Below are 48,462 nucleotides of genomic sequence, written 5' to 3'. Positions count from 1 at the left end.
GGAAGCCGAGCGTCAAGCGGCGGCCGAGGCCAAGCGCCAAGCAGCGGCGGAAGCCAAGCGGCAGGCCGAAGAAGCGCGCAAGGCGGCGGCGGAAGAAGCGAGAAGAAAAGCGGAAGAGGACGCCAGACGCAAAGCGGAGGAAGCGCGCAAACTGGCCCTGGAGTTAGCGGCCAGGGAAGCCGCTGGCAACTTTGCCAGGTCGGTTATCCAGCCTTATGTAAAACGACAATGGAATCCTCCTCCGAATAGTTACAGTGGTTTGAGTTGCGAATTGCTGGTGACCGTCGCCAGTTCGGGAGTGGTCACCCAGGTCAGGGTGATCAGGAGCAGTGGCGACTCGTTATTCGATAACTCCGCGATGGCGGCGGTTCGTAGAGCCTCGCCGTTGCCGATGCCTGGCAAGGCGGAGCAAGCGTCTATCCTCGCCAGGGAATCGCTGAAGATAAAATTCAGTCCCATGGACTCCAATTGAGTCCGATATCGATAAAATTTGTTGGTTTGCCAATTCCAAGGGGAGATTGATCCTTGAAATTCTTTTTGAAAATCCTTGTGTTGACCGTGTGGTGGCTGAGCCTTGGCGCTGCCCACGCCCAAATAACCCTGGACATTACCAAGGGGGTCGAAGGCAGCGGCATTCCCATCGCCATCGCGCCTTTCGGAGGTAGTGCGCCTGAAAACATCGCTGGTATCGTCGCCGCCGACTTGAAACAAACTGGCAAGTTCGCGCCACAACCTCCCCAGGTTCGCGCCGATTACGCCGTCGTCGGGCAGGCCGCGCCGGGCGGTTCGCGGGGTTACATCGTACAGTTTCAACTGACCGGCGCACAGGGCGGTCAGTTGTTGAATCTGTCTTTCGACGTGCCGGCGAATCAATTGAGGGCGGTGGCTCACCGCATCAGCGATCTCATTTACGAGAAACTGACCAACGAAAAGGGCTTGGCCGGGACTCGCATCGCCTATGTGGCTCTTGGCCGTGGGGTCTATTATCTGGTGGTCTCCGACGCCGACGGGCATAACCCGCAAGTCATTCTGCGTTCCAGTCAGCCCATTATGTCACCGGCCTGGTCGCCAGACGGCTCCAAGCTGGCTTATGTATCGTTCGAAGGACGACGGGCGCAGATTATCGTCCAGGATGTCTATACCGGAGCACGCCGCTCGGTGTCCGCCGCTCCCGGCATCAACGGTGCGCCCTCCTGGTCGCCGGATGGCCGACGGCTGGTATTCACGCTGTCTCAGGACGGTAACCCGGAAATTTATGCCCTCGACCTGGCCAGCCAGTACCCGACCCGTCTTACCAATAGCAGTTCCATCGATACCGAGGCGGTTTGGCTGCCCGACGGCAGCATCGTTTTTACCTCGGACCGGGGTGGTTCGCCACAGCTTTACCGGATCGGTCCCGGCGGTGGCTCGCCACAGCGGCTAACCTTTCAGGGCAATTACAACGCGCGGCCGACGGTTTCGCCCGACGGCCGCTATATTGCCATGGTGCACCAGCGCGGCAGTCGTTTTTACATTGCCGTGCTGGATCTACAGACGCGTCAATTCCGGGTCCTGACCTCCGGCGGTTTGGACGAGTCGCCCAGCTTTGCACCGGACGGCAAGACCATTATTTACTCCAACGGTCGTGGAGTGGCGACGGTTTCGGTGGATGGTGGCGCTTCGCGGGAGATCGCCTTGCGAGGCAACGCGCGCGATGCCGCTTGGGCGCCTTATGGCCGATAATTTTGCTGTTTGTTGACCAAAGTTGAGGGAGGAATCCACGATGCAAAATTTAGTTCGTATGTTGATTGCCGCCACCGCGCTCGCGCTGTTGGCCAGTTGCGCCGCGACGGGTGAAAATACCGGTCAGGACCAAACGGCGACCGGCGTCCCGGATGCGACCGCCCAACCGGGCGTTACGGCCCAACCGGAACAGGAGGTTTACAGCTATCCTTATGGTCAGGCGCCCAGTCTCGATACTTATGACACTTTCGATACCAGTGGCGGTAGCGCCACCGCCCATGCCGGCGGGCAGTCCGGTCAGGCGGTCACCGGCCCGAGCGGTGGCATGGCCACGGCCGATCGCATCGTCTATTTCAGCTACGACAGCACGAATATTGTCCCGGAAAGTCGGACGATCATCGAAAACAACGCGCGTTCCCTGGCCAAGAACCCACAGATGATCACTCAGTTGGAAGGGCATACCGACGAACGCGGCAGTCGCGAATACAATATCGCCCTGGGCGAGCGCCGCGCCAATGCGGTGCGCCAGACCATGATCGCCATGGGGGTTTCGCCTCAGCAGATCCGGGTCGTCAGCTTTGGCGAGGAGCGGCCGGCCGCCGCCGGACATGACGAGCGCAGCTATGCCTTGAATCGCCGTGTGGAAATCATCTACTGAAAGGCACACGCTCATGCCCAGACTCCGTTTCCCGTGGCTGACGTTGTTGGTGTTGAGCGGCTTGGCGCTACCCGGTGCCGGCCACGCCCAGAATGCGCCGGATAGCACACTGACCCTGGAGTTGCTGCAACGGATCGAGCAGTTGGAGGCGGAAGTTCGACAAATCCGTGGGGAGTTGGAGATCTACCGTCATCGCTTCGATCAACTCCAGCAGGAAAGCGCGCGAGCTTATGCTCCGCCCACCGCTCCGGCCGGGGCGGCGATCCCGCCGCCGCAAGCGGAGCCATCGCCCGCCGGTTCTCCGCCCGCCGACACGACTGCGCCACCGGTCACTCGAACGATGCCTTCGGCGGCGGGAACCGCGCAAGCCGATTTCGAGACGGCGCTGAGGGAATTGCGTGAGGGACACCATGCGCGGGCCATCGCCGAGTTGCAGCGCTTCCTGAACGCGTATCCAGATAGCAGCCAAGCGGGCGACGCGCAGTATTGGCTGGGCGAAGCGCACTATCTCAGCCGGGATTACGCCGCAGCCAAGGAGGCGTTTATCAACCTGGGGGGTGCGTTATCCGGAAAGCGCGCGGCTACCGGATGCGCTACTCAAGCTGGGCTACATCTACGGCGAGGCAGGCGAGATCGATCGAGCGCGAGAGGTGCTGCAAAAGCTGGTGCAGGCATATCCCAACACCCAGGCGGCCAATCTTGCCGAACGACGTCTGCAAGCCTTGCGCTAGCGCACTGGGCTTGGATACACCGACCGGCCCCGTGCCTGTGGGATGCGCAGACACAGGGCTTGGTTGGCCATTGAATGCATTTCGGTTCGGTTTATCGGGCAATCGAGACTTGCGAATTCGGTGGAATTTTGTAACATTGTCAGCCCCTTTCAGGGCCGTTAGCTCAGTCGGTAGAGCAGCAGACTTTTAATCTGTTGGTCGTCCGTTCGAACCGGACACGGCCCACCAGTAAAAACAAAGGCTTGTACGGAGAACCGTATGAGCCTTTGTTATGTCCCGCCATGCCGCGCCGCTCGTCGCCGACCGTGCGATATCCCATGATCAAACCGGTCTGGCACGGGTATCGGCCTCGCTGGAGGAAGCTTCAGCCAAAGTGCTCATAACCCCGCTGTTCCAAGTCAAAGGCGGAACCATTGGCACGGGCCAATTGCAAGCCTGGTTTCGCCGTGATGACGCCGATGCGGGTGTGGCGGCAGCTCCACTTCGCCACGCTGCCTTCCAGTTGCGAAATTCGTTCCGGCGGCACGGCGAAGCACAGTTCGTAATCGTCGCCACCGGTCAGGGCGGTCACGACGGCGGCTTCCCGGTCCAGGCTGGCCGCCAGCGCCGGCGACAACGGCAGCCGCTCCACCTCCAGCCGCGCCCCGACCCGGCTGCGCTCCAGGATATGGCCCAGATCCTGAGCCAGCCCGTCGGAGACATCGATGGCGGCGCTGGCGACTCCACGCAGCGCCAAGCCTTCGGCGATTCGCGGCTCCGGCCGTTCCAGCCGTGCCCGGATATAGTTCTCGTGACTGGCGGCGACGGTGGCTTTGCCGAACGCCGCCGCCAGCGCCAAGCCGGCGTCACCCGGCGTGCCGGTGACATAGAGGCCATCGCCTGGTTTCGCGCCGTCGCGGCGCAGCGCCCAACCCGGTGGCACGAAACCGTGCGCTTGAAGGGTGATGACCGTTATCGGCCCATGGGTGGTATCGCCGCCGATCAGTTGCACGCCGTGCCGGTCGGCCAGCGCAAACATCCCTCGGCAAAACGCCGCGAGCCATTGCTCGTTAGCCTGGGGCAGAGTCAGCGCCAGCGTGGCCCAAGCCGGGGTCGCGCCCATCGCCGCCAGATCGCTGAGATTGACCGCTAGCGCCTTGTGGCCGACGCCCTCCGGATCGGCGTCGGCGAAGAAATGCACCCCGGATACCAAGGTGTCCACGGTGGTCGCCAACTGCTGGCCGGTCGGGGGCAGCAGCAGCGCGCAGTCGTCGCCGATGCCCAGCGCCACGTCGGACCGCTGGAAGCGGTGCGCGGCGAAGTAACGCTCGATCAGGGAAAATTCGGAGACGGACATGAGGGAAACGGACTCCGGCGGATTCGACCGGAGTCGAACAGGGCATCAGGACGGACGCTGGATATCCCGCCGGGCAGTCGAGATCGTCACGGTAAAGCCGGCGATCACGTCGCTCAGGGTCATCAGCACGATCAGAAAGAAGGTCATGTTGGCCATGCGCGGCATCACGAGCAGATCGATCAGTGCGACGATGAACACCACCAGCGATAGTACATGGTTGAGAATGGCGGCGGTCGAACTGCTGGTGGCGCGATAAACCTCGACGCACAGCAGCAATAGGCCGATCACCAGCAACAGGTCACCGCCCTGAAACGGCAGCGTTGACCCGGATAGCAAAGGCAGCACGAACACCACGCCGTTCAGCCAGCCCGGCGCGACCAGCGCCAAGGCGGTGTAGGCGGCCACGACAATCGCAAGCAACGGAAAACTGGCCATCACGTTTTCTCCCGAAAGCGACAAGGCCGCCCCACGGGTGGCCTTTTTCCCGACGATCTGCGGGCGGCTTAAGCCTCGAACCGCCGCAATACCAGCGTGGCGTTGGTGCCACCGAAGCCGAAACTGTTGGACATCACCACCTTGAGATCGGCGTTGTCCACCCGCTCGCGGACGATCGGCATGCCTTCCGCCGCCGGGTCGAGGGTTTCGATGTTGGCCGAGGCGGCGATAAAGCGATTATCCATCATCAGCAGCGAGTAAATCGCTTCGTGCACGCCCGCCGCGCCCAGGGCGTGACCGGTCAGCGATTTGGTGGCGCTGATCGGCGGAATGCGCTCGCCGAACGCCTCGCGGATCGCTTCCAGTTCGCGGATGTCGCCGGCTGGCGTACTGGTGCCGTGGGTGTTGATGTAATCCACCGGCTCGTTCACCCCTTCCAGCGCCAACCGCATGCAGCGCAGTGCGCCCTCGCCGGATGGTTGCACCATGTCGTGACCGTCGGAGGTCGCCCCGTAGCCAATCAGCTCGGCATAGATCCGCGCGCCGCGCCGCTGGGCATGCTCCAGCTCTTCCAGCACCACGATGCCACCGCCGCCGGAAATCACGAAGCCGTCGCGGCTGACGTCGTAGGGCCGCGAGGCGGTTTGCGGCGTGGCGTTGTACTTGGTGGACAACGCGCCCATGGCATCGAACAAATGGGTCAGGCTCCAGTGCAGTTCCTCGCCACCACCGGCGAACACCACATCCTGTTTACCCCACTGGATCAGTTCGCCGCCGTGGCCAATGCAGTGCGAGCTGGTGGCGCAGGCGGAACCGAGACTGTAGTTCACGCCCTTGATCTTGAACGGCGTCGCCAGGCAGGCGGTGGTGGTGCTGCTCATGGTGCGTGGCACCATGTAGGGTCCGACTCGCTTCAGGCCCTTGTTGCGTAGCAGATCGGCGGCTTCGACGATGTTCTGCGGGCTGCCGCCGCCGCTGCCGGTGATCAGGCCGGTGCGCGGGTTCGAGACCATCTCATCGCTTAATTTGGCGTCGGCGATGGCCTCGCGTAAAGCCAAATAATTGAAGGCGGCGGCATCGCCCATGAACCGCAGCACCTTGCGATCGATCTGAGCCGCCAGATCGACTCGCAGCGGCCCGCGCACATGTGAGCGCAGGCCCATCTCCTGGTAATCCGGTGCGTACTCCAGACCACTGCGGCCCTGCCGCAACGATTCCAGCACTTCCCAGCGATCGTTGCCGATGCTGGACACGATACCGATACCCGTGACAACCACTCGTCTCATGGTCCTCATCCTCAAAAGCCGTCGGTCGAGGTGAAAAGTCCGACCCGCAGGTCTTTACCGAAGTAAATGGTCCGGCCGTCGACGTCCAGGGTCGCGTCGGCGATGCCCATCACCAGTTTACGCAGGATGACCCGCCGCATGTGAATGTGATACGTCAATTTCCTGGCTTCGGGACGCACTTGGCCGGTGAATTTGACTTCACCGCAACCGAGCGCCCGCCCGCGCCCCTGACCACCCATCCAGCCCAGGAAAAATCCCACCAGTTGCCACATGGCGTCCAGTCCCAGGCAACCCGGCATCACCGGATCGCCGATAAAATGGCAACCGAAAAACCATAAATCAGGGTGGATATCCAATTCCGCGACGATTTCGCCTTTGCCGTACTGACCGCCTTCGGCGCCGATGTGGACGATGCGGTCGACCATCAGCATGTTCGGTAGCGGCAGTTGGGCGTTGCCGGGGCCGAATAGTTCGCCGCGGGCGCAGGCGAGCAATTCCTCGCGAGTGTAGCTGGATTTTTTTGTTCACAACCGTGGGTACTCAGAGTGGCGCAACTGGGAAAAACCGAAAATTGAGCGAAATTGGAAACATGAAATTTTATAGGATTTTTACCGGCGATGGAAAAATGAGTTGTCGGCGCGACGACGAACTGGTTGCCACCGCCCGGTTGGGTTACGGCCGGTCGGTGCCGATCTTGTCCTCGGTGCCGGCCAGCAGGTGGCGAATGTTGGAACGGTGCCGCCAGACCAGCAGCGCCACCATGACCAGCAAGACCGCGAGCGAAATACCGGACACTCCGAATCCCCAGGCGAACAACGGGGTCAACGCCGCCGCAGTCAAGGCCGACAGCGAAGAAATGCGGACCACGAAGGCCATGAATAGCCAGGTGGCGAATGCCGCCAGCGCCACCAGAGACGAGAGGCCGAGTATCGCCCCGAACGCGGTCGCCACACCCTTGCCGCCCTCGAAGCCGAAGAACACCGGATATAGATGCCCCAAAAACGCCGCCAGCGCGGTCAGGGCCAAACCGGTATCCTCCACACCTGCCAACCGCGCCAGCAGCACCGGCAGCAATCCTTTGGCAAAATCTCCGGCCAGGGTAATGGCGGCGGCCTTTTTGCCACCGAAGCGCAGCACATTGGTGGCGCCGGGGTTGCGCGAACCTTCGCTGCGCGGGTCCGGCAGTCCCATCGCCCGACAGACCAGGATGGCGGTGGAAATCGAACCGGCCAGATAGCCGAGAACGACAAACAACAGGTTTGTGAGCATAGAATACCGTCGTCAAGCACTTCGGAAAGCCGGCACGGTAGCCAGCGGGAACTGGGACGGAGCCGGAGCGGCGGTTGACGCCGACTCAAGGCGAGCGGGTTGAAGACTGCCGCCCGATCGGATCGACCCTTGGCTTATAAAGATAATTCATCGCTGGGAGCCCCGTCATGGACATTATTTTTATCCGCGAATTGCGCATAGAAACGCTTATCGGCGTTCATCCCTGGGAACGCCAGACCCGCCGGGACCTGCTGCTGGATCTGGAGCTGGGAACCGATATCCGCCGAGCGGCGGCAAGCGACCGGCTCGCCGATACGCTCAATTACCAGGCCGTGGCGCAAAGGATTGCCGCGCTTGCCGCCGCCAGCGACTTTCAGTTGGTGGAGACTTTGGCCGAACGCATTGCGGAGTCGCTGCTGCGGGAATTCGCCGCGCCCTGGCTGCGGTTGACCCTACGCAAGCCCGGCGTGCCGTCCGACGCCCGCGAGGCTGGGGTTGTCATCGAACGCGGCGGTCGGGGCTGAGGCACGATGGTCCAGGTTTACGTCGGTGTCGGCAGCAACGTCGAACCGGAACGACACATCCGCTCCGGTCTGGCCGCACTGCGCCGGCGCTTCGGCCCGTTGACCCTGTCCACCATCTATGCCAGCGCGGCGGTCGGTTTCGCCGGCGACGATTTTCTCAATCTGGTGGCGGGTTTCGAAACCGAATGGACGGTACAGGCGGTGCTTGCCGGTCTGCGGGAGATCGAGGCTGCCCATCAGCAGCACGGTGGCGGTCCAAAACTCGCGCCGCGGGCGCTGGATCTGGATTTGCTGCTTTACGGCGATCTGGTGTGGCGCGGGGCGGAAACCCGCATCCCTCGCGACGAGATCGTGCGCCATGCCTTCGTGCTACGGCCGTTGGCCGAGGTGGCCGGCGACCGTCGCCATCCACTGTTGGGGTCGACCTTCGCCGAACTATGGGCCGCTCATGATCAGTCGCGAGAAACGCTCACACCGGTGACGTTGACGCTGGAGCGCTAAACCCTGTTCCAGAATGCGGCGTTCCGCTCGACCCGGAATGGATCGGTCCTGCTCCTTGCACCGTTCTTCCTTGGCCCTATTTCTCACAACCGGCTCCACTGTTCGCGCCGCTGCTCCCGGATGCGCGGCATCATCACGGCCAGTAACAAGCAGGCGCCCAGCAACACGGCGCCCATCAAAAACCGCAGGTTGTCGTTGTCGTCGCGCAGCGCCCGATTTTCCTGCTGGACTAGTTGCAGTTCCCGTTCCAGCACCACGGCCTGTTCCTGCAGCGTCTTGTTGCGCTCGTCGATCGCCACCGTGTCGGCCGACACCTTGCGGTATTGCGCCAATTGCTGGCGCAGTCGCAGCGCCTCTTCGTACAACTGCGGATAGCTGAGGTTCTCTTCTCCCGGTTTGCCGACCATCTCGTCCAGATGTTGCTTGAGATCCGCGTGCCGACTCCGCAACTGCTCCAGATCCTGGCGGACGCCGGCCAGTTGTTCCCGGCTGCTTGGCGTGTCGGTGACCTGGGCGCTAGGCAGCCAGCCCTTGCTTCCGGTGGGCGTGCGAATCTGGGTATAGCCCTTGACCGTATCCATCCTTAGCACTTCGACGGCGGTACCGCTGCGCACCGCGCCGATGATCTTGTAGCGGTTGGAAGCGCCCGCGCGTAGCGGAACGTCCAGCAAGTCGCTGATGTAGGCGGCGGAGGATCGCGCCTGATCCGCCGTTTGCGCCTGAGCCAGCGCCGGTACGGCAACAACGGTCAGAACCGCGGTCAACAGCAACGGAATCGTTGGAATTTTCATCGGGAGTGGTTGCGGGTCGGGAAATTTGTCGGAGGGCTAGCATAATTTTCGAGCAATTGTAGCTTGTTTGCAGCGCTGATTTGTATCCAGGAAAACACCATGGTGCCCAGAGTAATCCAGCGGCGGATCTGCGCCCGAACCAGCGCCTGTGGTAAAAACATCCCGATACGCTCTCCGAACCCATCCATCCATTCCGTCGGCAACGCTCATGATTCTATCCTCCAGTCCGCACGACCGCCTGCCCGCTCCAGATCCCGCCGCCGCCGCGCACAGCGCCCGCTTGCTGGAGCAAATCCGCGCCGAAATCACCGCGGCCGGCGGCGCCATCTCCTTTGCCCGGTTCATGGATCTGGCGCTGTACGCCCCCGGTCTGGGCTATTACCGGGCCGGTGCCCGCAAGTTCGGCCCGGACGGCGATTTCGTCACCGCCCCAGAACTGTCGCCGCTGTTCTCGCGTTGTCTGGCCCGTCAATGCCGGCCGATCCTGGAAGCGCTGGGGGGCGGTATGCTGCTCGAACTCGGCGCCGGTACCGGCGTCATGGCCGCCGACCTGCTGCGGGAGCTGCGTGCGCTGGATGCCCTACCGGAGCGTTACGCCATCCTGGAACTGAGCGGCGAGTTGCGTCAGCGCCAACACCAGACTCTGGCGGAACGGACGCCCGAACTGCTCGATCGCGTGGTCTGGCTGGACGCGTTGCCGGATCCGGGCCTGCGCGGCGTGGTGCTCGGCAACGAAGTGCTGGACGCCCTGCCGGTCGAACGCTTCCGCGTCACTGAGGCGGGGCCACGCCGGCTGGCGGTGGGCTGGAACGAAACGGGGCTGGACTGGGTGGAGGGCGACGAAGATCCCGAAGTCACCGCCGCTGTCGCCGGTATCGAACAGGCATTGGGCTGGCCTCTGCCGTTAGGCTACGTTTCCGAATACGTTCCTCATCTGGATGCTTGGCTGCGCGCCATCGCCGGAACGTTGGCGGCGGGCGCGTTGCTGTTCGTCGATTACGGGTATCCGCGTCGGGACTACTATCATCCCGAGCGCGCGGCGGGCACCTTGCTCTGTCATTATCGCCACCGCGTTCACGACGATCCGCTGATCCTGCCGGGCTTGCAGGACATCACCGCCAGCGTGGACTTCACCGCCGTGGCCGATGCCGCGCTCGCCGTTGGCTTGGAAGTAGCCGGCTACACCGCTCAGAATTACTTCCTGTTCGGCTGCGGCCTCATGGAACTGCTGGCCGAAGCGGACCCCGCCGCCACGCTCCGCTATCTGGAGCAGACCCGTCAGGTCAAACTGTTGACTCTACCCGGCGAAATGGGCGAACGCTTCCAGGCCATTGCTCTGACGCGTGATCTTGACTTGCCGCTGCGCGGTTTCACCATGCGAGACGAACGCGGGCGACTATAGTTTGCTTACCTAGGCACACGTTGAGGGCAGCACGCATGGGTCAGGAGATCTCCCAATCCGAATTTACCCACCGGGATTTCGAGCGGTTTGGGGAACGGCTGCGTCGGGAAACGGCCATCCTGCGCGACTGGTTGCGAGAACGGCGTTTTACCCCGGTCAGCGGCATTGCCGGATTCGAGGTCGAGGCGTGGCTGGTGGATCGGACTGGCCAGCCGGTGCCGCTCAACCAGGCGTTTCTGGAGCGGATGGCCGATCCGCTGGTGGTGCCGGAACTGAGTGTCTTCAACATCGAACTCAACACCCCACCGTTGGCGCTGGGCGGCGGCGCGCTGCGACGGATGCACGACAACCTCGAAAGTCTGTGGCGGCGCTGCCAGCGGGTCGCGGCCGAACTGGACGCCACCGTGGCGCTGATCGGTATTCTGCCGACTTTACGCGACACCGATCTGACCGTGGAACACATGTCGGACCGGGAGCGTTACCGAGCCATCAACGATCAGATCCTGCGGCGGCGGCACGGCCAGCCGATGCAATTGGCCATCCACGGCGCGGAAACCCTGTGCCTTTCCCATCCCGACGTGATGCTGGAAGCCGCCACCACTTCGTTTCAGGCGCACTTGCAAGTCGCGCCCGACCAGGCCGCCGTCTTCTTCAACGCCGCGCTGGCGCTGTCGGCGCCACTGGTGGCCGCCACCGCCAACTCGCCGCTGCTGTTCGGCAAGGTGCTTTGGGAAGAAACCCGCATCCGGCTGTTCGAACAGGGTGTGGATCTGCCCGGTGGCGCCAGTTCCAATAATCCGGCCTATCGCCGAGTGACCTTCGGCAACGACTATGTCAAGGCTTCGCTGCTGGAATTGTTCACGGAAAACCTGGCGCACTACCCGCCGCTGTTGCCGGTCGACCTGAGCGCGGAACCGGCCGAGCGACTGCCGCATCTGCGCCTGCACAACGGCACGATCTGGCGCTGGAACCGGCCACTGCTGGGTTTCGAGGCCGATGGCACGCCACATCTGCGCATCGAACACCGGGCGATGCCAGCCGGTCCCAGCATTCCCGATTTGATCGCCAACGCGGCGCTGTACCATGGGTTGGTTCATGCGCTGGCACGAGCGACGCCGTCGGTACCGGTCGCGTTGCCTTTCGCCATGAGCCGGGCGAATTTCTATGCGGCGGCGCAAGATGGGTTGCGGGCCGAGATTGTGTGGTTGAACGGTCGGCGCGCATCACTGCAACAATTGCTGCTGGAAGAGTTGTTGCCGCTGGCTCGGCGGGGACTCCGGGCGTTGGAGATCGACGCGGCGGATGCGGACGAGTATCTGGGTATCGTCGCGGCGCGGGTGGACAGCGGCCGTACCGGCTCGGATTGGCAGCGGCGTTTCCTTGCTCGCCACGGGCCGAACCTGAACGAACTGACTTTGGCGTATCTGGAGCGGCAGCGGAGCGGCAAACCGGTGCATGAGTGGGCGGATTAGGCCCTGCGATTGCCGCACGCGCCGCAACTCGGGCCATCGTTCCTGTCCGGTTGGTGGAAGCCGCCGCGACCTCAGTCTGGCGCCGCGCGGGATCGACGCGACACTGATCCGCCACTGACGCTGGTTTGCCAGTTGGCGGTGAGTTCGACGATCTCCTCGTTTTCGAGGCCGCCCTGAAACACATCGTTCCAGGCCACGTATAGCAGCGCTCCCAGATAGACCGGTAGCGGCAGCGCCAGCACTTGGGCGGGGATGGAAAAAAAACCGAAAAACGGCAGCACCACCAGCACCAGCCCAGCTAGGCCCAGCACCGGAAACAGCCACGGATTGAGCTGCATGGCCAGTGCACTATGCCGCCAGCAGGCCGACAACGGCAGTTCGCGGAACAATTTCAGTGGGATGGCAAACCAGGTGAGCAGTACCTGCAAAACCAGCAGGACGCCACCCAGCACGCTGAGCTGCGTCCCCAACACGGTGCTGGCCACGCCGAAGGTCGTTGGAGGCATTCCGGGCGCTCCGTCGGCCAGGGTGGCGAAGTCCGCTGGCAACAGTTGATCCTGTACCCAGTAGACCACCAGATAGCCCTGCAACAGCAGCATGAACAGAAACAGGCTGGTCTTACCCAGCGCCTTGAGGGCGGTCCAGTTGAACAGTTGCCGAGGCGCCGGCGGTTGCTTGCGGTTGGCGGCGCGGGCCAGGGCGCAGGCCAGAGTCACCGTCAGGCTCGACGGCAGGCCGTAACAGAATACGGTGGCGATCAGCGTGACCCAGGCGCCCAGCGGGGGTAGCCACCAGTGCCAGATCGGCAGCGCCAGCAACAAGGCGCTGCCGGCCGGCGCGAACAGGGCCACGACCACGAACAGCCACGGTCGCCGCCGCATCAACCGCCAGGCCTGCGTCAGCCAGTCCCAACCATCGCGCGGCGCCAGCGCCCGCGGCCCGAAACCTCGCATGTCCACCATCCCGTTGGAAAGTCAGCACGGCTAGTTTAACGTGGACGGCCACGGCACACAGCATTCATGATGCTCGAACTCTCCGGCGCGCGGGCTTTGATCCAGGCCGGATTCATGACATCATCCCTAAACACACTAGCAAGCGGCGGTTCGCTCCGCTTGCGCGCCTGAAGCCGGCTCCGAACGATGCGCCAATTTTCACGGTCCAAAGTCAGTGAGTTTGAAATGAACGCCGGAACCCTGTACATCGTCGCCGCCCCCTCCGGAGCGGGCAAAACCAGCTTGGTCAAAAGCCTGGTGGAAACCACGCCGGATGTCGTCGTCTCGGTCTCCCACACCACTCGACCGCATCGTCCCGGCGAGCGCGATGGCGTCCACTACCACTTCGTGTCCCCCGACGCCTTTGCCAGGATGATCGCCGAGGACGCGTTCCTGGAACAGGCTCAGGTATTCGGCCACCGCTACGGTACCAGTCGCGCCGCAGTCATGTCCCAGTTGCAAGCCGGGCGGGATGTGGTCCTGGAAATTGACTGGCAGGGTGCTCGCCAAGTGCGGGCACTGTGGCCGGACAGCACGACGATTTTCATTCTGCCGCCATCCCGGAAAGCCCTGCGTGAGCGTCTTGCGGGGCGCGGCCAGGATGGCCCCGAGATCATCGAACAGCGCATGGCGGCGGCGCTGGACGAACTGTCGCACTACGCCGAGTTCGATTATCTGGTGGTTAACGATCAATTCGCGGTGGCGCTGGACGCACTGCGCGCCATCGTGATCGCCCAACGCCAGCGTCGGGTGGCGCAACTGGAGCGGCAGCGGGATCTGCTTCGGTCGCTGTTGTCTTAATTATTTGTTTTAACTAATATACTCGGTTCCCACTTCCGATATTGAACCCGGAGCAATTGCTGACATGGCTCGAATCACCGTTGAAGACTGTTTGGATCGGGTGGATAACCGCTTCGAACTGGTGCTGATCGCCGCGCGCCGCGCCCGCGATCTGGCGCTAGGGCGGGAAGCGCTGGTCCCCTGGGAAAACGACAAACCCACCGTCGTTGCGTTGCGGGAGCTGGCCGAAGGCAAGATCGATCATCTGATCCAGGAAAAATACCGCCAGATGCACGCCGCTCCCAAGGCCGAGTCGCCGCCTGCCGTCCACAACGAGCCTCCGCCCGAGCCGGGTTGACAGTACCGGTTTCCAACCTTATCAGGAGAACCCGATCTTGCTGAGCGCGACGTTGTGGGAAGTCCGGGACGGCAGCCAGCAGCCGTTGCGAAAACTGGCTGTCGACGACGAATGGCTGGACGATTTGCGTCTTCGCATCGACGACCTCTGCGCCATCGCCGGCGGATACCTCGAACCGGACCAGGTCGAGCGCTTGCGCGACGCCTGCGGCTTCGCCGCCGAGGCGCATTCCGGCATCTACCGCAAGAGCGGCGAACCTTACATCTTTCACCCGTTGGCGGTGGCCCGCATTCTCGCCAACGTCCGCTTCGATTACATCACGCTGCAGGCGGCCTTGCTGCACGATGTCATTGAAGATACCCATTACAGCAAGGAGCAGCTCAGCGCCCGCTTCGGACCGGAGGTCGCCGATCTGGTGGACGGTGTCAGCAAGCTGACCCAGATTCAGTTCAACTCCAAACTGGAGGCGCAGGCCGAAAACTTCCGCAAGATGTTCCTGGCCATGGCCAAGGATCTGCGGGTGATCATGATCAAGCTGGCCGACCGCCTGCACAACATGCGCACTCTCGGCGCCATGCGCCCGGAGTCGCGCCGCCGCATCGCTCGCGAAACGCTGGAAATCTACGCGCCCATCGCCGGCCGGTTGGGCATGAACCACCTGCGTCAGGAGTTGGAAAACCTCGGCTTCAGCCACCTGCACCCGCTGCGCTTCCGGGTATTGCAGGAAGCGGTGCGCAGGCTGAGCGGCAACCGCCGCGAGATCGTCGGTCAGCTCGAAAGCCGCATTCAGACCCGCCTCGAAGAGGAAAAGATTCAGGCTCGGGTCATGGGTCGCGGCAAGCACCTGTGGGGCATATACAGGAAAATGCGCGACAAGCGCCTGCCCTTCAAGGATGTGTACGACGTCTATGCGGTGCGGATCGTGGTCGATATCGTGGACACCTGCTATCGGGTGCTGGGGGTGATGCATAACCTGTACAAGCCCTACATGAACCGGTTCAAGGACTACATCGCCATCCCCAAGGCCAACGGCTATCAATCGCTGCACACGGTGCTGTTCGGCCCCAACAGCGTCCCGATCGAAGTGCAGATCCGCACCGAGGAAATGCATGTCATGGCCGAGGTCGGCGTCGCCGCGCACTGGCGCTACAAATCCGGCGACGGCCAGGGTAGCCACACCCAGCAGCGCGCCCGCGAATGGCTGCAAAAGCTGCTGGACATGCAGCGCCGCGCCGGCAATCCGGTGGAATTCCTGGAAAGCGTCAAGGTGGATCTGTTCCCCGACGAGGTCTACGTGTTCACCCCGCGCGGCGAGATCATCGATCTGCCGCGCGGCGCCACCGCGGTGGACTTCGCCTACGCCATCCACTCCGATGTCGGCAATACCTGCGTGGGTGCCAAGGTGGACCGGCGACTGGTGCCGCTGCGTACCCCGTTGACCACCGGCCAGACCGTCGAAGTGATCATTACGCCCACCGCCCGCCCCAATCCCGCCTGGCTCAACTTCGTGGTCACCGCCAAGGCCCGCTCCAGCATTCGCCATTACCTCAAACACTTGCGGCGCGAGGAAGCGGTCCTGCTCGGCAAGCGGTTGCTGGAAAAAGCATTGGTCGGACGCATCGGCGGGTTGGGCGAACTGCCGGCGGAAAGAGTCCAAACGCTGCTGCGAGAGTTCAACCTGAGCGATTTCAACGGTCTGCTGGCCGATATCGGCCTGGGCAACCGATTTGCGGCGCTGATCGCCAAGCGGCTGCTGCCGGAAGATGGCGAGGACGAAGTCCGTCCGCCGGAGGACATCGATGCCCAGCCCTTGCTGATCAAGGGTACCGAGGGTACGGTGGTCGGTTTCGGCAAGTGCTGTCGGCCGTTGCCGGGCGATCCCATCATCGGTTATCTCAACGCCGGGCGTGGCATCGTCATCCACCGGGATAATTGCAAAAACGTCGCCAGCTACAAGAAAAATCCCGAGAAATGGATCGAGGTGGAATGGGAAGAACAATCCGGCGCCGACTTCAGCGCCGAACTGCGGCTCGAAGTGGCTAACAAACGCGGGGTGCTGGCCACCATCGCCGCCGCCATTTCCGCCACCGACACCAATATCGAGACCATCAACACCACGGAACGAGACGGCACCACCACCACCGTTCACCTGCTGCTCAATGTCCGTGATCGGGCGCAACTGGCCCGGGTGATGCGCCAGTTGCGTACCCTGCCGGAAACGCTGAAGCTGGCCCGGCGCGGCTGACGGTCTCGCCGCGATGCTCCCCAAGGAAAGAGGAGCGCGCTTGAACCCGAGCGCTGTTTTGCCGAAGAATACCCGCCGAAGCACACACCGAGAGACATTCCATCATGCCTCGTGAAATCATCAAGACCGATCATGCTCCCGCCGCCATCGGCACCTATTCCCAGGCGGTCAAGGTTGACCGCACCGTTTACCTGTCCGGCCAGATTCCGCTAGACCCCGCCACCATGCAACTGGTCGACGGCGGCATGGAGGCACAGATCCACCGAGTGTTCGACAATCTGGCGGCGGTGGCTCGCGCCGCTGGCGGCAGTCTGGCCGACACGGTCAAACTCAACGTGTTTCTGACCGATCTTGGCCATTTCGCGCTGGTCAACCAGATCATGGCCGAGTATTTCCAGGAGCCCTATCCAGCGCGGGCGGCGATCGGAGTCGCGGCCCTGCCGCGCGGCGCGCAAGTGGAGATGGATGCGGTGCTGGCGCTGCAAGATTAATCGCGGAGTTCGAATCCACTGGGCCGCGATCGTGTGGTGGCGCTGAACCTGGAGAGGCCGCCATCGACGCCATGATCGAAGGATCAACCGTGCGAGACGCGGCACGGCCGATGTTTGTCGAACCCTTGCCGATCACCGCGCTGCGGGGCGTCGGGCCGAAGCTGGCCGAGCGCTTGCGGCGATTGGGCCTGCATACCGCCGCCGATGTGCTGCTCCACCTCCCTCTGCGTTATCAGGACCGTGGCCGCCTCACCGCCATCAGCCAGTTGCAGCCCGGCATGGAGGCGCAGGTTGAAGCGGTGGTGGCCAGCAGCAGCGAGGTGACGACGCGCGGCCGGCGTTGCCTGCTCTGTCGGCTGAGCGACGGCACGGGCATTCTGACCCTGCGCTTTTTTCATTTCAGCCCCGCCCAGCGGCAGTGGCTTGGCCAGCCGGACACGCGGTTGCGCTGTTTCGGCGAGGTCCGCGCCAGCTACGGCGGCGGGTTGGAAATGATCCATCCCGAATGCCGTCGGCTCGACGCGGACCCGCCACCGGTGGAAAACCGGCTGACCCCGATCTATCCCGCCACCGCCGGCCTACAGCAATTCACCCTGCGCGGCTTGGCCGAACAGGCACTGGAGCAGTTGGATTCGGCGGTGCTGCTGCCGGAGTGGTTGCCACCGGTGCTGCTGGCCCAACTGCAATTGTCGCCCATCGCCGAGGCGGTACGGCTGTTGCACCAACCGCCGGTCGATACGCCGGTGGCGGAATTGGAGAGCGGTCGCCATCCGGCCCGGCGGCGATTGGCTTTCGAGGAACTGCTGGCCCATCAGCTCAGTCTGCGCCGGTTGCGCGAAAGCACCCGTCGCCAGGCCGCGCCGCCGCTGGCCGGTGGTGGACTATGCCAGCGCTTCGTGGAGCGGCTGCCCTTTGCGCTTACCGCCGCTCAGCAGCGGGTGCTGGCGGAAATCGCCGCCGACCTGGCCCAGCCCCGGCCCATGCTACGCCTGTTGCAGGGCGATGTCGGCTCCGGCAAGACCGTGGTGGCCGCCGCCGCCGCGCTGCGGGCGGTGGAAAGTGGTGCCCAGGCGGCGCTGATGGCTCCCACCGAACTGCTGGCGGAACAGCACGACCGCAACCTGCGAACCTGGCTGGAACCGTTGGGAATCGAAGTGGCCTGGCTGACCGGGCGACTGACCGGCAAGGCCCGGCGGTTGGCGTTGGAGCGGTTGGCCAGCGGTGCGGTGCAGGTCGCGGTCGGCACCCACGCGTTGTTTCAGGAGGCGGTCGTCTTCGCCGAACTGGCGCTGGCGATCGTGGACGAACAGCATCGTTTCGGCGTCCATCAGCGGCTGGCTTTGCGCGAGAAGGGCCGGGTTGGCGGACGCTGTCCGCACCAGTTGATCATGACCGCAACGCCGATTCCGCGTACTTTAGCCATGAGCGCCTACGCCGATCTCGATACTTCGACCATCGACGAATTGCCGCCGGGCCGCCTGCCGGTCACCACGGTGGCCGCGCCCGACAGCCGCCGCGACGAGGTGATCGAGCGCATTCGCCGAGCCTGCCGCGACGGCCGGCAAGCCTACTGGGTCTGCCCGCTGATCGAGGAATCCGAAGCGCTGCAATGCCAGGCGGCGACGGTCACCGCAGAGTACCTAGCAGAGCGGTTGCCGGAACTGCGGATCGGCTTGGCGCATGGCCGGCTGCCTGCGGCGGCCAAGGAAGCGGCGATGACGGCGTTCAAGGCTGGCGAACTGGATCTGCTGGTCGCCACCACGGTGATCGAAGTCGGCGTGGACGTGCCCAACGCCAGCCTGATGATCATCGAGAACGCCGAGCGGCTGGGTTTGGCGCAATTGCACCAGTTACGGGGCCGGATCGGGCGCGGCGCCACCGCCAGCAGTTGCGTGCTGCTGTATCGGCCACCGCTGTCGCAGACGGCGCACGCCCGGCTGGCGGTGCTGCGGGAATGCCACGACGGCTTCGAAATCGCCCGCCGCGATCTGGAGTTGCGCGGTCCCGGCGAGGTGCTCGGTACCCGCCAGACCGGTGAACAAAGCCTGCGGGTGGCCGATCTGTTGCGTGATCAGGATCTATTGAATGCCGCCCGCTATGCCGCCGACCGGCTGCTGCGCGATCACCCCGAACGGGTGGAACCGTTGATCCGGCGCTGGATCGGCGCCGGCGCGCGCTACGGCGAGGTGTAAGGATGTATGCGGCATATTTCGGGCTACGAGAGCCTCCTTTCGCCATCACGCCCGATCCCAGTTATGTCTATCCGAGCCGCCATCATCAGGAGGCGCTGGCCCATCTGCTGTATGGCACTGACGAGGACGGCGGTTTCGTGCAACTAACCGGTGAGGTCGGCACCGGCAAGACCACCCTGGTCCGTGCGCTGCTGGAACAACGACTGGACGGAGTGGACATTGCGCTGTGTCTCAACCCCCGGCTGACGGTCGAGGAATTGCTGGCGGTCGTCTGCGACGAACTGGGCGCGTCCTACCCGCGTGAACACCAAACCCTCAAACCATTGCTGGACGCCCTCAACGAGCACCTGCTGCGTACCCATGCCGCCGGCCGTCGCACGGTGCTGATCATCGACGAGGCCCAGAATCTGAGCCGCGAGGTGCTGGAACAAATCCGCCTGCTGACCAATCTGGAAACCGCCAAGCACAAGCTGTTGCGAATCATCCTGGTCGGTCAACCGGAGCTGCGTCGACTACTGGCGCGACCGGATTTGCGGCAACTGGCCCAGCGCATCACCGCCCGTCACCATTTGTCGCCGCTGGATAGCCGGGAAACCGCCGCCTACATCGACCATCGCTTGCGGATAGCCGGCGGGCGGGCGGATTTATTCACAAGCGGGGCACGGCGGGCGGTGCATCGCTGCTCCGGCGGCATTCCACGCTTGATCAACGTGATCAGCGACCGTGCCCTGCTCGGTGCCTACAGTCAGGGCGTGCGGCGCGTGACCGCTGGCACGGTCCGTCGGGCGGCCCGGGAAGCCCTGCGCGGTGAGGGCACGGGTGGACGCATGCTGGCTTTCTGGCAGGCGTTACAGCGCATGATCCCGATCCGCCCGGCGGTTCCGAAACCCGCGTCCGATGGTGCCCGCAAACAACGGGTTCGACCCTGGTTGGCGCTGGGCACCGGACTGGCGGGCTTGGGCATGATCGGCTTCGGGTTCTGGTTGTCGCACGCCAAGCCACCGCCGGTCGACCCAACTCCGTCACCAGTCGTCGATCCGGCCCCATCGCAACCGCCCACGACAACGTCCGCTGGCCCGGTTCCCGCTTCAGCCGCTTCAGCCGCTTCAGACCCGCTGGCGCTGGTCAGTCTGTTACGCCGGTTCCGGGAAGACGATACTAACAACCGACTGCTGGCGGTCTGGGGCGTCACCCAAACGCCGGGTGCCGGCGCGGCGTTCTGCGAATGGGTCAAAACCCAGGACTTACGCTGCTTGACTGGCCGCGACGACTGGGACATGTTGCGTCGTTTCAACCGCCCCGCCGTGTTGCGGCTGACCATCAACCCCGGCGGTATTCCGACGGCGGCGCTGCTGCGAACGCTGAAAGGGGATGAGGCGACGCTGGAGATCGCCGGCCAGGCGGTCACTGTGCCGCTCGCGCAACTCGCGCCGTTGTGGACTGGTCAGTACCTGTTGTTGTGGCGACCGCAAATCGACCTGCTCCTGATCGGTCCAGGCAATACCGGCGAGGCGGTACGTTGGCTGCGCCGGCGGTTGGCACTGGCGGCGGACCAACCCAGTCCCGAACCGCTGTCCGCAACCTTCGATAGCGCTCTTGGCAAGCAGTTGCGGGTCTTTCAGCAGGATAACGGTTTGCAACCCGACGGCTTGGCGGGTGGACGGACGCTGGTATTGCTGAACAACCTGACTCCCACTCCCGATACGCCCGCGCTCGATCAACCCGCTCAGGATCGGTGAGATGTCTTATATCCTCGATGCGTTGCGCAAGGCGGAACAGGAACGCCATCTCGGTCAGCCACCGACGCTGACCGCCGTGCCACCCTTGACGGAACCGACACGGAGTCGCCGGTTTTGGTACGGCGTGACGGTTCTGGCGCTTGGGCTCAATGCCCTGTTGCTGGCTTTCTTCCTTGGTCGATCCCAGCCGGTGCCCCAGTCCGCGTCCGTCGCCGCCCCGGCGGCAGCCGTTCCAGCCGCCACGCCCGCACCACCCCGTTCCCCGCCATCCACGTCAGCGGCATCGGAGAAGGATGGAACGCCTGCCGTGTCCAGCAAGGAGGCGGTCGGCCAAACGGTCGAGTCCGAACCCGTGCGCCCGATTGTCGCTCCGGCCAGTCGGGAGAAGCACCAGAAGCCGGCTTGGCCAATCGTGCCCGGCTCCGTGACCATCGCGCCCGTACCGGAACTGATGCCGCCGGAACCGCTGCCCGCCGCCGACCGGCGCGGCATGCCCGCCCTCAATCTCGATATTCACATCTACAGCGCCGATCCCGATAAACGCTTTGTGGTCATCAATGGCCGACACTATCGGGAAGGCGAGCGGCTGAGCGAGGGGCCGGTGCTGGAAAGCGTGGTCCGTGATGGCGCGATCCTGCGTCAGGACGGTCGGCGCTTCCAGTTGTCGGTACGGCACTGATGCCGTGTTTAAACCCAACGCGGCCAAGCCCGGTATCAGGGCACTTACCCGACTTTAGGCTATTGATGGTTTCCAGGCAGGTTGTGCACGCAACTTGTCGCTTTTTTAACTTCACGACACCGGGGCGGTCGCTTGGAATGTCGAATTAAAGTTGGTGCTTGCAATGCGATTACGTTACGAAGGATGTTTATTGGGACTGGCTGCGGGCGACGCCTTGGGGACAACGGTCGAATTCAAGGTGCCTGGCAGTTTCGTGCCCTTGACGGACATGGTCGGAGGCGGGCCATTCAAGCTGGAAAAAGGTCAATGGACGGATGACACTTCGATGGCGCTTTGCCTCGCGGAAAGCCTCGTCGTTCGCCGCGCGTTCGACGCGCGCGATCAAATGGAGCGATATACCCGATGGTGGGGCGAAGGGTATCTCAGCAGCAATGGTCGCTGTTTCGATATCGGCAATACGGTTTCCCAGGCCTTGCGGCGCTATGCTCACACTGGAGACCCATTTTCCGGTCCCACCAGTCCTTACTCGGCCGGGAACGGCAGTCTCATGCGTCTGGCGCCGGTTCCCCTGTTCTTCGCGTCCAAGCCCAGAACCGCCATCCAGCTTAGCGCGGAGAGTTCGCGAACGACCCATGGCGCCACGACTTGCCTGGATGCGTGCCGATACTTCGCGGGACTGCTGATTGGTGCGCTGCAAGGGGTCGCCAAGGAAGAGCTGCTTTCACCGCGATATACGCCTGTTGCCCATCTTTGGGAGCAAGAGCCGTTATGTCCCGAGATCGATAAAGTCGCCGCCGGTTCCTTCAAGCGGAAAAGGCAGAATGAAGTCTTCGGGAGCGGCTATGTCGTGGAATCGCTTGAGGCGGCGCTGTGGGCGTTCAACCGGTCTTCGGATTTTCGGGAAGGTAGCTTGCTGGCGGTGAATCTGGGTTATGACGCCGATACCACCGCCGCCATCTTCGGGCAGTTGGCCGGCGCATATTATGGGGTCGACGACATCCCGCGGGAATGGCGTGAATGCCTGGCCCATGGCAATTTGATCCGGCGCTTGGCGAACAATCTTTTCGAAAAACGACCCTGAGTCGGCGTCGTCTTGCGGGGTTTCTCAATCCACTGCCGGCAAACTGTCCAGCGGCCAGCGCGGCAGCACCTCGATCGCCATCCCTTCACGCTGGCCCGCCGTCAATCGTCGCCAACCGGCATAGGCGATCATTGCGCCGTTGTCGGTGCAGAATTCCAGCCGGGGGTAGTAAACCTGTCCCCCGAGTTCCGCGACCAGTTCACGTAACCGCTCCCGCAACCGCCGGTTGGCGCCCACGCCGCCAGCTACCACCAGCCGTCGTAATCGGGTGGCTTGCAACGCTCGTCGGCATTTGATCGCCAGCGTGTCCACCACCGCATCCTCGAAGGCGCGCGCCACGTCGGCTCGGTTCGCCGGCGTTGGTTCCAATCCTCGCCAGGTGTTGATGGCGGCGGTCTTCAGCCCGCTGAAACTGAAATCGCAGCCGGGTCGATCGGTCATCGGCCGGGGGAAACGAAACCGTTGCGGGTCGCCCTGTTCCGCCAGCTGGGCCAGCGCCGGCCCGCCAGGATACGGCAAGCCCAGCAGTTTCGCGGTCTTGTCGAACGCCTCGCCGGCGGCATCGTCCACCGACTCGCCCAGAATGCGATACCGACCGACGCCATCCACTTCCACCAGCAGCGAATGGCCCCCGGACACCAGCAGCGCCACGAACGGAAATTCCGGTGGTTCCGGTTCCAGCATTGGTGCCAGCAGATGCCCTTCCATGTGATGCACACCGATGGCAGGAATATTCCAAGTCCAGGCCAGGCCGCGACCGATGGCCGCGCCTACCAGCAGCGCGCCGATCAGCCCCGGCCCACGGGTGTAAGCCACGCCTTCGATCGCGTTTGGAGAAGCGCCCGCTCGCTGGAGGATTTCCCGCAGCAGCGGCAACAGCTTGCGCACATGATCGCGCGAGGCCAGTTCCGGTACTACTCCGCCATATTCGGCGTGCAGCGAGACCTGGCTGTGCAGCGCGTGCGCCAGCAGACCCCGCTCGCTGTCGTAAAGCGCCACGCCGGTTTCGTCGCAGGATGTTTCAATGCCGAGAATCAACATGCCGTTTGCCACCTGATCGGTTTCTCGTGACCTGACTGAAACAGGTCAGTCAGGGTTGATCGATTCGTGCCCGGTTTTTTTCCAAGGGCCGTACTTGCGAGCAAGCCAACATCGGCGGGGTCAAGGCAGGAACAAGCGCGCGGTGGCCACCGGGTTCGACGGAAAATAAAGGTGCAGATAACTCGCCGTCAGCCGTTGCTGGCGATAGATTGCTTCGCCGGCCTGCCCATGCCGACGAGTCGAGAACGGCGTGGCCTGGGCAATGGGCGTCAATGACGTGCTTGCCTTCGAGTAGTGGAAGGTGTGGCCGCGAAAATCCCCTTCCGGCAGGGTGACGGTTTGGGTGCCGAGCGCCGACAACCGGGGTTGCATGACCACCTCGCCGGGTAAAAGGTTGCCCAGCGTGTGAACATGGCCACTTTGATCGCGCAACTGGGTAAACAGACTCATCATGCCGCCGCACTCAGCCAGTACGGGACGGCCGGCGGTGACATGGGTCGACAGCGCCGTCCACAGCTCGCGCCGCGTCGCCAGTTCAGTCGCGTACAACTCGGGATAGCCACCGGGCAGCCAGACCGCGTCGCAGGCGGGTAGGGCATCGCCAGCCAGTGGCGAGAAAAATTCGAGCCGGGCACCCAAGGCGTGCAAGGTGTCGAGATTGGCCGGGTAGAGGAAGCCGTAGGCGGCATCGTGGGCGATGGCGATGGTCCGACCGGACAGCAGCGGCGGCACGACCGGCGCCGGGGTGGCGGGGAATTCCACCAGAGGGGGCAATTCCGCCGCGCCGGTGGCGGCGAGATGATCGGCGATGCGATCCAGGCGTTGTCCGAGATCGGTAATTTCGCCGGCTTGCAACAAGCCCAAATGGCGCTCGGGCAGCGCCGCCTCGGCATCTCTGGGGATGGCGCCGTAAAAACGCAGGCCGGGCGGCAGACTAGCGCGTAGTAATTCGATGTGACCGGTACCACCGACATGATTGGCCAGCACCCCGGAAAACGGCAGATCGGGCTGAAAGGTGGCCAGGCCGTGGGCTAGTGCTCCGAAGGTCTGAGCCATGGCGCGGGCATTGATCACCGCCATCACCGGTACGCCGAATTGGCGAGCGATATCGGCGCCCGAAGGCTGGCCGTCGAAAAGCCCCATTACCCCTTCAATCAGGATCAGGTCGGCCGTTTCCGCAGCGGCCGCCAATCGCCATGCGGCATCAGCCGCGCCGCACATGCCGAGATCGAGGGTATGGCAAGGCTGACCACTGGCGAATTGGTGGATCTGTGGATCGAGAAAGTCCGGTCCGCACTTGAAGAGGCGCACGGTGCGTCCTTGCCGGGCGTGCAGGCGGGCCAGCGCGGCGGTGACGGTGGTCTTGCCTTGACCGGAGGCGGGCGCCGCCACGAACAGCGCGGGGCAGCGCGGCATCAGAATTCCAGCCCCGGCATGGCCGGTACGCCTGCCTGGAAGGCGTGCTTGACCAGGGCAATGTCGCTCACCGTGTCGGCGGCCGCGATCAGCGCGGGCGGCGCGGCCCGGCCGGTGAGCAGGACGTGTTGCATCGGTGGCCGGGCATGCAAGGCCGCGATCACCTCCGGCGCGTCCAGCCAACCGTATTTGAAGGCGTAGGTGATCTCATCGAGGATCAGCAGGTCGAGCGTGTCATCGCTCAGATAATGCACAGCTTGCTCCCAGGCCGCCCGCGCGGCGGCGGCGTCACGCGTCGGGTCCTGGGTTTCCCAGGTGAATCCCGCGCCCATGACGTGCCAATGCACGCGCGGGTGATCGCGGAAGAACAGGGCCTCGCCGGTGTCGGCGCGGCTTTTTACGAACTGCACGACGGCGGCGGTCTGGCCGTGGCCGAGCGCGCGCGCCAGCACGCCGAAGGCGGCGGTGGATTTACCCTTGCCGCAACCGGTATGCAGGACTACCACCCCGCGCGCTTGAGTGGCTGCGGCTTTCTTGTCGTCGATCACGATTTTCTTGCGCGCCATGCGTTGCGCGTGCCGGTGGTCGGCGGTGTCGAATGCATCGTTCATTTGGGCAGCGGATCCGGTCGATGGGGGGAAACGTCGGTTCCGATCAGCAGCGCCAGTATTTTGTCCATGTCGAGGGCTGCTTCGACGGCATCGGCCAGTCGGTCTAGGTCGGCTTGGCGGCGGGCCAGCGGGTCGACGCGCAAGAAAGGCGTGGCGTCCCCGGTCTTTGGCGCGGCCCAGCGCAGCAACGCAGCCAGGGCGTCTGGATGATCGAACAGACCGTGGCAATAGGTCGCAAGGATTTGGTCGTCGGGACTTTGCGCGCCATCGCCGCGCCCGTCATCGTCCAGACGCACGGCGGGTTGTTCGAGCGCCGGGCCGTGGCTCAAGCCTTGATGGATTTCGTAGCCGATAAACGCTGGTGCGTCCGGCAGGCACAGGTGCCCGCTGACTTGGCGCAACTGCTTGGTTTCGCCCAAGGTCGTGGTCAAATCGAGCATGCCGAGTCCGGCCACGCTGCCTGCTTCGCCCTCCAGGCCCAGCGGATCGTGCAGCGCCTTGCCCAACATCTGCATGCCACCGCACAGACCGATCAGTTTGCCGCCATAACGCAGATGGCGCTTCAAATAATCCTCCCAGCCGTGGGCGTGCAGCCAAGCCAGATCGGCGCGCACCGCCTTGGAGCCGGGCAATACCACCACATCGGCTGGCGGCGGCGTCTCCGAAGGAGAGATGAACCGAAAATCGACCTCGGGATGCAGGCGCAAGGGATCGAGGTCGTTGTGATTGGAGAGCCGAGGATAGGCCGGCGCTACGACCGTGAGGCGAGGTGGGCTGGACTCGAAAACGCTGCTGGCGCGCGCATCCTCGGCGTCGAGATAAAGCCCGTGCAGGTAGGGTAGTACCCCGAACACCGGTTTGCCCGTGCGGCGTTCCAGCCAGTCGATGCCGGGCATGAGGATAGCCAGATCGCCGCGAAAGCGGTTGATCACGAAACCGACGACGCGCTCGCGCTCACTGGCGGAGAGCAGTTCGAGCGTGCCGACCAGGTGGGCGAACACGCCGCCCCGGTCGATATCCGCGACCAGCAGCACCGGGCAATCGACCGCTTCCGCAAAGCCCATGTTGGCGATGTCATGATCACGCAGATTGATTTCGGCCGGACTGCCGGCGCCTTCGACCACCACGCATTGGTAGCGCGCGCACAACCGTTCCCACGAGGCCAGCACCGCCGGCATGGCCCGTGGCTTGTAGGCGTGATAAGCCTGGGCATCGAGCTGGGTGGCCACCCGGCCGTGAATGATGACCTGTGCCTGTCGGTCGGTGCTGGGCTTGAGCAGGATCGGATTGAAATCGGTATGCGGTTCCAGGCCGGCGGCCAGGGCCTGCAAAGCCTGGGCGCGGCCGATCTCGCCGCCATCCACGGTCACCGCCGCGTTGAGCGCCATGTTCTGCGGCTTGAAGGGCGCCACACGCACGCCGCGCCGATGCAGGATGCGGCACAAAGCCGCCACCAGGGTGCTCTTGCCGGAGTCGGAGGTGCAGCCCTGCACCATCAGGGAAGGGGTCTTCATGAGGATCGTGATGGGTTGCGAAGAACCCGCACTATAACAATCCGCTTGGCGTTGTGGAAACGAGACGGCCAAGTTCGGACGCCTCGTCGCGGGCACGCCGTCGGGTGGAATCGGGCGGTGGTCGGATCGATGAAGTTGACGCCCCACCGTTCTCGGCGCTAGCATGAAACCCACAAACGACATGTGGTTCTCCACGGGCGATCCGCTCAGTGGAGATGAAAAGGGAATCTGGTGCGGTGACTCTCGGGTCGCCAATTCCAGGGCTGCCCCCGCAACTGTAAACAGCGAGTCGTGCCTCTGCTGCGCCACTGGTCCCAAAGACTGGGAAGGCTGGGCGAACGACGAAGACCTGTGAGCCAGGAGACCTGCCCATGACGGTTGCCAGTTGGATTCCGGGCGGGGTGCTCCGGGATTACAGACCATCTCCAGCCAGTGCGTCCGTCGTCACAGCTTGCGGTGCCGTTTTCCCAGATGCCCTCCTGATCGCTGCTTATTCAGGAAGGTTCATCATGCATATTGCCGAAGGTTTTTTACCTCCCTGCACGCGGCCGCGTGGACGGCGATTTCCTTGCCGTTCGTCGTGGTCAGCGCCTATCGGGTCAATCGTTTGATGCGGGAACAACCGCAAGTCAAGTTGTTGTTGGCGGCGTCCGGGGCTTATGCCTTTATCCTGTCGGCGCTCAAGCTGCCGTCAGTGACCGGAAGCTGTTCCCACGCCACCGGTACCGGTTTGGGTGCGATCCTGTTCGGTCCGTCGGTCATGGCGTTGCTGGGCACCATCGTGCTGCTGTTCCAGGCGTTGCTGCTAGCCCATGGCGGCTTGACGACCTTGGGTGCCAACGCATTCTCGATGGCCATCGCCGGTCCCTGGATCGCCTACGCGGTGTTCCATGGCGCGCGCCGACTGCATGCGCCATTGGCCGTCAGCGTGTTTCTGGCGGCGGCTCTAGGCGACTTAGCGACCTATATGGTCACCGCCGGCCAACTGGCCTTGGCCTTTCCCGATCCGGTCAGCGGCTTTGCCGGCGCGGCGGCCAAGTTCGTCGGCGTGTTCGCGCTGACTCAAGTTCCCTTGGCTATTATCGAGGGTTTGCTGACGGTCATCGTCATCAACCTGCTGACTCAATACAGCCGCGACGATCTGAATCAGTTGGCTTTTGCGCCGGGAGGCGGCCGATGAAACGCACCAATCTCATCTTGTTGGCCCTGGTCCTGGTGCTGGCGATCCTGCCCTTGGTGTTGCCGCTGCCCAGCGGATTGAAAGAACCTTTCACCGGTACCGACGATCAGGGACAGGCCGCCATCACCGCCGTCAATCCCCAGTATCAGCCCTGGTTCGAACCGTTCTGGGAGCCCCCCAGCGGTGAGATCGAAAGCCTGTTGTTTGCCCTGCAAGCCGCATTGGGCAGCGGATTGTTGGGCTATTATCTCGGTCTCCGGCGCGGCCAGTCCCAGGCACGGCGGCAAGCGCGGGATCAGGTCGATGCGGGCGATTGATCATTACGCCTGGAGCAATCGTTGGCGTGATTGGCATCCAACGGAAAAACTGTTGCCCGCTGGATGCCTGCTGATTTTGACCCTGGTGTTGCCACCCTTGAGTAGCGGACCGCTGATTCTGGCCAGCATGGCTTGGGCCACGGTGTATGGCGCCGGAGTTCCAATGCGTGCCTTGCTACAGGTTTTGGCCGCGCCGGCGGCGTTTCTGGTGATGGGTGCACCCTTTCTGGCGGTTTCGATTTCCTTCGCCGACGGTTTTCATTGGCAGTGGTCCTCGGAAGGTTGGTGGTTGGCCTTGGAAACCACGGTGCGCGCCTTGGCGGCGGTCAGTTGCCTGGCGTTCCTGACCCTGACCACCCCCTTGACCGATTTGATCGCGCTGTCGCGCCGCTTGGGCGTTCCCGCCGGGCTGATCGAACTGGTTCAACTGGTGTACCGCCTGATCTTCGTCTTCGCCGAGCGCGCCATTACCGGACAGCAGGCGCAAACCGCTCGCTTGGGTTATGTCCGCTTCGATCGCGGTCTGCATTCCGTGGGTGGATTGGCGGGCAACCTGTTTCAACGCGCCTTGCATCAGGCGCAACGCATGGAAATCGGCTTGGCTGCCCGAGGGTACACCGGCGAATTGCGGGTGCTGAACACGGAACGCGCGCTGTCCTGGCCTCGTTTGATGACAGGAATCACTTGGGTTGGGTTGTTGGGTCTGAGCGGCTGGATTCTGGGACGCGGCGGGTCATGAGCGGCCCTCTGCTTAGCCTTCAGCGGTTGGAATACCGCTATCCCGATCAACTCCTTGCCTTGCGTGGTCTCGATCTGGCCATCGAACGCGGTCGTAAGCTGGCGCTGCTGGGTAGCAACGGTTCCGGCAAGACCACCTTGCTGCTGCATCTCAACGGCACCTTGCGGCCCACCAATGGCATGGTGTTGCTCGACGGTCAACCCGGGCGTTATGACCGCCAGGGGCTCAATCAGTGGCGGCGGCGGGTCGGCCTAGTACTTCAGGAACCGGACGATCAACTGTTTGCGGCCACGGTCGAACAGGATGTGTCCTTCGGCCCCTTGAATCTGGGGCTGAGCGAAGCGGAGGCGCGGTTTCGCGTCCATGAGGCCCTGGAGGCGCTGCGGATTACCTCATTGGCCAGCCGCGCCACCCATACTCTCAGTTTCGGCCAGAAAAAGCGGGTCGCCATTGCCGGAGTGCTGGCCATGCGCCCGGAATTGCTGGTGCTGGACGAACCGACCGCCGGCCTCGATAGCCATGGCGTGACCCATCTCTTAGGTGCTTTGCAAGGCTTGCATCAAGCGGGCACCACTCTGGTTTTTTTCGACGCACGATACGGAATTGGCTTATAGCTGGGCCGATCGGGTTGCGGTACTGAATGAAGGCCAAATATCGGATCAGGGCGAAACGACAGCGGTGCTGGATAATCGCACTTTGTTGGCGCGGGCACATCTGAAACCCCCTTTATTATTGGAACTGGCCCAAGCTTTGGGCGCGGGCCGCAATGGCGTACCATTGCCTCGTACCCGCGCGGCGTTGTTGACGCTGCTGCGGGAGCGTCTGCCCAACTCCGATCCTTCAATCCCGGATATTGGCGTTCCCGGATGATTTGTGAATTTTTTAGGGCGGGTTAGCGGAGCGTAACCCACCAATTCCAGTTCCGAAGTGTCACGCCTATCCGTTGCGATGCGCCATATTTGATGCCTAGCTCAACCCGGATCGGCTTAAGACTCGTTGGGATGAGGTGAAGCCCCGCTAGGGTTTAATGAACTCATTGACTCCCGCGACGTATCTCTTGATGCCTAGGGTGCCGGCCTCAGTCATCTCTTCGAGCTTTTCGCGCAAAGCGGCAATCCGGCCGCTATAGTTGGAATTTACGGTAATCAGCTTCTCCATCGGATCTGCGGATCTCAGGGCTGCCTTCACCTTGGCACGGCTGGCCCGGCCTTGGTGATGGATGTCAGCGATCAGCGCACAGATCACGTCGGATTGACCATCCAGGTTGTACCATCTGGAATAAGTATCGCCCATCTTGTGCTGAAGGATCTGGTTGGCCAATTCCACTTGGAGGTCTCGCATCTCTCCGGAGGTATTTGACCAATGTATCATACGCGCCGATTGCAGCACTTCCTGCCGATCATGCTCTCTGAGTCGCGGGTTTAGGTAATTCATGAAAAGCTGGAGTTGCCGGCGTCTATTCGGGCCGGTCGACATTACCTGTTCCAGATCGGTTAGCCCGCCATTTTCGTTCTGACGGTGCAAGCGACCATCCTTGAGGCTAAGTTCTGGAAAATAGTCGTGGAACTCTTCCATCTCCGCCAGCCGATGGAAGAACAGGATAAGATTGTCGTCCGGCGTATGAGCGGCCATCTGGTAGAACCCGAACGTGAATTTCGCGCTGTCATAAGTGTTGATCAGGTTGAAATGGTTGAGGCTTTCGCAATGCCCGGTCAGTTCCAGCAGATAGGCCCAGTGGTCGATACGATCCACATAATCTTCGCCCTTGTATCGTGGTCCATAATACTCACTAGGGCGCATAAAAAGTCCCACGTAATCGCCATTGGATGTTTCGCGTCCGATTAGAAACTTCGACTCGCCATCGCAACGCCCCATCCAGCGACCATCTGTTTTCTCCAGGGCAAATGCCTTGCCGCGGGAAACGTTTTGCGGATCTTCCCGGATGTGCAGGATCAGGTCGGATCCCGGAATCGTGCCGAAGAACAGGCTCTGAGTGCCGGAGTAGGTCCTCTCGAAAGTTTCGAGAAATGTTTCAGGTGCCCATTTGACTGCCATTTCCTTGGAGTTGGAATAATGATAGATATGCCCGTTTATAAAAAACGCCGATATGTTTCTGCGGGATATTGCCCATTGTCTTTGTATGAATATCCACATTGTTGGTGCGTGTTACGAAAACAAGCAATGGGCCATCGGTGGTGGGGCGGTCCGACCATTGTCCAACCTTCGGGCATTGTTTGAATACCTCGTGTACCCGAATGTTCGCTGGTTGTTGGGAGCCTCCTTTGTATTCGCGGCAATTGAAGGAAAAATCTAGTCCCATCATGTGGCTCACGAAATGAGCACAGTGATTCGCGTTGTGGTCATGGAATCTGTTCGGACAGATATCGTCAATCGGCTTTCCGAGTGCATTTTCAAGACGACTACGAATATCTTGTGTCATAGTTTGTCTCCAAGTGAGTAACACAGGGATAGATCACAGCTTTTTTAGTTTAAGCTCCCCAGTACAAGCAACCATATAGTTTTCCTATACGGATTGTGGAATGTTTAAATACCGGTCAATCTTATTTAAATCAAAAGTCTGTTGATTGATAAAAATCAGAAAAAACATCTCTTTATTTGTCGGAATGTTTTTATTCTTATAAAAAAATGCTTTTCACAAAAAAAATTTTTCCCCCTCTCAACTACACATCTTCAACTGGGTTTTGTTCGGGAGCGTTCGGTGCAAATAATAGACAAGTAATTTTCCAGTTCTTCTCTTCCAAGTCTTCATTTACTTGATTTAAATACGCGCGAACTTCTTCGCTACGATGGTAACTGGCTCCATCCCAAATCAGAATGAGCTTTTTATCAGGATTGAGATTTTGCAAGTGCTTGATAAAAGCAACGGTATTTTCACTATTCCCACCATCGTGAGGCATCAGGACAAAATCACGATGATAAAGATTCAGTGCGCCATAATAGGTTTGTCTTTGTTTGATGTTTTGAATCGGGACCCCCGTTTTTTTCGTTTCGCTGACCCCACACGTACCCTGTCGTGTCGCCCCACAACAAATGACACTCATCTTGAGCATAAACAATGGCTTGACCTTCTACTATTTCTGCCTGCCGAGCCTCTAGTTTTTTTTAATCTCCTCTTGTTTCAGCAACACCAGACCCTTTTTCTTTTTTTCGGGTTCATCGCCTGAGTTCGATGCCAACTCAGTCCCGCTTCTTTCAGAATATCGTAGTAAGATTGTTTCGATTGATAAACGACATCATAGCGCCGCTCGATCAAGTCCATGAGTTCTTCCACGCTATAATGAGGTTTGTCCATCAAATGAAAACAGATTTCACGTCGCTGGGCGCTGGCCTTTACCCATAAGTCGAAAAAACTCTTGTAAAATCAGCCATATGAAATATTTATCATATAATTGATTTTGCTGAGATTATCTGAGTTGTGGGTAACAACCAGCGCTGGGTGTCCGTTAAAAATTTAGGGCCGCCTTTGTAATGCAATCGCAGTCCACCGGCATCTTCATTTTCATAGATGATCTTTCATTTGCTGACAAACGCATCGGAGACTTCCAATAAGTCACAAATGTCTTTTGTTTTAAAGCCAAGCAGAACCATCTTAACAGCAATCGCTCTTTTTTATTTCGCGACCTTCCGCAGCGTCAATAATTTCTTCTAACTTTAACATTGTTAAGGCCGCCTCTGTAATAATATCTAATTATCCACAAGTAAAACAGGAAACCTATATTCATTTCTTCAGAATCTGTTCTTTACAACCAGTCTGTAAATTAAGCCTCCCAGCAAGACCCCTCCCAGTATTATTGTGAGAACTTTATGGAGTATTGGAAACGAGAGGACTTTGACCTGAACAATATCTACAGTACCGCCAAGAAATTGGATCCAAGACTCAGGAAATAATGACCCCATGCTTTCGGTAACCACTGATCCTTCAAACATAGCGAACACAACGAATACCAAAGAAAAAAAATAGAAGCGCGACCGGTGCTGGGCTTGCTCTCCTTGCAAATTTGTAAATGGAGACCTCTTTTCCGCGACCAGTAACTACCGGTTTAGTAGGAGATTCGTCGAAAGTTGCAACAATAGAAACATCCACAATTTCGTTCGGATTTAGATAAGGCAAAAAAAATACTCAAAGTATTCTCTTTTTCAGAAACCTTCTTAAGTAAAATCTTGTACGCATCACTGGAAGATGGTGTGGAAAAGAAGGCAAGAATGTTTACGCTCTTTTCGAATTTGACCTCAAAATACAGATCAGATGCAGTGCTGTTACCTTTATTCTTAAGTACTATAGAATGAGCAGTTTGCATTTTTTTATCGGTTCTTGTATACCGCTATCTGCCTTGTTGCCTGTTATTACTGATTTATCCACTGACACCTTTATGGCGTCAGGAGTTTCTTCGTGCAAATGTAGAAGCTGGATGCTGCTTGTCTTATACGCAATGTGTTTTTTTTACTTTTTTGCTGGTGAGCTGCATACCAGGCGATCAAAAAACCCAAACACCCCACCACCTAGAACCTGCAAAAGTGTTTGAATAGTTGCTTCAGACATCAGAATGATCCTATTGAATATAGCTAATGATTATATAGTTTCTGCTTATCTAAGATATTTCGCCGTAGTTGGCAAAAATTATTTAATTTAACTAAATTTTTTTTCAGCGGTATAACATTCATCACAAACCTTGCAACCTGGAAATTGCGTCATCGCGCCGTTCCCCCCCGAACTGGCTCACCACTACAAAACGTAGTTAGCACAACAGAACGAGATTTCATCAGTGACTTTCGGTGGATTCACGTCGCTTTTGCACCCTATCCCCGCAGGCAACTGCACCACTCCTAAGAGAATAGGAAACACATAGCTGGAATTGTTTTTTATTTCAACAGAGTAACTTAGTCATCAATATTTTTCGGCATGACATACCCCATATTGAAACTAATAAGTGACAAAACTTATCGCTCAGAGAGGTAAAAACTGATCCTAGAGGCCGTTTTCTCTTTCTGGAAGACCCCTCAACCACTGGTGAGAGAAAACCCATTCACAGGGGCATTTTTACGCACGAGGGAAGACAACTCGTCAGCAAAGGCCAAGCTCCTGGAAGTACAGCGAAATGACGGCAAAGAACGCCGAGCTTTCGATGATCGCACGCTGGTGCCTGCCAATGCGCAACCATCCACAACATTCGCGGCGGGTGGGATGAGGGATAAAGTGGACTCATCGTCCCGATGCCCCCGCGCGCTTACCTTGCTTGCCACTTCTCCGTGCGCGGGGGTATGCTGCTACCTCATTCGATCCAGGTTCCCGACCGCATTGCCGTGCGACCGGGTGAAACGGGAAGTCCGGTGACGCTGGCGTCTTGCCAGGCCAGCCAGTCCGGCGCAGCCCCCGCTGCTGTAAGCCTGACAAATCCATCGCTAGGCCACTGTGCATCCGCGCGGGAAGGTTGATGGAGGCGGAAGACGGCCAAGCCAGAAGACCGGCCTGATCGATTTGTTTGGCACGACCCCGGGGTGTGGGTTCGACCGATCATCGAGCGCGTGGGCTCCACCGCCGATAGGATTCGATTTCCCCGCCCTTGCCGCATCTCCCCGAGGCCGCGCCCGATCCAGTGTCGTGTTCAACTCAGAGGATGCTCATGCATAGGGAGCTGGATTTCGTTACCGCCACCGCGCGTTTTCGCCGCGCTTCACTCTGGAGGTAACTCGCCATGCCCGGCAAGGTCTGGTTTGTCGGCGCCGGCCCCGGCGATCCCGACTTGATCACCGTCAAGGGACGCGCCCTGCTCGAACGGGCGGGCGCCATCCTGTTCGCCGGTTCGCTGGTCGATGTCGCGGCCACCTTGTACGCGCCCAACGGCTGCGAGATTCGCGACTCGAAGGATATGACGCTGGAGGAAATGACGGTCTGGCTGCTCGCCGCCGCCGACCGTCATGACACCGTGGTCCGTCTGCAAACCGGCGATCCCAGCCTATACGGCGCGTTGGTCGAAATGACGCGGCCGCTCGACACGGCGGGTATCGCTTGGGCCGTGGTGCCCGGCGTGTCCTCGGCTCTGGCCTCGGCTGCCGCCGCTGGCGAAACCCTGACTCTGCCGGAAGTGACACAAACCGTCATCCTCACCCGTGTGGCCGGCCGCACCCCGATGCCGGCGGGTGAAGAGCTGGAAGCGCTGGCCGCGCACCACAGCACGCTTTGCATCTTTTTGTCGATCACCCTGCTCCACGATGTGCAACGCGCCCTGCGCGCCGCCGGCTGGGCCGAGGACGCGCCGATGCTGGTGGTCCAAAAAGCCTCCTGGCCGGGCGCGGAAAAAATCGTGCGCGGCACCCTCGCCGACATCAAGCGCAAATGCCAGGCCGAAAAGATCGGCGCCCAGGCCATGATCATCGCCAGCCCGGCGCTGGGCGCGCGCGACTGGCCCAGCCTGGTCCGCTCCAAGCTCTACGATCCGAGTTTTAGTCACCGCTTTCGCCCGGCGACCGCCCGTTCCCCTGGAGACCCTAGCCATGAATGACACCCTGCTGCTCGTCGGCCACGGCTCGCGCCGCCCCGGCAGTAACGACGAAGTCGAGGCATTCGTCCAGCTTTGGCGGCAACGTCACCCGGACTGGCACATCGAACTGTGCTTCATCGAGCTGGCCGAAACCCTGCTCGACGCGGGGCTCGACCGCGCCGCCGCCCACGGCCGGCGGGTGATGGTACTGCCGCTGATCCTCAACGCCGCCAGCCACGTCAAGAAGGATATCCCGGCCGCCATCGCCGCCGCGCGCGTCCGCCATCCGACGATCGAGTTCGCCTGCGCGCCACACCTGGGGTTGGGCCGCGAGATCTTCGCCATCGTCAAGCGCCGGCTCGACAGCCTGATGCGGGAAATGGCCATGCCCGACCCGCGCACCACCGGCGTCATCCTGCTGGGTCGCGGCTCGTCCGACGCCAGCGCCAACGGCGACATGGCGCGCCTCGCCCGTTGGGTGTACGAGGACAGCGACCACGAACTGGTGGACATCGCCTTTACCGACGTTACCCACCCTCGCCTGGAATCGGTGGTGCAACGCCAGGTCCGGCTCGGCATGAGTCAAATCCTGGTGCAGCCGGTCTACCTGTTCAGCGGGGTATTGATCGAGCGCATCGGCGCGCAGATGGCGCGCTTGCGGCCGGTCTACCCCCAGGCAAGTTTTGCGCTGGGTTCCTATTTTGGCCACGACGAGGGTTTATTGGCGCTGCTCGACGAGCGCGCCACGGCGGCGGCGACCGACGACTCACTGCTCGATTGCGATGGCTGCGCCTTCCAGCAGGCCGCCGCCGAGCACGTCCACCCTCATGGGCATGACGCCGGGCACGGCGCCGCGCCTGACCATCGTCACCATCACCACCATGCCGCGCCATCCGCTCCGACCCATGGTGGCGGTGGCGATCACCTCCATCATGCCTGAGCCGACCATGAACACTGCCGTCACTGAGCAACTGACCGTCGCCGGTCAAGCCATCGAGCACGAATCCTTCGCCGTGATCGATGCCGAAGTTGGACAACACGTCTACAGCGCCGAGCAATGGGTGATCGTTCGCCGCATGATTCACGCCACGGCCGATTTCGAATTCAACGGTCTCACCGCGTTTCATCCCCAGGCCGTGGCCGCCGGGCGAGCGGCGGTGTTGAAGGGCGCGACGCCCATCGTCGCCGACGTCGAGATGATCACGGTCGGTCTTTCGGCGCCCCGGCTCAAACACTTTGGCCTGACGACTCACCAGTTCATCGCCGATCCCGAGGTGATCGAGCGCGCGCGCGCCGAGGGCAGCACCCGCGCCGTGCAGGCCATGCGCTTGGCGTGGCGGCGCGGTCTGCTCGACGGCGCGCTGGTCGGAATCGGCAACGCGCCGACAGCCCTGCTCGAAGTCATCCGCCTGGTGCGCGAGGAGGGCGTGCGTCCGGCGCTGATCATCGGTATGCCGGTGGGTTTCGTGTCGGCGGCCGAGTCGAAGGAGCAATTGGCGACGCTGAGCGAGGTACCGTGGATTTTGTGTCGGGGTCGCAAGGGTGGATCGACCCTGGTGGTCGCCGCGCTGCATGGCTTGTTGACGCTGGCCGAAACCCGAACGCATGCCGCCGCCTGAGCGTCGTGGGCATGACCGTTCCGACGAGAAGATGCGCAAAGCCACGCCGCGCCGCGCGCGCGGCAACCGCAGCGGTTTCACTACCGGCGCTTGTTCGGCGGCGGCGGCGCGAGCAGCCACTTTGGGTCTGGTCTCCGGTACCGTGCCGGATATGATCGAGTGCCTCCTGCCGAACGGTCGGCGGGTCCATTTCGTCGTCGAGGACGGTTGTGTCGCGGCGGATACCGCCCATGCCGTGGTGGTCAAGGATGCCGGCGACGACCCGGATGTCACCCATGGCGCGCGACTCACGGCCGATGTGCGCCTGTTGGCTGGTCAAGCCGATTGCCTGATTCTCAAGGGAGGTCCCGGTGTCGGTACGGTGACGAAAGAAGGACTCGGGCTGGAGGTGGGCGGTCCGGCCATCAACCCGGTGCCGCGCCGGAACATCGCCGACAACGTGCGCGCCGCCGCCGGCGACCTGCTCGACCACGCCGGCCTCGAAGTGACGATTTCGGTACCCGGCGGCGAGGACATGGCTCGCAAGACCCTCAATCCCCGGCTAGGTATTCTCGGCGGCATTTCCATTCTGGGCATCAGCGGCATCGTTCATCCCTATTCGACGGCGGCGTTCCGGGCCAGCGTGGTGCAGGCGGTGCAAGTGGCCGCCGCGCAGCGACAGCCAGCCATGGTGTTCACCACCGGCGGTCGCACCGAAAAACGCGCCATGCGCCAATATCCCGAGTGGCCGGAAGCTTGTTTCGTGCAGATGGGCGACTTCGTCAAGGCTGCGTTCGATACCGCGCGGGATTGCGGTTTTCGGCGTGTCATTCTGGGCTGCATGGTCGGCAAGTTGACCAAGATTGCTCAAGGACTCCCCGTCACCCACGCCTGGCGTCAAGCCATTGATCGCGATCTGCTGGCTGAAACCGCCGCCGAAGTAGGTGCGCCGGCTTCCTTGGTGACAGCCATCCGCGCCGCCGAAACCGGGCGCTTTGCCGCCGAAAAGCTCGCCGAACTCGGCTTGACCGTGGATTTTCATCGCGCTCTCGCCCTGCGCGCCTGGGTCAGCCTCAACCAGCGCTATCCGGGGCGCTTCGAACTCGATGTGCTGGTTTGCGATACCGAAGGCCGGACTCTGCTCGTTCTGCCGCACGCCGAGGCCCTGGATCGATTTGGAGGCGGGCGACCATGACGCCCTGTCAAGTCATCGGTGTGCATGACGATGGCGCGGCTGGCCTCACGGCGCACGCCCAGGAACTCTTGCGCGCGGCCGATCTGGTCATCGGCGCTCCCCATCAGTTACGCGTTGTTGCGTCGCTGCTGCCGGAACAGACCGAACGGCGCGACGCGAACGGTCGCGTCACCATCGTGGCGGCTTGGGTCGAGGAGGCATTGAGCACCGGGCGGCGAGTCGTGGTGCTCGCCACCGGCGATCCACTCTACTTTGGCATCGCCGCTGGTTTGATCGCCGCGCTGGGGCGCGAGCGGGTCCACATCGTGCCGACGTTGTCCAGTGTGCAACTGGCCGCGGCCCGTCTCGGTCTGCCCTGGCATGACGCCAAGCTGGTTTCGGTCCACGCCGCCGACGCCGGCGAGTGGGTGCCCGGTGCCCGCCACGATCACGGTCTGGCGCCGTTGGCGCGAGCGATCGGCCAGCATGACCTGCTGTTTTGTCTGACCTCGCCGGCCAACGATCCGGCGCGCATCGCTCGCCTGCTGCTGGCGGCCGGATTGGGCGAAGCGTTTCGCCTCGACGTGGCGACGCGCCTCAACGCGCCCGACGAGGCGCTATTCACCGATCTCACGCCAGCGGCGGTGGCGGAGAAGACCTTTCCCGCGCCCAATGTGCTGGTCCTACGCCGAATCGCGCCGCGTCCACCGCTCCCGCGATTCGGCATCGAGGACGGCGAATACGCCCAGCGCCAGCCGGAACAGGGTTTGCTGACCAAGCTCGAAGTGCGCGCCGTCGCACTCGCCAAGCTGCGCCTCGATCCCGCCGCCCTGGTGTGGGACATCGGCGCCGGCGCCGGCACGGTCGGTCTCGAAGCGGCGATGTTGTGCCCGGACGGCCATGTCTACGCCATCGAGAAAAATCCGGCCGACAGCGCCAACGCCCGCGCCAACGCCCGCCGTTTCGGCATCTTCAATTACACCCTGGTCACGGATCGGGCGCCGGCGCAACTGGAAACCTGGCCCGATCCCGACGCGGTGTTCATTGGCGGTTCGAGCGGTGCCCTGACAGCGCTGATCGAGCAGTGTCTGGCCCGCCTCAAACTAGGTGGCCGACTGGTGATCAACGTCGTCACCTTCGAGAATCTCGCCAGCGCCATGGCCGCCGCGCGGAGCAGTGGCCTGCGCTGGGAGGTGTTGCAACTGTCGGCGGCGCGCAGCCAGCCTATTCTGCAATTGCACCGCTTGGCCGCGCAAAACCCGGTGTGGATCGTAGTCATTACGAAGGAGTTCACATGAAGCCAGTGCTAGGTCGCCTGATCGGCGTTTCCATGGGGCCGGGCGATCCCGATCTGATTACCCGGCGGGCTTGGACGGCGCTGTCCGGCCCGGCGCGATGGACCTATCCGGTAAAGAAGGAGGGGGAGCCGTCCTTTGTGCTCGATATCGCCCAACGCGGCGGATTGGCGGTGCCGGCCGATGCATTGCCGCTGGTGTTTCCCATGACCACCCAGGCCGAACTGTTGGCCCGCGCTTGGCTGCACGCGGCCACACTGACGGTCGAACGGCTGGCCGACGGGCAGGACGTGTTGTTCCTGGTCGAAGGCGACGCCTCGACCTATTCCACGTTCGGTCATCTGGCCCGCGCCGTGCGTCAGTTGCAGCCGGCGATCGTGGTCGAAGTGATCCCCGGCGTCAGCTCCTACTGCGCCAGCGCGGCCCGCATCGCTCAGCCGATGGTCGAGGCCGACGAGGTGTTGGCGGTGTTACCCGCTTCCTACGGGGTCGAGGTCGTCGACCGCATGCTCGACCAATTCGACAGTCTGGTCCTGCTCAAGATCAAGCCGATGCTCGATGAGCTGCTGGATCTCCTGGAGCGACGCGGTATCGTCCAACACGCGGTGTATGTCGAAAAGGTCGGTACCCCCGAGGAGCGCGTGGTGCGGAACGTGTTGTCGTTGCGCGATGAAACCGTGCCTTATCTGTCGCTGTTGTTGGTCAGGAATCCCTTGCGTTCCAAGCAACCGATCCCGCGTGGCTGCCGCCCCCGGCGGGTCCGCGAGGCCGCCTCGTGAGGCATCACCTGCCGTTCGGCCCGGAGCGGGTGGCGGTGGTGAGCCTCACCCGTTCTGGGGTCGTTCAGGCCGGCCGCGTGATCACGGTTCTGCCCGGCGCTTGGTTGTTTGCCCCGGAAAAGTTCCGCGCCGAGGCCGAGGCCGCTGCTCCCGGCGCCGTGACCTGTTTCGCCGGCAAGACCGCCGACCAGATCCCAATGCTGTTCGCGCGGTTCGACGGCATCGTCGCCATCGTCGCGCTGGGGATCGTGGTGCGGCTGATCGCGCCGTATTTGCGCGACAAGGCCCACGATCCCGGCATTGTCGTGCTCGACGAGGGCGGCCGTTTCGCCATTCCCGTGTTGTCCGGTCATATCGGCGGCGCCAACGCGCTAGCGGCGTTGCTGGCCGAGCGGCTCGGCGCCACGCCCGTATTCACCACGGCTTCCGACAGTCGAGGCACCTTGGCGGTCGATCTGCTCGGCCGCGAGTTTGGCTGGCGCATCGAAGCACCCAAGGATAATGTCACCCGCGCCAGCGCCGCCGTGGTCAACGATGAGCCGGTGGCTTTGGTGCAGGAGGCCGGTACCCGGCATTGGTGGACGCGCGCCGCGCCGCTGCCGGCCAACCTGCGGATCTGCGCCACGCTGGAGGACATCGACCCGGCGACTATCTCGGCCGTGTTATGGATCAGCCGACGTGTCGTACCGGAGCTGCCGGCGGCGCTGACCGCCAAGCTGGTGACCTACCGCCCACCGGAAGATGCGGAATGAATACGGCGAATGCGATTCCTCTGCGCCTTGCTCTCGGTCTCGGCTGCGATCGCGGCACGCCGATGGCCACCTTGGCGCGAGCCGTCGACGAGGCGCTGGCCGAGGTCACTCGGCAAGCGGGCGTGTCCCTGGAAATCGTCGCCGTCGCCAGTATCGACCTCAAGGCCGACGAGGTGGGCCTGCTGGAATTGGCTCGCGCCCGTGGCTGGCCGCTGTGCTTTCACCCGGCTGCGCGACTGGCGGTCGTGCCGGTGCCGCATCCCTCGGAAACCGTGCGCCGCCATACCGGCACGCCTTCGGTATCGGAGGCGGCCGCGCTGCTGGCCGCCGGAACGCGCGAGCCGGCCGCCATGAGTCAGTTGCTGGTCGCAAAACATCGGGTGCGCGGCCTCGATGGGCGCAGCGCCACCGTCTCGATCGCAAGGATCATTCCCTGATGACGACTCCATGTTCCACCGGCAGGATTTCCCTCGTCGGCATCGGTCCGGGCAGTCTGGACCACATGACGCCGGCGGCGCGCTTGGCGATCGTGGAGGCCGATACCGTGATCGGCTACGCCACCTACATCAAGTTGATCGAGCCCTTGCTCGATGGCAAGGCCGTGATCAGGAAAGCGATGACCGAAGAGATCGAGCGCGCCCTCGAAGCCCTGGACCAGGCCCGCCAGGGCCGGCGGGTGGCGTTGGTGTGTTCCGGCGATGCCGGCGTATATGGCATGGCCGGACCGACCTACGAGGTGTTGTTCGAAGCGGGTTGGACGCCGAGCTCGAACATCGAGGTCGAGGTCATCCCCGGCGCTTCGGCGCTCAATAGTTGTGCCGCGCGGGTCGGTGCGCCGCTGACGCACGATTTCTGCGCCATTTCGCTATCCGACTTGCTGACGCCGTGGCCGGTGATCGCCCGCCGCCTTCACGCCGCCGCCGTCGCCGATTTCGTGGTGGCGCTCTACAACCCGAAGAGCGGGCGGCGCGGCGAGCAGATCGTGCATGCCCAAGCGATCTTCCTTGCCCATCGCGACCCGCAAACGCCGGTCGCCATCGTCAAGTCGGCTTACCGCGCCAAACAGCGGGTGGAGCTGGCCGCGCTCGCCGATCTCGCGGAATGCGAGATCGGCATGTCGTCCACCGTGCTCATCGGCAACAGCCACACCTTCGTCCGTGACGGCCTGATGGTCACACCGCGCGGCTATGCCGACAAGTACGACGTCACCAGCGGCGAACCCAGGGAAGGCGAGCGGCGTGGCCGTTCGCTGTCCACTGGCTTGGTGGGTTGGCGCGCTGCGCTGCGCGAGGACACGGCAACGCCCGAAGTGCTGGCCGCGCGGTTCGGGTTGCCCGAGGCTTATTTACGGTACGTGCTGAGTGAACCCACGACCGTTTGAGTTGTTCGTTCCAAGGTCATTCGCGCCTTGACGCGTTGCCGCTTTGCATTTGGCGGCGGGCATGAGTACAATTTACTATTTTCCACATAGTCCGACTTCAGCTTCTTTCGCCCAAGACCATGAATGAGGTGATGGTTTAATGCCTGCCGTGAAAGTCAAAGATAACGAGCCGTTTGATGTGGCGCTGCGCCGCTTCAAGCGTTCCTGCGAAAAAGCCGGCGTGCTGTCCGAAGTGCGCCGCCGCGAGTTTTACGAAAAGCCCACCCAGGAACGTAAACGCAAGCGAGCCGCCGCCGTCAAGCGCCACTTGAAGAAGCTTTCCCGGGACGCCGCCCGCCGTACCCGGCTGTTCTGAATCAGCCCTCCCATCGCCCCTCCCGTTCGCGAGTTCACCGTCATGTCCCTCAAAGACCGCATTCAGGATGACATGAAAACCGCCATGCGCGCCAAGGACAAGGAACGCCTCGGCGCGATCCGCCTGATTCTGGCCGCCGTCAAGCAGCGCGAGGTGGACGAACGCATCGAACTGAACGATGTTCAAGTGCTCGGCGTGCTGGAAAAGATGATCAAGCAGCGCCGGGAATCGCTGGCTCAGTACCAAAGCGCCGGCCGTGAGGATCTGGCCGCGAGGGAATCCTTCGAAATCGAGGTGATCCAATCCTACTTGCCGACGCCACTGAGCGAAGCGGACATCGACACCCTGGTCGCCAACGCCGTTGCCGTGACCGGAGCCCAATCGGTGCGCGACATGGGTAAAGTCATGGCCCTGATCAAGGATCAGGCACAGGGTCGGGTCGACATGGCCAAGATCAGCGCCCGGGTCAAGGCCCACCTCGACACCTGACCGGAACCGCTTTTCCGCCCACGCGTTCCAATCCGTCGTGCTTTTCATTGTGCTCGACCGCTGACGGCCGCCCGCCGGTCCGCTAGGCTTTGTGGATATGGCTGGCCGCATACCTCAGGAATTCATCGATCAATTGCTTAGCCGAGTGGATCTCGTCGAGATCGTCAACGCTCGGGTGCCGCTGCGTCGAATGGGCCGTGAGTTCATGGCCTGCTGTCCGTTTCACGCCGAAAAAACCCCATCGTTCACGGTCAGCCCGCGCAAGCAGTTCTACCATTGCTTCGGCTGTGGTGCTCACGGTACCGCCATCGGCTTCCTGATGGCTTACGAGCGACTGGAATTTCCGGACGCAGTTGAGGATCTAGCTCGTTTGGTCGGGCTGGACGTCCCCAAGACCGGCGGCGGTCCGAGTGGCTCCGGCTCGTTCCGGCCATTGTTGGACTGGCTGGCCCAGGCCGACCGTTTCTTTCGCCAGCGGCTGCGCGAACATCCGGCCCGGCAACGGGCGATCGATTACCTGCGCCAACGCGGGTTGACCGGCCAGATCGCCGCCTCGTTCGGGATCGGTTATGCGCCGCCCGGCTGGAGCAACCTGAGCCAGGCACTGCACGAAGCCGGCGCCACGGTTCAGGATCTCGTCGATGCCGGCTTGGCTAGCCGCGACGAGCAGGGTCGTCCGCGCGACCGGTTCCGCGACCGCATCATGTTCCCGATCCGCGATCGTCGCGGCCGGGTCATCGCCTTCGGTGGGCGGGCGTTGGACGGTGACACCACGCCCAAATATCTCAATTCCCCGGAGACGCCGGTATTTCATAAGGGCGCGGAGCTGTACGGTCTGCACGAGGCTCGCATCCATACCCCGCACTTGCGGCGGTTGGTGGTGGTCGAAGGCTACATGGACGTGGTGGCGCTGGCTCAGCATGATATCCCCTATGCCGTTGCCACGCTGGGCACGGCCACCACCCCCGAGCATGTCGAGCGTTTGTTTCGCACGGTCAGTGACCTGGTGTTCTGTTTTGACGGCGACCGCGCCGGGCGAGCAGCGGCGACGCGGGCCTTGGAAGTCGCGCTGCCGTTCCTGCGCGACGGCCGGCAGATCGGTTTTCTGCTGCTGCCCGAAGGCGAGGACCCGGATACGCTGATCCGGCGGGAAGGCCAAGCGGGGTTCGAACGGCGGCTGGAGCAAGCCGTGCCACTGGCTGATCATTTGTTCGCCGAACTGCGCGCCCAGGCTGATCCCAACACGCTGGCTGGACGCGCCCGCTTGGCCGAACTGGCTCGGCCGCTGTTGGAAAAGCTGCCCGAAGGGCATTTTCGGGATCTGATGGTGGAACGTCTGCGCCAGGAAGCGCAACTAATGCATACCCGTCTGCGGCTTCCGTCGGGCGGAACCGTGGACCTCGCCCGGCACAACCTGCAACTGACTCGCACCCCGCTGCGCAAGGCGATTGCCCTGCTGCTCTATCGCCCCGAACTGGCGCGGGCGGTGGTGGCGGACGATCCCGCCCTGCGAGGCGGCGAGCCGGGCGTGAAATTGTTGGCCGAATTGATCGGCGGTTTGCGCGCCAACCCCGATTTGAGCATCGCCGCGCTGCTGGAGCGCTATCGCGATACCCGCGAGGGTGCGATTCTGGAGCGGCTGGCCCAGTGGCGGTTGGAGATACCGGAAGAAGAATATCAGTTTGAACAAGAGTTTGCCGACATCGTTACTTACTTGCGTCGGCGCAATGACCCGCGAGAACATTTGCTGGAGACGCTGCTGCTGCGGGGTACGCCGCGCGCGCTCAGCATTGAGGAGCGGGAAGAATTGCGGAGCCTGGGCAAGCCACAAAAAATCTAACTTTTTAATTGTTTGCAATTATTAGCTTGGTTTTTGTGATAGCCTCACTCGTTTAACTTTTTTATTCCTCTCAGTATGTGAACAGGTCATGAGCGAGCAGCAACAGTCGCAATTAAAGAAATTGATCGCCCGCGGCAAGGAAAAAGGTTTTCTGACCTATGCCGAGGTGAACGACCATCTGCCCGATGATATCGTCGATCCCGAACAGATCGAAGACATCATTGCGATGATCAATGACATGGGCATTGAAGTCCACGAGTTTGTGCCCGACACCGAGACTCTGTTGCTCAATGAGAACCCAGCCAGCGCCGACGACGATGTGGTCGCCGAGGAAGCCGCCGCCGCGCTGGCCGCCGTGGACAGCGAGTTCGGCCGCACCACCGATCCGGTGCGGATGTACATGCGCGAGATGGGTACGGTCGAATTGCTGACCCGCGAGGGCGAAATTCAGATCGCCAAGCGCATCGAGGAAGGGATGGGTCAGGTGCTATCGGCGCTGGCCAATTACCCGTTGACGACCAGTGAGTTGCTGCGGATTTACGATTCGATCAGCGACAACGGCACCCGGCTGACCGATGTGATCAGTGGTTTCCAGGATGGCGAAGAGGTATCTCCGCTGATATCGGAAGAGGAAGTACCGCTCGCTGCGGACGATCCGGATGCGGTGGTTGGCGAGGACGAGGAAGACGACGAGAAAAAAGACGAGGAAGAGGACGAGGGGGAAGAGGACGAGGAGGAGCAAGGCGTGGTCGAAAACGGCCCCGACCCTGAGGAAACCGCCCGCCGTTTCGAGGAACTGCGCGCGCTTTACCACCAAACTCAGTCCAGCGCGGACGAACTCGGGTTGCGGGACGCCCAAACTCAGGCGCTGCGCCAGCAGCTCGGCGAGCGTTTCCTGCAATTTCGGCTGGTGCCGAAGGCGCTCGACCAGTTGATCGCCAACCTGCATGAAATGGCCGAGCGCATCCGTTCCCGCGAAAAGGAAGTCATGCATATCTGCGTCGGCAAGGCCCAGATGCCGCGCAAGACGTTTATCACCTCGTTCCCGCAGAACGAGACCCGGCTGGACTGGGTGGATGAACAGATTCAGGCTGGTAAGAAATATTCGTCCTTGCTGGCGGCCCAGCGTGACGACGTGCTGGCGGCGCAGCAACGATTGCAGGCGATCGAAACGGAAGCGCGGTTGTCGATCCACGAAATCAAGGACATCAACCGCCATATGTCGATCGGAGAAGCCAAGGCGCGGCGGGCCAAGAAAGAGATGGTCGAGGCCAACCTGCGGCTGGTGATTTCCATCGCCAAGAAGTACACCAATCGTGGTTTGCAGTTCCTGGATTTGATTCAGGAAGGCAACATCGGGCTGATGAAGGCGGTGGACAAGTTCGAATACCGGCGCGGCTACAAGTTTTCGACCTACGCCACCTGGTGGATCCGGCAGGCGATCACCCGCTCGATCGCCGATCAGGCCCGCACCATCCGCATTCCGGTGCATATGATCGAAACCATCAACAAGCTGAACCGGATTTCCCGGCAGATGCTGCAAGAGATGGGCCGCGAGCCGACTCCGGAGGAGCTGGCCAAGCGCATGGAGATGCCGGAGGACAAGGTGCGCAAGGTGCTGAAAATCGCCAAGGAACCGATTTCGATGGAAACGCCGATCGGCGACGACGAAGATTCGCACTTGGGCGACTTCATCGAGGACCTCATGGTCATGTCGCCGGTGGAAGCGGCCACGGTCGAAGGGTTGCGCGAGTCCACTCGCGAAGTACTGTCGACGCTCACCCCGCGTGAAGCCAAGGTGCTGCGGATGCGGTTCGGCATCGACATGCCGACCGATCACACCCTGGAGGAAGTTGGCAAACAGTTCGACGTGACCCGCGAGCGCATCCGCCAGATTGAAGCCAAGGCCCTGCGTAAGCTGCGGCACCCGAACCGCTCGGAGCAACTGCGCAGCTTCCTGGATCTGGATTGAATCGCTGGCGGGTACGTTGCGGGCTGGGTAAAATTTCACGGTCACGGGCCCTTAGCTCAACGGTCAGAGCAGGGGACTCATAATCCCTTGGTTGTAGGTTCGAATCCTACAGGGCCCATCATAAAAAACAAAGACTTACCATATTACAGGTAAGTCTTTTTGTGTTGTGGCTAGCATAATGGCTAGCAAAATTGATGGTGCTAGGGTTCACTCACTTGCTCAAACTTGGCGATGCGGGGTTCAAAGCCCCTCACAAGCGCCTCGCAGTTCCTCGTATAGCTCACGGGTTTCTGGTCCCACTTCATTCTGAAGCAAGCCCCATTCTTCCGGGGTCATCCGTTGCGGGCTGGTACGGATATAGAATTCCAATTCCGCGTCGCTCATCGCCCTCACCGATTGTTCCGCCGTTAGGCAGTGCCGGCTTTCCAACTTCTTGACGCGGGTTTCCAGCGCGCTCATTCGATGGATTCCGGCTTTTTTCTCCATGCCGACGAAGACCAGCATAAAATCTTCGTCGGCGAGAACGATTTTCCGTCGGGCTAGTACCTCACCCGACTTAAGTTGACTTTATGGAGTAGGTCGGTATTTCTAGGGGGATATTCTCTCACTCTGGAGCCTACTCATGCCGCTACCGAAATACGTGGTTCGTCTCACGGTTGCCGAACGCACCCAATTGGAGGGGTTGATCCGCACCGGCCAGCGGGCCGCATCGACTCTGCTTCATGCGCGGATTTTGCTGAAGACCGATGCAGGGACGGAGGGACCGGGTTGGGACGGATGAGCGCATTGCCGAAGCGCTGGAGTGTGGAGAATCCACGGTGTATC

Annotated in this window: 49 protein-coding genes, 2 tRNA genes, 2 pseudogenes and 2 riboswitches; of the genes and pseudogenes, 37 read left to right on the top strand and 16 right to left on the bottom strand. The window is 61.9% G+C overall.

Annotated elements, in window-relative coordinates:
• The 5 genes from tolA to E4P82_RS12650 all read left to right on the top strand — a co-directional run.
• Positions 1–472, top strand: a 472-nt coding sequence (tolA, locus tag E4P82_RS12670; protein WP_169249231.1) for a cell envelope integrity protein TolA, incomplete at its 5' end; no start/stop codon positions are given.
• A gap of 53 nt (positions 473–525) precedes the next feature.
• Positions 526–1,722, top strand: coding sequence for a Tol-Pal system beta propeller repeat protein TolB (gene tolB, locus E4P82_RS12665; protein ID WP_169249230.1), 1,197 nt, complete (start codon positions 526–528; stop codon positions 1,720–1,722).
• Between the two features lie 40 nt (positions 1,723–1,762).
• On the top strand, positions 1,763–2,380 hold the full coding sequence (gene pal / locus E4P82_RS12660; RefSeq protein WP_169249229.1) for a peptidoglycan-associated lipoprotein Pal: 618 nt from the start codon (positions 1,763–1,765) through the stop codon (positions 2,378–2,380).
• A 13-nt stretch (positions 2,381–2,393) separates the two neighbouring features.
• Positions 2,394–3,185 carry a tetratricopeptide repeat protein gene (locus E4P82_RS23990; protein ID WP_169249228.1) on the top strand — a complete coding sequence of 264 codons (792 nt, stop codon included), beginning with the start codon at positions 2,394–2,396 and terminating at the stop codon, positions 3,183–3,185.
• Positions 3,186–3,263: 78 nt separating this feature from the next.
• Positions 3,264–3,339 (top strand) — tRNA-Lys (locus E4P82_RS12650).
• 136 nt (positions 3,340–3,475) lie between these two features.
• On the opposite strand, the gene thiL is transcribed toward E4P82_RS12650, so the two are convergent.
• The 5 genes and pseudogenes from thiL to plsY form a co-directional block, all read right to left on the bottom strand.
• Positions 3,476–4,447, bottom strand: a complete 972-nt coding sequence (thiL, locus tag E4P82_RS12645; protein ID WP_169249227.1) for a thiamine-phosphate kinase — start codon at positions 4,445–4,447, stop codon at positions 3,476–3,478.
• A gap of 45 nt (positions 4,448–4,492) precedes the next feature.
• Positions 4,493–4,882 carry a hypothetical protein gene (locus E4P82_RS12640; RefSeq protein ID WP_169249226.1) on the bottom strand — a complete coding sequence of 130 codons (390 nt, stop codon included), beginning with the start codon at positions 4,880–4,882 and terminating at the stop codon, positions 4,493–4,495.
• 68 nt (positions 4,883–4,950) lie between these two features.
• On the bottom strand, positions 4,951–6,168 hold the full coding sequence (fabB, locus tag E4P82_RS12635; RefSeq protein ID WP_169249225.1) for a beta-ketoacyl-ACP synthase I: 1,218 nt from the start codon (positions 6,166–6,168) through the stop codon (positions 4,951–4,953).
• A gap of 11 nt (positions 6,169–6,179) precedes the next feature.
• Positions 6,180–6,683 (bottom strand): annotated as a pseudogene (gene fabA, locus E4P82_RS12630) (3-hydroxyacyl-[acyl-carrier-protein] dehydratase FabA); the annotation flags it as partial.
• A 157-nt stretch (positions 6,684–6,840) separates the two neighbouring features.
• Complete coding sequence (gene plsY / locus E4P82_RS12625; protein ID WP_169249223.1) at positions 6,841–7,437, bottom strand: glycerol-3-phosphate 1-O-acyltransferase PlsY; 597 nt, start codon at positions 7,435–7,437, stop codon at positions 6,841–6,843.
• 167 nt (positions 7,438–7,604) lie between these two features.
• Between plsY and folB the strand changes: the two genes are divergently transcribed.
• A complete protein-coding gene (gene folB / locus E4P82_RS12620) occupies positions 7,605–7,961 on the top strand; it encodes a dihydroneopterin aldolase (RefSeq protein ID WP_169249222.1) in 357 nt (118 codons plus the stop codon).
• A 6-nt stretch (positions 7,962–7,967) separates the two neighbouring features.
• Positions 7,968–8,462, top strand: coding sequence for a 2-amino-4-hydroxy-6-hydroxymethyldihydropteridine diphosphokinase (gene folK, locus E4P82_RS12615; RefSeq protein WP_169249221.1), 495 nt, complete (start codon positions 7,968–7,970; stop codon positions 8,460–8,462).
• 83 nt (positions 8,463–8,545) lie between these two features.
• Here folK and E4P82_RS12610 read toward each other — a convergent pair whose 3' ends face one another.
• On the bottom strand, positions 8,546–9,253 hold the full coding sequence (locus E4P82_RS12610) for a TIGR04211 family SH3 domain-containing protein (RefSeq protein WP_169249220.1): 708 nt from the start codon (positions 9,251–9,253) through the stop codon (positions 8,546–8,548).
• A gap of 208 nt (positions 9,254–9,461) precedes the next feature.
• Between E4P82_RS12610 and E4P82_RS12605 the strand changes: the two genes are divergently transcribed.
• Both E4P82_RS12605 and E4P82_RS12600 read left to right on the top strand, forming a co-directional pair.
• Positions 9,462–10,655: a class I SAM-dependent methyltransferase gene (locus tag E4P82_RS12605; protein WP_169249219.1), complete on the top strand. Its 1,194-nt coding sequence runs from the start codon at positions 9,462–9,464 to the stop codon at positions 10,653–10,655.
• A 35-nt stretch (positions 10,656–10,690) separates the two neighbouring features.
• Entirely contained in the window at positions 10,691–12,127 is a 1,437-nt protein-coding gene (locus E4P82_RS12600) for a glutamate-cysteine ligase family protein (RefSeq protein WP_211203139.1), read from the top strand.
• A 71-nt stretch (positions 12,128–12,198) separates the two neighbouring features.
• Here the strand turns inward: E4P82_RS12600 and E4P82_RS12595 are convergent, their stop codons facing one another.
• A complete protein-coding gene (locus E4P82_RS12595; RefSeq protein WP_169249217.1) occupies positions 12,199–13,080 on the bottom strand; it encodes a DUF2189 domain-containing protein in 882 nt (293 codons plus the stop codon).
• A gap of 225 nt (positions 13,081–13,305) precedes the next feature.
• Between E4P82_RS12595 and gmk the strand changes: the two genes are divergently transcribed.
• The 8 genes from gmk to E4P82_RS12555 all read left to right on the top strand — a co-directional run bounded on the left by gmk (position 13,306) and on the right by E4P82_RS12555 (position 22,684).
• On the top strand, positions 13,306–13,920 hold the full coding sequence (gmk, locus tag E4P82_RS12590; protein ID WP_169249216.1) for a guanylate kinase: 615 nt from the start codon (positions 13,306–13,308) through the stop codon (positions 13,918–13,920).
• Between the two features lie 64 nt (positions 13,921–13,984).
• On the top strand, positions 13,985–14,257 hold the full coding sequence (gene rpoZ / locus E4P82_RS12585; protein ID WP_169249215.1) for a DNA-directed RNA polymerase subunit omega: 273 nt from the start codon (positions 13,985–13,987) through the stop codon (positions 14,255–14,257).
• 85 nt (positions 14,258–14,342) lie between these two features.
• The gene (gene spoT, locus E4P82_RS12580; protein ID WP_169249233.1) at positions 14,343–16,502 is read left to right on the top strand and encodes a bifunctional GTP diphosphokinase/guanosine-3',5'-bis pyrophosphate 3'-pyrophosphohydrolase; all 2,160 of its coding nucleotides are present in this window, start codon (positions 14,343–14,345) and stop codon (positions 16,500–16,502) included.
• A 104-nt stretch (positions 16,503–16,606) separates the two neighbouring features.
• On the top strand, positions 16,607–16,993 hold the full coding sequence (locus tag E4P82_RS12575; protein ID WP_169249214.1) for a RidA family protein: 387 nt from the start codon (positions 16,607–16,609) through the stop codon (positions 16,991–16,993).
• A 71-nt stretch (positions 16,994–17,064) separates the two neighbouring features.
• Positions 17,065–19,185, top strand: coding sequence for an ATP-dependent DNA helicase RecG (gene recG, locus E4P82_RS12570; RefSeq protein ID WP_246327563.1), 2,121 nt, complete (start codon positions 17,065–17,067; stop codon positions 19,183–19,185).
• Between the two features lie 2 nt (positions 19,186–19,187).
• Complete coding sequence (locus tag E4P82_RS12565) at positions 19,188–20,924, top strand: ExeA family protein (RefSeq protein ID WP_169249213.1); 1,737 nt, start codon at positions 19,188–19,190, stop codon at positions 20,922–20,924.
• Between the two features lies 1 nt (position 20,925).
• A complete protein-coding gene (locus tag E4P82_RS12560) occupies positions 20,926–21,603 on the top strand; it encodes a general secretion pathway protein GspB (protein WP_169249212.1) in 678 nt (225 codons plus the stop codon).
• A gap of 163 nt (positions 21,604–21,766) precedes the next feature.
• A complete protein-coding gene (locus tag E4P82_RS12555) occupies positions 21,767–22,684 on the top strand; it encodes an ADP-ribosylglycohydrolase family protein (RefSeq protein ID WP_169249211.1) in 918 nt (305 codons plus the stop codon).
• Between the two features lie 24 nt (positions 22,685–22,708).
• On the opposite strand, the gene tsaD is transcribed toward E4P82_RS12555, so the two are convergent.
• The 4 genes from tsaD to E4P82_RS12535 all read right to left on the bottom strand — a co-directional run bounded on the left by tsaD (position 22,709) and on the right by E4P82_RS12535 (position 27,266).
• Positions 22,709–23,725: a tRNA (adenosine(37)-N6)-threonylcarbamoyltransferase complex transferase subunit TsaD gene (gene tsaD, locus E4P82_RS12550; protein ID WP_169249210.1), complete on the bottom strand. Its 1,017-nt coding sequence runs from the start codon at positions 23,723–23,725 to the stop codon at positions 22,709–22,711.
• 120 nt (positions 23,726–23,845) lie between these two features.
• Positions 23,846–25,141: a cobyrinic acid a,c-diamide synthase CobB gene (locus E4P82_RS12545; RefSeq protein ID WP_169249209.1), complete on the bottom strand. Its 1,296-nt coding sequence runs from the start codon at positions 25,139–25,141 to the stop codon at positions 23,846–23,848.
• Positions 25,141–25,752: a cob(I)yrinic acid a,c-diamide adenosyltransferase gene (gene cobO / locus E4P82_RS12540; protein WP_169249208.1), complete on the bottom strand. Its 612-nt coding sequence runs from the start codon at positions 25,750–25,752 to the stop codon at positions 25,141–25,143. The genes E4P82_RS12545 and cobO overlap by 1 nt, the downstream gene beginning before the upstream one ends.
• A complete protein-coding gene (locus E4P82_RS12535) occupies positions 25,749–27,266 on the bottom strand; it encodes a cobyric acid synthase (protein WP_169249207.1) in 1,518 nt (505 codons plus the stop codon). The genes cobO and E4P82_RS12535 overlap by 4 nt, the downstream gene beginning before the upstream one ends.
• A gap of 167 nt (positions 27,267–27,433) precedes the next feature.
• A riboswitch (cobalamin riboswitch) is annotated at positions 27,434–27,652 on the top strand.
• A gap of 123 nt (positions 27,653–27,775) precedes the next feature.
• On the opposite strand from E4P82_RS12535, the pseudogene E4P82_RS12530 reads away from it, so the two are divergent.
• The 5 genes and pseudogenes from E4P82_RS12530 (at position 27,776) to E4P82_RS23210 (ending at position 30,372) form a co-directional block, all read left to right on the top strand.
• Positions 27,776–28,446 (top strand): annotated as a pseudogene (locus E4P82_RS12530) (energy-coupling factor ABC transporter permease).
• Positions 28,443–28,763 carry an energy-coupling factor ABC transporter substrate-binding protein gene (locus tag E4P82_RS12525; protein WP_169249206.1) on the top strand — a complete coding sequence of 107 codons (321 nt, stop codon included), beginning with the start codon at positions 28,443–28,445 and terminating at the stop codon, positions 28,761–28,763. The pseudogene E4P82_RS12530 and the gene E4P82_RS12525 overlap by 4 nt, the downstream one beginning before the upstream one ends.
• The gene (gene cbiQ / locus E4P82_RS12520; protein WP_169249205.1) at positions 28,750–29,502 is read left to right on the top strand and encodes a cobalt ECF transporter T component CbiQ; all 753 of its coding nucleotides are present in this window, start codon (positions 28,750–28,752) and stop codon (positions 29,500–29,502) included. The genes E4P82_RS12525 and cbiQ overlap by 14 nt, the downstream gene beginning before the upstream one ends.
• Entirely contained in the window at positions 29,499–30,116 is a 618-nt protein-coding gene (locus E4P82_RS12515; RefSeq protein WP_312914932.1) for an energy-coupling factor ABC transporter ATP-binding protein, read from the top strand. Before cbiQ ends, E4P82_RS12515 begins: the two co-directional genes overlap by 4 nt.
• Positions 30,106–30,372 carry a hypothetical protein gene (locus E4P82_RS23210; RefSeq protein WP_312914930.1) on the top strand — a complete coding sequence of 89 codons (267 nt, stop codon included), beginning with the start codon at positions 30,106–30,108 and terminating at the stop codon, positions 30,370–30,372. The genes E4P82_RS12515 and E4P82_RS23210 overlap by 11 nt, the downstream gene beginning before the upstream one ends.
• A gap of 147 nt (positions 30,373–30,519) precedes the next feature.
• Here the strand turns inward: E4P82_RS23210 and E4P82_RS12510 are convergent, their stop codons facing one another.
• The 4 genes from E4P82_RS12510 to E4P82_RS12500 all read right to left on the bottom strand — a co-directional run bounded on the left by E4P82_RS12510 (position 30,520) and on the right by E4P82_RS12500 (position 32,782).
• Complete coding sequence (locus E4P82_RS12510) at positions 30,520–31,557, bottom strand: hypothetical protein (protein WP_246327562.1); 1,038 nt, start codon at positions 31,555–31,557, stop codon at positions 30,520–30,522.
• The gene (locus E4P82_RS22175; protein ID WP_246327561.1) at positions 31,535–31,942 is read right to left on the bottom strand and encodes a hypothetical protein; all 408 of its coding nucleotides are present in this window, start codon (positions 31,940–31,942) and stop codon (positions 31,535–31,537) included. Before E4P82_RS22175 ends, E4P82_RS12510 begins: the two co-directional genes overlap by 23 nt.
• A 241-nt stretch (positions 31,943–32,183) precedes the next feature.
• Positions 32,184–32,573, bottom strand: a complete 390-nt coding sequence (locus tag E4P82_RS12505) for a transposase (RefSeq protein WP_169249204.1) — start codon at positions 32,571–32,573, stop codon at positions 32,184–32,186.
• 68 nt (positions 32,574–32,641) lie between these two features.
• Positions 32,642–32,782 carry a winged helix-turn-helix domain-containing protein gene (locus E4P82_RS12500; RefSeq protein WP_169249203.1) on the bottom strand — a complete coding sequence of 47 codons (141 nt, stop codon included), beginning with the start codon at positions 32,780–32,782 and terminating at the stop codon, positions 32,642–32,644.
• 2,004 nt (positions 32,783–34,786) lie between these two features.
• Positions 34,787–35,008: riboswitch (cobalamin riboswitch) on the top strand.
• A 208-nt stretch (positions 35,009–35,216) separates the two neighbouring features.
• Here E4P82_RS12500 and cobM point away from each other — a divergent pair.
• From cobM to E4P82_RS12430, 14 genes are all read left to right on the top strand, one after another.
• Positions 35,217–36,023: a precorrin-4 C(11)-methyltransferase gene (gene cobM, locus E4P82_RS12495; RefSeq protein ID WP_169249202.1), complete on the top strand. Its 807-nt coding sequence runs from the start codon at positions 35,217–35,219 to the stop codon at positions 36,021–36,023.
• Positions 36,016–36,942: a sirohydrochlorin chelatase gene (locus tag E4P82_RS12490; RefSeq protein WP_169249201.1), complete on the top strand. Its 927-nt coding sequence runs from the start codon at positions 36,016–36,018 to the stop codon at positions 36,940–36,942. The genes cobM and E4P82_RS12490 overlap by 8 nt, the downstream gene beginning before the upstream one ends.
• Positions 36,908–37,621, top strand: coding sequence for a precorrin-8X methylmutase (locus tag E4P82_RS12485; RefSeq protein ID WP_420887109.1), 714 nt, complete (start codon positions 36,908–36,910; stop codon positions 37,619–37,621). Before E4P82_RS12490 ends, E4P82_RS12485 begins: the two co-directional genes overlap by 35 nt.
• A complete protein-coding gene (locus E4P82_RS12480; protein ID WP_169249199.1) occupies positions 37,608–38,795 on the top strand; it encodes a cobalt-precorrin-5B (C(1))-methyltransferase in 1,188 nt (395 codons plus the stop codon). The genes E4P82_RS12485 and E4P82_RS12480 overlap by 14 nt, the downstream gene beginning before the upstream one ends.
• The gene (gene cbiE / locus E4P82_RS12475; RefSeq protein WP_169249198.1) at positions 38,792–40,072 is read left to right on the top strand and encodes a precorrin-6y C5,15-methyltransferase (decarboxylating) subunit CbiE; all 1,281 of its coding nucleotides are present in this window, start codon (positions 38,792–38,794) and stop codon (positions 40,070–40,072) included. The genes E4P82_RS12480 and cbiE overlap by 4 nt, the downstream gene beginning before the upstream one ends.
• On the top strand, positions 40,069–40,848 hold the full coding sequence (gene cobI / locus E4P82_RS12470) for a precorrin-2 C(20)-methyltransferase (protein WP_169249197.1): 780 nt from the start codon (positions 40,069–40,071) through the stop codon (positions 40,846–40,848). Before cbiE ends, cobI begins: the two co-directional genes overlap by 4 nt.
• Positions 40,845–41,600 (top strand): cobalamin biosynthesis central domain-containing protein, encoded by a 756-nt coding sequence (locus E4P82_RS12465; protein WP_169249196.1) that lies wholly within the window; start codon positions 40,845–40,847, stop codon positions 41,598–41,600. Before cobI ends, E4P82_RS12465 begins: the two co-directional genes overlap by 4 nt.
• Positions 41,597–42,037: a cobalamin biosynthesis protein gene (locus E4P82_RS12460; RefSeq protein WP_169249195.1), complete on the top strand. Its 441-nt coding sequence runs from the start codon at positions 41,597–41,599 to the stop codon at positions 42,035–42,037. The genes E4P82_RS12465 and E4P82_RS12460 overlap by 4 nt, the downstream gene beginning before the upstream one ends.
• Positions 42,037–42,981 (top strand): precorrin-3B C(17)-methyltransferase, encoded by a 945-nt coding sequence (gene cobJ, locus E4P82_RS12455; RefSeq protein WP_169249194.1) that lies wholly within the window; start codon positions 42,037–42,039, stop codon positions 42,979–42,981. Before E4P82_RS12460 ends, cobJ begins: the two co-directional genes overlap by 1 nt.
• A gap of 139 nt (positions 42,982–43,120) precedes the next feature.
• A complete protein-coding gene (gene rpsU, locus E4P82_RS12450; RefSeq protein WP_169249193.1) occupies positions 43,121–43,336 on the top strand; it encodes a 30S ribosomal protein S21 in 216 nt (71 codons plus the stop codon).
• A 42-nt stretch (positions 43,337–43,378) separates the two neighbouring features.
• Positions 43,379–43,825 carry a GatB/YqeY domain-containing protein gene (locus E4P82_RS12445; protein WP_169249192.1) on the top strand — a complete coding sequence of 149 codons (447 nt, stop codon included), beginning with the start codon at positions 43,379–43,381 and terminating at the stop codon, positions 43,823–43,825.
• Between the two features lie 97 nt (positions 43,826–43,922).
• The gene (gene dnaG / locus E4P82_RS12440) at positions 43,923–45,665 is read left to right on the top strand and encodes a DNA primase (RefSeq protein WP_169249191.1); all 1,743 of its coding nucleotides are present in this window, start codon (positions 43,923–43,925) and stop codon (positions 45,663–45,665) included.
• 88 nt (positions 45,666–45,753) lie between these two features.
• Positions 45,754–47,637 (top strand): RNA polymerase sigma factor RpoD, encoded by a 1,884-nt coding sequence (gene rpoD / locus E4P82_RS12435; RefSeq protein WP_169249190.1) that lies wholly within the window; start codon positions 45,754–45,756, stop codon positions 47,635–47,637.
• A gap of 45 nt (positions 47,638–47,682) precedes the next feature.
• Positions 47,683–47,755: transfer RNA gene (locus E4P82_RS12430), tRNA-Ile, on the top strand.
• Between the two features lie 122 nt (positions 47,756–47,877).
• On the opposite strand, the gene E4P82_RS12425 is transcribed toward E4P82_RS12430, so the two are convergent.
• Positions 47,878–48,141 carry a hypothetical protein gene (locus E4P82_RS12425; RefSeq protein WP_169249189.1) on the bottom strand — a complete coding sequence of 88 codons (264 nt, stop codon included), beginning with the start codon at positions 48,139–48,141 and terminating at the stop codon, positions 47,878–47,880.
• Positions 48,142–48,259: 118 nt separating this feature from the next.
• Here E4P82_RS12425 and E4P82_RS12420 point away from each other — a divergent pair, with 118 nt between their 5' ends.
• Positions 48,260–48,418, top strand: coding sequence for a hypothetical protein (locus E4P82_RS12420; RefSeq protein WP_169249188.1), 159 nt, complete (start codon positions 48,260–48,262; stop codon positions 48,416–48,418).
• Positions 48,419–48,462: the final 44 nt, after the last annotated feature.

This window comes from Candidatus Competibacter phosphatis (assembly GCF_012939995.1).
In the GTDB taxonomy this organism is placed as follows: domain Bacteria; phylum Pseudomonadota; class Gammaproteobacteria; order Competibacterales; family Competibacteraceae; genus Competibacter; species Competibacter phosphatis.
This window is presented reverse-complemented; position numbering and strand designations above follow the sequence as displayed.

What these genes read in the sequence shown, in the direction of transcription:
- E4P82_RS12545 (WP_169249209.1), bottom strand. Translation starts at nt 25,141, where the DNA reads ATGCCGCGCTGCCCCGCGCTGTTCGTGGCGGCGCCCGCCTCCGGTCAA.
- cbiQ (WP_169249205.1), top strand. Translation starts at nt 28,750, where the DNA reads ATGCGGGCGATTGATCATTACGCCTGGAGCAATCGTTGGCGTGATTGG.
- E4P82_RS12525 (WP_169249206.1), top strand. Translation starts at nt 28,443, where the DNA reads ATGAAACGCACCAATCTCATCTTGTTGGCCCTGGTCCTGGTGCTGGCG.
- E4P82_RS12605 (WP_169249219.1), top strand. Translation starts at nt 9,462, where the DNA reads ATGATTCTATCCTCCAGTCCGCACGACCGCCTGCCCGCTCCAGATCCC.
- cobM (WP_169249202.1), top strand. Translation starts at nt 35,217, where the DNA reads ATGCCCGGCAAGGTCTGGTTTGTCGGCGCCGGCCCCGGCGATCCCGAC.
- E4P82_RS12560 (WP_169249212.1), top strand. Translation starts at nt 20,926, where the DNA reads ATGTCTTATATCCTCGATGCGTTGCGCAAGGCGGAACAGGAACGCCAT.
- folB (WP_169249222.1), top strand. Translation starts at nt 7,605, where the DNA reads ATGGACATTATTTTTATCCGCGAATTGCGCATAGAAACGCTTATCGGC.
- cobO (WP_169249208.1), bottom strand. Translation starts at nt 25,752, where the DNA reads ATGAACGATGCATTCGACACCGCCGACCACCGGCACGCGCAACGCATG.
- cobJ (WP_169249194.1), top strand. Translation starts at nt 42,037, where the DNA reads ATGACGACTCCATGTTCCACCGGCAGGATTTCCCTCGTCGGCATCGGT.
- E4P82_RS12460 (WP_169249195.1), top strand. Translation starts at nt 41,597, where the DNA reads ATGAATACGGCGAATGCGATTCCTCTGCGCCTTGCTCTCGGTCTCGGC.
- E4P82_RS12480 (WP_169249199.1), top strand. Translation starts at nt 37,608, where the DNA reads ATGCCGCCGCCTGAGCGTCGTGGGCATGACCGTTCCGACGAGAAGATG.
- gmk (WP_169249216.1), top strand. Translation starts at nt 13,306, where the DNA reads ATGAACGCCGGAACCCTGTACATCGTCGCCGCCCCCTCCGGAGCGGGC.
- E4P82_RS12505 (WP_169249204.1), bottom strand. Translation starts at nt 32,573, where the DNA reads ATGCTCAAGATGAGTGTCATTTGTTGTGGGGCGACACGACAGGGTACG.
- E4P82_RS12575 (WP_169249214.1), top strand. Translation starts at nt 16,607, where the DNA reads ATGCCTCGTGAAATCATCAAGACCGATCATGCTCCCGCCGCCATCGGC.
- E4P82_RS12510 (WP_246327562.1), bottom strand. Translation starts at nt 31,557, where the DNA reads ATGGCAGTCAAATGGGCACCTGAAACATTTCTCGAAACTTTCGAGAGG.
- E4P82_RS12485 (WP_420887109.1), top strand. Translation starts at nt 36,908, where the DNA reads ATGGTGGCGGTGGCGATCACCTCCATCATGCCTGAGCCGACCATGAAC.
- E4P82_RS12565 (WP_169249213.1), top strand. Translation starts at nt 19,188, where the DNA reads ATGTATGCGGCATATTTCGGGCTACGAGAGCCTCCTTTCGCCATCACG.
- E4P82_RS12420 (WP_169249188.1), top strand. Translation starts at nt 48,260, where the DNA reads ATGCCGCTACCGAAATACGTGGTTCGTCTCACGGTTGCCGAACGCACC.
- dnaG (WP_169249191.1), top strand. Translation starts at nt 43,923, where the DNA reads ATGGCTGGCCGCATACCTCAGGAATTCATCGATCAATTGCTTAGCCGA.
- plsY (WP_169249223.1), bottom strand. Translation starts at nt 7,437, where the DNA reads ATGCTCACAAACCTGTTGTTTGTCGTTCTCGGCTATCTGGCCGGTTCG.
- E4P82_RS12425 (WP_169249189.1), bottom strand. Translation starts at nt 48,141, where the DNA reads ATGCTGGTCTTCGTCGGCATGGAGAAAAAAGCCGGAATCCATCGAATG.
- E4P82_RS12610 (WP_169249220.1), bottom strand. Translation starts at nt 9,253, where the DNA reads ATGAAAATTCCAACGATTCCGTTGCTGTTGACCGCGGTTCTGACCGTT.
- E4P82_RS12535 (WP_169249207.1), bottom strand. Translation starts at nt 27,266, where the DNA reads ATGAAGACCCCTTCCCTGATGGTGCAGGGCTGCACCTCCGACTCCGGC.
- E4P82_RS12500 (WP_169249203.1), bottom strand. Translation starts at nt 32,782, where the DNA reads ATGGACTTGATCGAGCGGCGCTATGATGTCGTTTATCAATCGAAACAA.
- tsaD (WP_169249210.1), bottom strand. Translation starts at nt 23,725, where the DNA reads ATGTTGATTCTCGGCATTGAAACATCCTGCGACGAAACCGGCGTGGCG.
- E4P82_RS22175 (WP_246327561.1), bottom strand. Translation starts at nt 31,942, where the DNA reads ATGACACAAGATATTCGTAGTCGTCTTGAAAATGCACTCGGAAAGCCG.
- E4P82_RS12490 (WP_169249201.1), top strand. Translation starts at nt 36,016, where the DNA reads ATGAATGACACCCTGCTGCTCGTCGGCCACGGCTCGCGCCGCCCCGGC.
- E4P82_RS12640 (WP_169249226.1), bottom strand. Translation starts at nt 4,882, where the DNA reads ATGGCCAGTTTTCCGTTGCTTGCGATTGTCGTGGCCGCCTACACCGCC.
- rpoD (WP_169249190.1), top strand. Translation starts at nt 45,754, where the DNA reads ATGAGCGAGCAGCAACAGTCGCAATTAAAGAAATTGATCGCCCGCGGC.
- rpsU (WP_169249193.1), top strand. Translation starts at nt 43,121, where the DNA reads ATGCCTGCCGTGAAAGTCAAAGATAACGAGCCGTTTGATGTGGCGCTG.
- E4P82_RS12555 (WP_169249211.1), top strand. Translation starts at nt 21,767, where the DNA reads ATGCGATTACGTTACGAAGGATGTTTATTGGGACTGGCTGCGGGCGAC.
- recG (WP_246327563.1), top strand. Translation starts at nt 17,065, where the DNA reads ATGATCGAAGGATCAACCGTGCGAGACGCGGCACGGCCGATGTTTGTC.
- fabB (WP_169249225.1), bottom strand. Translation starts at nt 6,168, where the DNA reads ATGAGACGAGTGGTTGTCACGGGTATCGGTATCGTGTCCAGCATCGGC.
- cobI (WP_169249197.1), top strand. Translation starts at nt 40,069, where the DNA reads ATGAAGCCAGTGCTAGGTCGCCTGATCGGCGTTTCCATGGGGCCGGGC.
- folK (WP_169249221.1), top strand. Translation starts at nt 7,968, where the DNA reads ATGGTCCAGGTTTACGTCGGTGTCGGCAGCAACGTCGAACCGGAACGA.
- E4P82_RS12595 (WP_169249217.1), bottom strand. Translation starts at nt 13,080, where the DNA reads ATGCGAGGTTTCGGGCCGCGGGCGCTGGCGCCGCGCGATGGTTGGGAC.
- pal (WP_169249229.1), top strand. Translation starts at nt 1,763, where the DNA reads ATGCAAAATTTAGTTCGTATGTTGATTGCCGCCACCGCGCTCGCGCTG.
- E4P82_RS12445 (WP_169249192.1), top strand. Translation starts at nt 43,379, where the DNA reads ATGTCCCTCAAAGACCGCATTCAGGATGACATGAAAACCGCCATGCGC.
- E4P82_RS12515 (WP_312914932.1), top strand. Translation starts at nt 29,499, where the DNA reads ATGAGCGGCCCTCTGCTTAGCCTTCAGCGGTTGGAATACCGCTATCCC.
- E4P82_RS12600 (WP_211203139.1), top strand. Translation starts at nt 10,691, where the DNA reads ATGGGTCAGGAGATCTCCCAATCCGAATTTACCCACCGGGATTTCGAG.
- E4P82_RS23990 (WP_169249228.1), top strand. Translation starts at nt 2,394, where the DNA reads ATGCCCAGACTCCGTTTCCCGTGGCTGACGTTGTTGGTGTTGAGCGGC.
- cbiE (WP_169249198.1), top strand. Translation starts at nt 38,792, where the DNA reads ATGACGCCCTGTCAAGTCATCGGTGTGCATGACGATGGCGCGGCTGGC.
- rpoZ (WP_169249215.1), top strand. Translation starts at nt 13,985, where the DNA reads ATGGCTCGAATCACCGTTGAAGACTGTTTGGATCGGGTGGATAACCGC.
- thiL (WP_169249227.1), bottom strand. Translation starts at nt 4,447, where the DNA reads ATGTCCGTCTCCGAATTTTCCCTGATCGAGCGTTACTTCGCCGCGCAC.